Origin of the sequence: Acinetobacter sp. YH12072 (genome assembly GCF_013419565.1) — a bacterium.
In the GTDB taxonomy this organism is placed as follows: Bacteria; Pseudomonadota; Gammaproteobacteria; order Pseudomonadales; family Moraxellaceae; genus Acinetobacter.
Genome location: NZ_VOZV01000028.1, coordinates 1 through 45,234, shown reverse-complemented (window position 1 = coordinate 45,234; position 45,234 = coordinate 1). Strand labels below are relative to the sequence as shown.

Annotated in this window: 42 protein-coding genes and 1 pseudogene; 22 read left to right on the top strand and 21 right to left on the bottom strand. The window is 43.1% G+C overall.

Annotated features, from left to right (window positions below):
• A pseudogene (locus FTU19_RS12170) lies at positions 1–120 on the top strand (IS30 family transposase); the annotation flags it as partial.
• A gap of 597 nt (positions 121–717) precedes the next feature.
• On the opposite strand, the gene FTU19_RS12165 reads toward FTU19_RS12170, so the two are convergent.
• The 3 genes from FTU19_RS12165 to FTU19_RS12155 all read right to left on the bottom strand — a co-directional run bounded on the left by FTU19_RS12165 (position 718) and on the right by FTU19_RS12155 (position 2,919).
• Positions 718–1,839: a 5-(carboxyamino)imidazole ribonucleotide synthase gene (locus FTU19_RS12165; RefSeq protein WP_179993046.1), complete on the bottom strand. Its 1,122-nt coding sequence runs from the start codon at positions 1,837–1,839 to the stop codon at positions 718–720.
• Between the two features lie 28 nt (positions 1,840–1,867).
• Positions 1,868–2,380, bottom strand: a complete 513-nt coding sequence (gene purE, locus FTU19_RS12160; protein ID WP_004780321.1) for a 5-(carboxyamino)imidazole ribonucleotide mutase — start codon at positions 2,378–2,380, stop codon at positions 1,868–1,870.
• Between the two features lie 197 nt (positions 2,381–2,577).
• Complete coding sequence (locus FTU19_RS12155; protein ID WP_004780323.1) at positions 2,578–2,919, bottom strand: DMT family protein; 342 nt, start codon at positions 2,917–2,919, stop codon at positions 2,578–2,580.
• A gap of 241 nt (positions 2,920–3,160) precedes the next feature.
• Between FTU19_RS12155 and mpl the strand changes: the two genes are divergently transcribed.
• Together mpl and FTU19_RS12145 are read left to right on the top strand one after the other, a co-directional pair.
• Positions 3,161–4,525, top strand: a complete 1,365-nt coding sequence (gene mpl / locus FTU19_RS12150; protein ID WP_180131409.1) for a UDP-N-acetylmuramate:L-alanyl-gamma-D-glutamyl-meso-diaminopimelate ligase — start codon at positions 3,161–3,163, stop codon at positions 4,523–4,525.
• Between the two features lie 346 nt (positions 4,526–4,871).
• Positions 4,872–5,954: a zinc-dependent alcohol dehydrogenase family protein gene (locus tag FTU19_RS12145; protein WP_180053993.1), complete on the top strand. Its 1,083-nt coding sequence runs from the start codon at positions 4,872–4,874 to the stop codon at positions 5,952–5,954.
• A 57-nt stretch (positions 5,955–6,011) separates the two neighbouring features.
• Here FTU19_RS12145 and FTU19_RS12140 read toward each other — a convergent pair whose 3' ends face one another.
• Complete coding sequence (locus tag FTU19_RS12140) at positions 6,012–6,482, bottom strand: BLUF domain-containing protein (RefSeq protein WP_166139259.1); 471 nt, start codon at positions 6,480–6,482, stop codon at positions 6,012–6,014.
• 262 nt (positions 6,483–6,744) lie between these two features.
• On the opposite strand from FTU19_RS12140, the gene FTU19_RS12135 reads away from it, so the two are divergent.
• A complete protein-coding gene (locus tag FTU19_RS12135; protein ID WP_257219785.1) occupies positions 6,745–7,038 on the top strand; it encodes a hypothetical protein in 294 nt (97 codons plus the stop codon).
• On the opposite strand, the gene FTU19_RS12130 is transcribed toward FTU19_RS12135, so the two are convergent.
• Positions 7,031–7,318 (bottom strand): GNAT family N-acetyltransferase, encoded by a 288-nt coding sequence (locus tag FTU19_RS12130; RefSeq protein WP_004780333.1) that lies wholly within the window; start codon positions 7,316–7,318, stop codon positions 7,031–7,033. The two genes, FTU19_RS12135 and FTU19_RS12130, sit on opposite strands and share 8 nt — an antisense overlap.
• Positions 7,319–7,610: 292 nt before the next feature.
• Between FTU19_RS12130 and FTU19_RS12125 the strand changes: the two genes are divergently transcribed.
• The 5 genes from FTU19_RS12125 (at position 7,611) to FTU19_RS12105 (ending at position 12,849) form a co-directional block, all read left to right on the top strand.
• The gene (locus FTU19_RS12125; RefSeq protein WP_180053999.1) at positions 7,611–8,804 is read left to right on the top strand and encodes a sugar transporter; all 1,194 of its coding nucleotides are present in this window, start codon (positions 7,611–7,613) and stop codon (positions 8,802–8,804) included.
• Between the two features lie 331 nt (positions 8,805–9,135).
• Positions 9,136–10,101: a TerC family protein gene (locus FTU19_RS12120; RefSeq protein WP_180053994.1), complete on the top strand. Its 966-nt coding sequence runs from the start codon at positions 9,136–9,138 to the stop codon at positions 10,099–10,101.
• A 255-nt stretch (positions 10,102–10,356) separates the two neighbouring features.
• Positions 10,357–11,676, top strand: coding sequence for a guanine deaminase (guaD, locus tag FTU19_RS12115; protein ID WP_180070363.1), 1,320 nt, complete (start codon positions 10,357–10,359; stop codon positions 11,674–11,676).
• Between the two features lie 211 nt (positions 11,677–11,887).
• Entirely contained in the window at positions 11,888–12,415 is a 528-nt protein-coding gene (gene hpt / locus FTU19_RS12110; RefSeq protein WP_004780337.1) for a hypoxanthine phosphoribosyltransferase, read from the top strand.
• Positions 12,416–12,591: 176 nt separating this feature from the next.
• Entirely contained in the window at positions 12,592–12,849 is a 258-nt protein-coding gene (locus tag FTU19_RS12105) for a GlsB/YeaQ/YmgE family stress response membrane protein (protein WP_034171345.1), read from the top strand.
• 84 nt (positions 12,850–12,933) lie between these two features.
• Here FTU19_RS12105 and FTU19_RS12100 read toward each other — a convergent pair whose 3' ends face one another.
• Positions 12,934–13,632: a DsbC family protein gene (locus tag FTU19_RS12100; protein WP_180131406.1), complete on the bottom strand. Its 699-nt coding sequence runs from the start codon at positions 13,630–13,632 to the stop codon at positions 12,934–12,936.
• Between the two features lie 136 nt (positions 13,633–13,768).
• Positions 13,769–14,704 (bottom strand): CDF family Co(II)/Ni(II) efflux transporter DmeF, encoded by a 936-nt coding sequence (gene dmeF / locus FTU19_RS12095; protein ID WP_180131404.1) that lies wholly within the window; start codon positions 14,702–14,704, stop codon positions 13,769–13,771.
• Between the two features lie 56 nt (positions 14,705–14,760).
• Here dmeF and FTU19_RS12090 point away from each other — a divergent pair, with 56 nt between their 5' ends.
• The gene (locus FTU19_RS12090; RefSeq protein ID WP_159124458.1) at positions 14,761–15,024 is read left to right on the top strand and encodes a metal/formaldehyde-sensitive transcriptional repressor; all 264 of its coding nucleotides are present in this window, start codon (positions 14,761–14,763) and stop codon (positions 15,022–15,024) included.
• 172 nt (positions 15,025–15,196) lie between these two features.
• Entirely contained in the window at positions 15,197–16,342 is a 1,146-nt protein-coding gene (locus FTU19_RS12085; protein WP_180131413.1) for an MFS transporter, read from the top strand.
• A gap of 43 nt (positions 16,343–16,385) precedes the next feature.
• On the opposite strand, the gene mnmE is transcribed toward FTU19_RS12085, so the two are convergent.
• From mnmE to rpmH, 5 genes are all read right to left on the bottom strand, one after another.
• Positions 16,386–17,741 carry a tRNA uridine-5-carboxymethylaminomethyl(34) synthesis GTPase MnmE gene (gene mnmE / locus FTU19_RS12080; protein ID WP_125279429.1) on the bottom strand — a complete coding sequence of 452 codons (1,356 nt, stop codon included), beginning with the start codon at positions 17,739–17,741 and terminating at the stop codon, positions 16,386–16,388.
• A gap of 91 nt (positions 17,742–17,832) precedes the next feature.
• Positions 17,833–19,596 (bottom strand): membrane protein insertase YidC, encoded by a 1,764-nt coding sequence (gene yidC, locus FTU19_RS12075; protein ID WP_180018422.1) that lies wholly within the window; start codon positions 19,594–19,596, stop codon positions 17,833–17,835.
• A gap of 5 nt (positions 19,597–19,601) precedes the next feature.
• Positions 19,602–19,922, bottom strand: coding sequence for a membrane protein insertion efficiency factor YidD (yidD, locus tag FTU19_RS12070; RefSeq protein WP_005233127.1), 321 nt, complete (start codon positions 19,920–19,922; stop codon positions 19,602–19,604).
• A gap of 9 nt (positions 19,923–19,931) precedes the next feature.
• Positions 19,932–20,327, bottom strand: coding sequence for a ribonuclease P protein component (gene rnpA, locus FTU19_RS12065; RefSeq protein WP_034706193.1), 396 nt, complete (start codon positions 20,325–20,327; stop codon positions 19,932–19,934).
• A gap of 29 nt (positions 20,328–20,356) precedes the next feature.
• Complete coding sequence (gene rpmH / locus FTU19_RS12060; RefSeq protein WP_000831329.1) at positions 20,357–20,491, bottom strand: 50S ribosomal protein L34; 135 nt, start codon at positions 20,489–20,491, stop codon at positions 20,357–20,359.
• Positions 20,492–21,149: 658 nt separating this feature from the next.
• On the opposite strand from rpmH, the gene dnaA reads away from it, so the two are divergent.
• The 5 genes from dnaA (at position 21,150) to FTU19_RS12035 (ending at position 27,958) form a co-directional block, all read left to right on the top strand.
• Positions 21,150–22,532 carry a chromosomal replication initiator protein DnaA gene (dnaA, locus tag FTU19_RS12055; RefSeq protein ID WP_004780349.1) on the top strand — a complete coding sequence of 461 codons (1,383 nt, stop codon included), beginning with the start codon at positions 21,150–21,152 and terminating at the stop codon, positions 22,530–22,532.
• A gap of 109 nt (positions 22,533–22,641) precedes the next feature.
• Entirely contained in the window at positions 22,642–23,790 is a 1,149-nt protein-coding gene (dnaN, locus tag FTU19_RS12050; protein WP_159124285.1) for a DNA polymerase III subunit beta, read from the top strand.
• Positions 23,791–23,815: 25 nt separating this feature from the next.
• Positions 23,816–24,898, top strand: a complete 1,083-nt coding sequence (gene recF, locus FTU19_RS12045) for a DNA replication/repair protein RecF (RefSeq protein WP_180131401.1) — start codon at positions 23,816–23,818, stop codon at positions 24,896–24,898.
• 54 nt (positions 24,899–24,952) lie between these two features.
• The gene (gyrB, locus tag FTU19_RS12040) at positions 24,953–27,418 is read left to right on the top strand and encodes a DNA topoisomerase (ATP-hydrolyzing) subunit B (protein WP_166139278.1); all 2,466 of its coding nucleotides are present in this window, start codon (positions 24,953–24,955) and stop codon (positions 27,416–27,418) included.
• A gap of 192 nt (positions 27,419–27,610) precedes the next feature.
• Positions 27,611–27,958, top strand: coding sequence for a hypothetical protein (locus FTU19_RS12035; protein WP_180012252.1), 348 nt, complete (start codon positions 27,611–27,613; stop codon positions 27,956–27,958).
• Positions 27,959–28,653: 695 nt separating this feature from the next.
• On the opposite strand, the gene FTU19_RS12030 is transcribed toward FTU19_RS12035, so the two are convergent.
• Positions 28,654–29,817 (bottom strand): zinc-dependent alcohol dehydrogenase, encoded by a 1,164-nt coding sequence (locus FTU19_RS12030; protein ID WP_159124281.1) that lies wholly within the window; start codon positions 29,815–29,817, stop codon positions 28,654–28,656.
• 304 nt (positions 29,818–30,121) lie between these two features.
• Positions 30,122–32,065, bottom strand: coding sequence for an ATP-binding cassette domain-containing protein (locus FTU19_RS12025; protein WP_180070371.1), 1,944 nt, complete (start codon positions 32,063–32,065; stop codon positions 30,122–30,124).
• Positions 32,066–32,276: 211 nt separating this feature from the next.
• Here FTU19_RS12025 and FTU19_RS12020 point away from each other — a divergent pair, with 211 nt between their 5' ends.
• The 4 genes from FTU19_RS12020 to erpA all read left to right on the top strand — a co-directional run bounded on the left by FTU19_RS12020 (position 32,277) and on the right by erpA (position 36,206).
• Positions 32,277–33,281: a putative solute-binding protein gene (locus FTU19_RS12020; protein WP_180131398.1), complete on the top strand. Its 1,005-nt coding sequence runs from the start codon at positions 32,277–32,279 to the stop codon at positions 33,279–33,281.
• A 254-nt stretch (positions 33,282–33,535) separates the two neighbouring features.
• Positions 33,536–34,546, top strand: a complete 1,011-nt coding sequence (locus FTU19_RS12015; RefSeq protein WP_180048235.1) for a putative solute-binding protein — start codon at positions 33,536–33,538, stop codon at positions 34,544–34,546.
• Between the two features lie 194 nt (positions 34,547–34,740).
• On the top strand, positions 34,741–35,754 hold the full coding sequence (locus FTU19_RS12010) for a putative solute-binding protein (protein WP_180018435.1): 1,014 nt from the start codon (positions 34,741–34,743) through the stop codon (positions 35,752–35,754).
• Positions 35,755–35,870: 116 nt separating this feature from the next.
• A complete protein-coding gene (gene erpA / locus FTU19_RS12005) occupies positions 35,871–36,206 on the top strand; it encodes an iron-sulfur cluster insertion protein ErpA (protein WP_004780362.1) in 336 nt (111 codons plus the stop codon).
• Positions 36,207–36,266: 60 nt separating this feature from the next.
• On the opposite strand, the gene FTU19_RS12000 is transcribed toward erpA, so the two are convergent.
• From FTU19_RS12000 to FTU19_RS11975, 6 genes are all read right to left on the bottom strand, one after another.
• Positions 36,267–36,644 carry a hypothetical protein gene (locus FTU19_RS12000; RefSeq protein WP_162835342.1) on the bottom strand — a complete coding sequence of 126 codons (378 nt, stop codon included), beginning with the start codon at positions 36,642–36,644 and terminating at the stop codon, positions 36,267–36,269.
• Between the two features lie 111 nt (positions 36,645–36,755).
• Positions 36,756–37,661, bottom strand: a complete 906-nt coding sequence (locus tag FTU19_RS11995) for a matrixin family metalloprotease (RefSeq protein WP_180018427.1) — start codon at positions 37,659–37,661, stop codon at positions 36,756–36,758.
• Between the two features lie 120 nt (positions 37,662–37,781).
• Complete coding sequence (locus tag FTU19_RS11990) at positions 37,782–38,225, bottom strand: hypothetical protein (RefSeq protein ID WP_180004176.1); 444 nt, start codon at positions 38,223–38,225, stop codon at positions 37,782–37,784.
• A 118-nt stretch (positions 38,226–38,343) separates the two neighbouring features.
• Entirely contained in the window at positions 38,344–40,284 is a 1,941-nt protein-coding gene (dnaK, locus tag FTU19_RS11985; protein WP_104426786.1) for a molecular chaperone DnaK, read from the bottom strand.
• Positions 40,285–40,402: 118 nt separating this feature from the next.
• Positions 40,403–40,951 carry a nucleotide exchange factor GrpE gene (grpE, locus tag FTU19_RS11980; RefSeq protein WP_166138659.1) on the bottom strand — a complete coding sequence of 183 codons (549 nt, stop codon included), beginning with the start codon at positions 40,949–40,951 and terminating at the stop codon, positions 40,403–40,405.
• 723 nt (positions 40,952–41,674) lie between these two features.
• The gene (locus tag FTU19_RS11975) at positions 41,675–42,169 is read right to left on the bottom strand and encodes a hypothetical protein (protein ID WP_180131394.1); all 495 of its coding nucleotides are present in this window, start codon (positions 42,167–42,169) and stop codon (positions 41,675–41,677) included.
• A 213-nt stretch (positions 42,170–42,382) separates the two neighbouring features.
• Here FTU19_RS11975 and FTU19_RS11970 point away from each other — a divergent pair, with 213 nt between their 5' ends.
• Positions 42,383–43,453, top strand: a complete 1,071-nt coding sequence (locus FTU19_RS11970; RefSeq protein WP_180131391.1) for an alpha/beta hydrolase — start codon at positions 42,383–42,385, stop codon at positions 43,451–43,453.
• Between the two features lie 45 nt (positions 43,454–43,498).
• Here the strand turns inward: FTU19_RS11970 and FTU19_RS11965 are convergent, their stop codons facing one another.
• Complete coding sequence (locus FTU19_RS11965) at positions 43,499–44,170, bottom strand: acetoacetate decarboxylase family protein (protein WP_180131388.1); 672 nt, start codon at positions 44,168–44,170, stop codon at positions 43,499–43,501.
• Between the two features lie 103 nt (positions 44,171–44,273).
• On the opposite strand from FTU19_RS11965, the gene FTU19_RS11960 reads away from it, so the two are divergent.
• Positions 44,274–44,846, top strand: a complete 573-nt coding sequence (locus FTU19_RS11960) for a peptidylprolyl isomerase (protein WP_104426782.1) — start codon at positions 44,274–44,276, stop codon at positions 44,844–44,846.
• Positions 44,847–45,234: the final 388 nt, after the last annotated feature.

Sequence of the window (45,234 nt, the reverse complement as noted above, 5' to 3'; positions counted from 1 at the left end):
TCAAACGAACAAATAGAGCAGATAGAATTTGCACTCAACCATCGTCCTAGAAAAACACTAGGTTGGTATACACCGAGTGAAGTTATGGCTGGTTTTTATACTGTTGCACTTGCCGCTTGAATCCGCCATTTAAAAACTTATCCACAAGTCCATTTTAAATTCAAATCAGGCTCATTTTTTAAATTTAAATTCAAAACTCAGGAAATTACTTTTGAATTTAAAAATTTATTGTGGATAACTTGTCTTTAGATTAGGACTGCTCAATCAGCCAAAGGCTTCTGGTATATAGTATTTCTATTTTAAATTCATTTTTATTAGAAGTAACTATATTTAAATTCAGAACTTTGAATTCATTGATCAGCTTTTAAATTTGAATTCATATTTTTGAATTTAAATTTAAGCAGCGAAGTTTAAATTCAAAGTTCATTTTTAAATTTGAATTTATTTTTATGAATTTAAATTCAAAATCTATTTCCAGTTTTAAATTCAAACTCAATATTAAGTTTATCCACAAGTGAATAACCCAGAATTCAGCCCAAAATAGCAGCGAATTAAATTATTATATTTATACTCAATTGATCAGTTTATAAGCAATTGATTTTAAAAATGATCCGACCAATGGCAGGGGATTTTTAAAGAGGCGCAATCATGCCTGAATCTGGACAAATAAAAAAGCGATCACCGAAGTGATCGCTTTTTTTATCAGCAGCTTAAAGCTTAGATGGTCATATCTTCGCTCAATGCCAATGGATTCGGTAAAATCTTCGCCAGTTGACGGCATAAAGTGGTCAGCTGAGCGCTGTCTGTGGGCATCAAAGTGATGTGACCAATCTTGCGACCTTCACGTTCTGTTTTATTGTACAAATGCAGGTGTGCGCCTTCTAAAGTCAGGACATCTTCAGATTTGGGATGCTGACCGATAATGTTCACCATCACGGTTGGACGCACCACTTCAGTTGAACCCAGTGGCAGACCTGCGACCGCACGAATATGGTTTTCAAACTGCGAGCAGACAGCGCCTTCAATCGACCAGTGACCTGAGTTATGCACACGTGGTGCCATTTCATTGGCATACAGGCCTTTGTCTGTCACAAACAGCTCAAGGGTCAAGACACCCACATAATTCAAGTGATTGAGCAGGCGAGTGATGTAATCCTGCGCGACTGGCTGCAGATCCGCACTATTGGGTGCCGGAACGATGGAATGCGACAGGATGCCGTTATGGTGATGATTTTCAGCCAATGGCCAGGTTTTGACATCACCATTTTGACCACGTACCGCAATGATGGATACTTCACGCGAGAAAGTCACAAAACTTTCGGCAATCAATTCACCAGCAGGGCCGAGTTCCGCCCAGGCCTGATCAATCTGATCTGCTGAACGTAGAACGAACTGGCCTTTGCCGTCATAACCACCACGAGAGGTTTTTAGCACGATCGGTAAGCCAAGCTCAGCAACGGCCGCCTGCAAGCTTTCGACTGAAGTCACCGCTTTATATGGTGCAACCGGAATTTCCAGTTCATCAAATAGTGCCTTTTCAGACAGACGATGCTGTGCAATGGCTAATGCCTGACGAGGCGGATGCAGATCTTTGTTTTGCGTTAAAACGTCGACATCAGCTAGGGGTGTATTTTCAAACTCCAGGCTGAAGACATCTGCACTATTGATGAAATCCTGCAAGCCATTTACAGCTTTTGTTGAGAAAACCGGACCCAAAGCCGCAGAAGGGCAGTCCGTATTGGCTTCAAAGAACGTACATTGAATATTTAGAGGTAGTGCGGCTTGTGCCATCATCCGACCTAACTGGCCGCCACCAAAAATACCGATGGTTTTATCCATTGTGTTTGATCCCGTATTAAGCTTGGACTTACATTTGACCTGGAATATTGTTACTTGCGACTTTCTCGGTTTGTGCCGCGCGGAAATCTGCGACATTTTTTGCGATCTCTGGACGGGTTAAACCTAAAATCTGTGCTGCCATAATGGCTGCATTGGTTGCACCGGCAGGACCGATCGCCAATGTTCCTACGGCGATACCCGCTGGCATTTGCACGATAGAAAGCAATGAATCGACACCATTTAAGATCGAAGATTTGACGGGTACACCCAGTACTGGCAGATCAGTTTTGGCTGCACACATACCTGGTAAATGCGCTGCACCACCTGCACCGGCAATAATCACCTGAATACCACGATCACGCGCTTGTTCAGCATATTCAAACAGACGGTCCGGGGTACGGTGTGCGGAAACGACTTCGGCTTCAAATGGGACACCAAGCTGCTTGAGCATTTTGGCAGTGTGTTCGAGAGTTGCCCAATCTGATTGAGAACCCATGATAATACCTACGAGAGGAGTATCTTGTGCAGCAGCCGCATTCATTGCAAATTTTCCAGAGATTAAAGTAAGAAAGATAAATCTCGACGAGAGAGCCAAGCTTGAATAGGAATGCATATTATAGACTGATTTTTCAGCTTCATAAAATTTAACGGTCAAAGCAAGGCTCGATTTTTCTTATTTTTTTATTGGATTCTTAAAAACTGGAATAAAAATAGGGAAGTAGTGGCTAGTAGATGATTTCAGGAACTGCGGAATACAAAATAGACACAGCCACAGAGACATAGCGCTGCCCATAAATAATCCAGTTTAAACGGCTGTTTGAACAGGAAGATCATAAAGGGAACAAAGACCAGTAGAGTGACGACTTCCTGAGTAATCTTCATTTGACCCACCGCCAGTCCCTGTTGGGCTAATAATTTGGTCGCTGGAATCATCAGGCTATATTCAAACAAGGCAATGGCCCAGCTAAATAAAATCGCCTGCCACAGCGGTGCATCATGCGGCAGGAATTTGAGATGTCCGTACCAGGCCAAGGTCATAAAACAGTTGGCAATCACCAGAAGAAATAGAGCCGGTAGCATCTGCATGCACTCTGCAAAAAGTTCGGGCTTATTTTACGATTTATTTTGCCAAAAGATATTCCGGAAGCTTGAAAATTTCCCTGAATTTGTCTGTGAAACAGGATTTAAAAAATCCCGCAGGAATGCTTGAACTTTGACTATCTTTTCGGTCAAAGCCTTGCTATCGTTGCTTGCAAATCGAATAAATCATGGCAACAGCACCAGTACAAAGTGATGTGTCAGGCAAAATGGAGTGAAGTAGATGCATCTGCATATTTTGGGTATTTGTGGCACCTTTATGGGTTCACTGGCATTACTGGCACGTGATCTAGGCCATAAGGTGACAGGATCGGATCAAAACGTTTATCCACCGATGTCGACCCAGCTGGAAAATGCAGGCATTACTTTAATGCAGGGCTACGACCGCAGCCATTTACAGCCGCATCCGGATCTGATCATTGTCGGCAATGCCATGAAACGTGGTATTGATGCTGTAGAATATATGCTGAATGAAGGCCTGCCTTATATTTCAGGTCCGCAGTTCCTGGCAGATCATGTGCTACAAGGTAAACACGTTTTAGGTGTAGCCGGTACGCATGGTAAAACCACAACCACCACCATGCTGGCATGGGTACTGGATCAGGCCGGTTTAGAACCTGGCTTCCTGATTGGCGGTGTACCGCTTGGCTTTTCTGAAAGTGCGCGCTTAGGTGGCGGTAAATACTTCTGTGTTGAAGCCGATGAATACGATTCTGCTTTCTTCGACAAGCGTTCTAAATTCGTGCATTACCATCCTAAGACGGCAATTCTGAACAATCTGGAATTTGACCATGCCGATATCTTTGATGATCTGGCAGCAATCCAGAAACAGTTCCACCATTTAGTGCGTACCATTCCAAGTGAAGGCCGTATTATTGCGCCAATTACTGAAACGAATATTGATGAAGTGCTAGAGCAGGGCTGCTGGACACCTGTGGTTCGTACTTCTTTAGATGCCAATGAAAAATCTGAGCTTTATGCTGAACAATTGTCAGCAGATGGTTCGCATTTCAAAGTCCTGCAACAGGGCGTAGTCAAAGGCGAAGTACAGTGGAATATGACCGGGCAGCATTCGGTGGCGAATGCCTTGGCCACCATTGCCGCTGCTGAACATGTCGGTGTCTCTATTGAAACGGCTTGTGAAGCACTTTCAAACTTTGGCGGTGTTAAGCGCCGTATGGAACTGCTGGACACTGTACGCGGCATTGAAGTCTATGATGACTTTGCCCATCACCCGACTGCAATTGATACTACGCTCGACGGCGCACGCAAGCGTCTCGGTGAACGTAAACTGTGGGCGATTATTGAACCACGTTCCAATACCATGCGTATGGGCAGCCATAAAGATGGGTTGGCACATTCCGCGCGTCTGGCCGATGAAGTGATCTGGTATCAACCTGAAGGCCTGGATTGGGATCTGCAACCGGTGATTGACGCTGCACCAAATAAAGCTGTAGTCGCACGTACTCTGGATGAGATTATCCAGACTGTAGTGGCTGAAGCAGGTGAGGGCGACGCTGTAGTAATCATGTCCAATGGCGGTTTTGGTGGTCTGCATCAAAAACTGATTAGTGCTTTAAAAGCTTAAAGATTTATATGAAAAAGCCCGTAATAGCGGGCTTTTTTATTTTAAACATTAAATTCGCTTTCTATCTTTTTTAAGAAAATTAAACTTCATTCAAGTTCAAATCAACTTTCTTATTTCACTATTAAAACAGCTAAAATTTATCTTTTTTCTTTTCATTATCTTTTGTTGCAATCTGGATATAAGACTCATTGCAGTCTTTGAGTGCCCTAGGCACAATCAATAAGAACAACAGTATTTCGATCCTCTTTTATCCTTCACCCTCCTGATGATTTTCCAGGCTGTAAAGGCAGCAAAAAAATAGCTTTACCTCTCTTGTTCAGACCCTCATTTCCTTAGGAGATCTGTCATGACAACAATGAAAGCCATGGTGTATTACGGCGCCAATGATATTCGTTTTGAAGAACGTCCTATTCCCCAAATTCTGCAACCTACTGATGCCATTATCAAACTTAGCAAAGTCACCATTTGTGGTACCGACCTCGGGATCTGGAAAGGTAAAAACCCCGAAATTGAAGAGGTCGCAAAAGAAAAAACCGGCAGCTTTAATGGCCGGATTCTCGGTCATGAAGGTATTGGTATTGTGGAAGAAGTTGGTTCTGCAGTTCAAAACTTTAAAAAAGGTGATCGGGTGATTATTTCCTGTGTCAGCCGCTGCGGCACCTGCGAAAACTGTCAGAAACAGCTGTATGCCCATTGTAGAAACGAGGGTGGCTGGATCATGGGCTATATGATTGACGGCACTCATGCCGAATATGTCCGAACCCCATTTGCCGATACTTCTCTCTATCACCTACCAGAAGGTCTGAATGAAGATGTTGCGGTCTTTCTTTCCGATATTTTGCCGACCTCCCATGAAATTGGTGTGCAATATGGTCAGGTCAAACCGGGAGACAATGTAGCGATTGTCGGTGCCGGCCCGATTGGCATGAGTGCCTTGCTCACTGCCCAGTTTTATTCTCCAGCCAATATCATCATGGTCGATGTCGATGATAACCGGCTGGAATTTGCCAAAACTGTCGGGGCCACCCATACCGTGAATTCAGCCAATGAGGATGCTATTCAACGTGTACTGGAACTCACTGATGGGCGAGGGGTGGACTGTGCTATTGAAGCGGTGGGCTTGGAAGCCACCTGGAATATTTGCCAGCACATTGTGAAAGAAGGCGGCCATCTGGCCAATGTCGGTGTACATGGCAAATCCGTCAATTTTGAACTGAATAAACTCTGGATTAAAAACCTGACCATTACCACAGGTCTGGTCAATACCAATACCACCGGTATGCTGCTCAAGACCTGCTGTTCCGGCAAGTTACCACTGGAAAAACTGGCCACCCATCACTTTAAGTTTGCTGAATTTGAAAAGGCTTATGATGTGTTTAAACATGCTTCTGACGAAAAGGCTTTAAAGGTCATGATTGAAATGACTTAGATCATTATCGGCAGCAAAAAAGTCCGCTATGCGGACTTTTTTATTTTTTAGCATCAATTAAAAATAGGGAATATAACCACGCTGTTTATAACCTTGAGGAGAAGCAAGATTGGCCTGATTTTCATCCAGACGATAGAGCAGTTCCAGGAATCCGCCCAGCTGTTCCTGTTGCAGTGCATGAGGTTCAAACTGGCCTAAACCGAAACGTGAAAATAAAGAAGAAATTTCACTATGTTTATGGACATATTTCATCGACCATTCCGAGAAATGTGGACGTTCTACCGTTGCATCCTGAAAGCGAAGCACCTGATGATGGCGTGGATCACGGCAAATGCTCTGAAACAGATTTTCTACCGCCTCTGCTTCACCTTCTAGACATTGAAAAAACTTGCCGTGGGAATAATATAAAACCCCGTTAATCTGATGAGCTTTATTAAATTTTCTCGCTACAGATAATATATCGCTAAGATCCTGTAATAACTCTTGTTCAGATTCTATCCGTTCACTGGCGTAGCAAAGCTGTAGCATAAGGTCATCTCACTGAAGAAAGAATTAAAAGCATAATTTAATCAATTATTTTAATTTAAGTCGATCATTTTTTAAGCAAATATCCGTTTTTGCTTACATTGTTTTAGGTTTGCTTTTCCAAAGAAAACTTCTAACAATTACCTCCTGAGAGGAAATCAATGATTTCAGATATATAGCGATAATGATGAAGGAGTGAAACCTGATGTTAAAAGATCTGATTTTCACTGTAGCGTTGTTGTGTATATGTTTTATGCTTTTAATTATGTTGAATGAGATGGCCTTGACGACCGAGACCAACATTCTGCTCAGTTCAGTTTTTGTAGGCTGGACGCTTTTACAGTTTGTTCGCCGTCGTATGTTTTTTTATATCAGTGTAAGCCTGATGATGGGAATACTTACGCTGTTAGGCAAATATGAAGAAGTATTATGGAACAGCATAGGCCTGATGGCAGGTTATGGCGTATATAACCTGCTGCAGCGTATTTCTGTACCTGTACTTAAGGGCAAATTACAACATATCTCTATCTTGGATAAGTTTAATTCAATTGCTAAATAGCAGCTGCCACATCCTGTAGGCTGCGATCACGTTTAAACATGACATCTACATAGGAACACTGGGGAATAATTTTTAAGCTATTCTTGCGGGCAAAGTCGACCAGTACATCCAGCATTTTGCGTGCTACGCCTTGACCGCGTAAGGAATTATCTACCCAGGTATGATCAGCCACGATGGTCGATGCTTCTTGCCACTGATATGTAATTTCAGCAAGACGTCGACCATCTTCCTCCATAAAAAATACACCGCCGCGTTTTGAATCTTGATGTTGAATGTCCATACTGAAGGCTGATCTCTTAATAAAATTATTGGTTTATTTAATTTAAAACATCTTCTTAAAGAAATAATATGAATTATTGTTAAGTTTTTAATATTGGATGAAATTTTTTATTTTCTTTCATCATTTCCTGTGATTTTTTTCAAATATTGATAACTTTTTATTTCTCTATTTTGCCTGATTGAGGGTGATGCAGTTTGAGTCATCACATATCACCCCAAAAATTTAATTTTAGCTACTCCCTAATTGAGAAAGACAGGATTAGAATGCAGCATCTTTTTGCATGCAACTTCGTATGTCTGACTCATCTTCCGCTTCTTCCGTCACCAAGCAATGGATTGGTGTCATCGCTTTAGCCTGCGCGGCTTTTATTTTTAACACTACTGAATTTATTCCTGTGGCCTTACTGAGTGGAATCGGGCAAAGCTTTGCCATGTCCGCCACTCAGGCCGGTATCATGCTGACCATTTATGCCTGGATCGTGGCCCTACTATCTCTTCCGATCATGCTGCTCACCAAAGCCATAGAACGGCGTTTTCTACTGATGCTGGTCTTTGCGGTCTTTATTTTAAGTCATGTGCTGTCCTATTTTGCCTGGAGTTTTAGCACGCTGGTGATCAGCCGGATAGGGATTGCCATCGCACATGCCTTGTTCTGGTCGATTACCGCTTCACTCGCGGTTCGGGTCGCACCGAAAGGTAAAGAGTTTCAGGCACTTGGTTTATTAGCCACAGGAACGGCGATGGCGATGGTGCTCGGTATTCCATTTGGCCGGATGATTGGTGAGGCGTATGGCTGGCGTAATAGTTTTGCCCTGATTGCGTGTCTCGCATTGATCATTTGCCTGATTCTGGCCAAAACCTTGCCATTGCTTCCAAGTGTCAATTCAGGCTCCCTCAGCAGCTTAAAAAGCCTGATCAAACGTCCAAGCCTGATGCTAGTCTTTACCCTCACCATTCTGGTGATTACGGCGCAGTTTACCGCTTATAGCTATATTGAACCATTCTCCCTGAATATCGCCCGCTTTGATTCAGCCCAGACCACAACTTTACTTCTGGTTTATGGCGGAGCAGGATTCCTGGGTTCTTATCTGTTTGGCCGCTTTGCCGCACAGTTTCCGAAAATGACTATTCCTGCTTTTACTTTTGGACTGGTTATTTCCATGCTGCTGTTATTACCACTGTCGAGCACAGTCACAGGTCTGTCTGGCTTATCTCTACTATGGGGTTTGAGCATCATTGGTTTCAGCTTGGCTCTACAATCCAAAACCCTGAACCTGGCTGCAGATGCCACAGATGTTGCCATGGCCATTTATTCAGGCCTGTATAACGTCGGGATTGGCGGAGGAGCTTTGCTTGGCAGTATGGTCACACTTCAGATCGGGCTATCGAGCATTGGCTGGGTAGGCGCAGGGCTGGCGATTCTTGGATTTCTGCTTAGTCTTTATTTGGTTCAGCGTTTGGACTTTCTGCCCAAAGCTGCTGATTAAACGCTGCTTTTTGTAAAATAATTTGTGATTATACATAAAATCTGTCATGCTCATTTGATATTGAGCAATTGCTCAAACAGAATTGAGTTTGAACAAGGGGAGTAGCCTCCTCCAAACGTTTAAGAATGAAGTTTCAGTTTTTGAACGTGTCAGAATATCGTCATTACACTTTGCAAAAAGTCGGTATCTGAGCATCTTGGAATGCGACTGGATCTCATCCAGTAGAGCACAAAGATGTAGGCAAGACCTTGATCATGTTGTTATAGATGTATTTCATCTGGCAGCAGGTCAAGGTTTTTTTATGGCCGATTGTCAGATGTGGAGAATTCCCATGGAAACAATTGGTACACCTTGGCTGTATCTGGCTTTTTTCATTATCGTTGCAGTGATGCTGGTCATCGATTTTATCGGCTTTAAGCATCAGCACGGACAGCCCACCAAAGTCCGCACTGCCGCCTACTGGAGTGTTGCCTGGGTCAGTGTAGCGACTCTGTTTGGCGGTGCATTATGGCTGTATCTGGAACAGACTTCAGGTGCTGCTCTGGCAAACCAGAAGGTGATGGAATACTTTGCCGGTTATTTGCTGGAAAAATCTCTGGCAATTGATAATGTCTTTGTCTGGCTGATGATCTTTGCTGCCTTTGCTATTCCTCCTGCACTGCAACGCCAGCTGCTGCTCTATGGCGTTTTGGGTGCCATTATTCTGCGGACCATCTTTATTTTTATTGGCGCATGGTTCGTACAGGAGTTCTCGTGGATTCTGTATATCTTCGGTGCTTTTCTGGTTTATACCGGTTTTAAATTCCTGCGCGGCCAAGGAGAAGAGCATACCGATATTGAAGATATGGCAGTTCTGAAATGGCTACGCAAACATATCCGGATTACGCCGCAAATGCGTGGCAATAAATTTTTTGTGCATCAGAACGGTGTCCTGTGGGCAACGCCATTATTTCTGGTGCTGATTCTGGTGGAAGCTTCTGATGTGATCTTTGCGGTAGACTCGATCCCAGCCATTTTCGCTGTCACCACCGATCCCTTTATTGTTTTAACAGCGAACCTGATGGCGATTCTGGGTCTGCGTGCCATGTTCTTCCTGCTCGCTGGTGCTGCATCAAAAATGTACTATCTGCCTTATGGCCTCGGGATCATTCTGGTCTTTATCGGCTTCAAGATGCTGATGCTGGAAGTATTCCATATGCCGATCTGGATTTCCCTGAGCTTTATTGTCATTGTGCTGACAATTACCGCATGGTTATCAATCCGTCATAGCAAAAAATACAATGAAACAGCGCTATAAATAATTGCTTCGTCATTCCTGATAAGTCCGCAAAATGCGGGCTTTTTTTATTTCAGGCCAGTGATCGTTTTGGCTACTTTAATTAGCATCATTTTCTTTATTTAAATCTAATTTAAAAATCTCGTGATAATTGCTTTGATCTTGGCCGCTATTTTGCATTGTTAAAATTTGGGGATTTTTAGTTGTGTATTTCCCATACAGGCTAGAACTTTTCAGCTACAATCAATCGAAAAAATTACAAAGTGCAGGTTTTCAATGTCTTCTTACATTGCGACGACAGCTATCCGTGGTCGTTTCCTCGATATCCAGAATACAGTTGCCCAAGCACGTGAAATTCACGACCAAGTGCGTTATATAGAAGATGGTTTACTCATCATAAAAAATGGAATAATCCAGTGGTTTGGTTCCTGGCAGGAAGGTCAGCAGCAGCTCCCTGAAGGTCTGGATATTACTTATTATCCTGAACAGCTCATCATTCCGGGTATGATCGATACCCATATCCATTTCCCGCAAACTGAAATGGTCGGTGCTTATGGGGAACAGCTACTAGAATGGTTAAATACTTATACCTTCCCGACTGAGATCCAGTTTCAGGATCCGGCGTATAGCCAGAAAATTGCACAGTTCTTTATTCAGGAATTGCTGAAAAATGGTACAACCACAGCTTTGGTGTTCTGTACCGTTCATCCAGCCTCGGTAGAAGCACTGTTCGAAGCGGCTACAGCACAGAATATGCGTCTGATTGCCGGTAAAGTGCTAATGGACCGCCATGCACCTGAAGCCCTGACGGATACTGCAGAATCTGCCTATAGCGACTCTAAAGCCCTGATTGAGAAATGGCATGGTAAAGGACGTAATCTTTATGCGATTACGCCACGTTTTGCTCCGACCTCAACGCCTGAACAGCTGGAAAAAGCAGGGCAGTTAAAAGTCGAATATCCAGATGTTTATATCCATACTCATCTCAGTGAAAACAAAAATGAGATTGCCTGGGTAAAAGAACTCTTTCCGGAACGTGAAGGCTATCTGGATGTCTATCATCATTATGGGCTGACCGGCGCTAAATCCGTATTTGCGCATTGTGTGCATCTGGAAGAAGGGGAGTGGGATTGTATGCATCAAACCGACTCTGCGATTGCCTTCTGTCCAACCTCAAACCTGTTCCTGGGTAGCGGTTTATTTCCACTGAAGAAAGCCTGGGATAAAGGCGTGAAAGTCGGCTTGGGTACTGATATCGGGGCAGGAACCTCCTTTAACCAGCTCCAAACCCTAAATGAGGCTTATAAAGTGCAACAGCTGCAAGGAGAAAAACTTTCGGCTTTTGAGTCGCTATATCATGCGACCCTAGGTGGTGCGAAAGCCTTAAGTCTGGATGACCGCTTGGGGAATTTCAATGTGGGCAAAGAAGCAGACTTTGTGGTGCTGGATCTTAATGCCACCGCTTTACAACAACTACGCCAGAGCAGGGCCAAAAATATTGAAGATACCTTTTTTGCACTGACCATGCTGGGGGATGACCGTAATATTGCAGCAACCTATGTCTATGGACAGGCTGTCTATGTCAAGGCCCAATAAATCGCGTCAGCGTAGGATCATTTTGGCTGCAATCTTCGCCGTCTGTGCTTTTGCGCTGAAGAGAGATTCACAGCAGCCCGAAAATTGATTACATTTACAGCAAGTAAAACAGGTGCATCTCAAGCAAGGATGTATTAAAATTGCTGCAATTCAGGTGTTGCAGGTCAACACCTTTTTTATTTTGCTATTTTTATTTTTTAGGTATCTACCCATGACCGTTCAAATGAGCGTAATGATTTCCGCTGAAGAAATTCAAGCTAAAGTCAAAGAGCTTGGTGCTAAAATCGATGCACACTATGCCAATAGTGACAAAGAGCTTGTACTTATCGGTTTGTTACGCGGTTCAGTGATTTTCATGGCAGACTTGTGTCGTGCCATTACCAAGCCACATGAACTCGACTTCATGACTGTATCCAGCTACGGCGGCGGTACGATTTCGAGCCGTGATGTCAAAATCCTGAAAGATCTGGACGGTGAAATCCGTGGTAAAGATGTGCTGGTGGTTGAGGATATTATCGACTCAGGTAATACCTTAAGCAAAGTCCTGGAAATCCTGCAAACCCGTCAGCCAAACTCAATTGAACTGTGCACTCTGGTGAGTAAACCTTCACGTCGTGAAATCGAGCTGGAAGTAAAATTCCTAGGCTTTGAAGTCGAAGACAAGTTCATTGTTGGTTATGGCCTGGACTATGATCAAAAATACCGTCATATTCCATTTATTGGTGAAATCGGTCTTTAAGAACCGGTTTAAAAGAAGTGGCTTCGTGCCACTTTTTTTTATTTCTTGAATCATTTCAGTAACACAGAGAACAAAAACACTACAGCCCGTTGCAGGACATGACTTTTTTCAGTGCTTTTCTTGCCGCAAGATAAACCTGATGTAAAAACAAAGACATGATAACAAGGAGTATGCTGATGTGGTCAATTATCGTTGCAATTGTAGTGGGTTTTATTGCGGGTCTGGTTGCACGCGCGATTCATCCTGGTGATGACAAGGCTGGATTCATTGTTACGACCCTGTTGGGGATTGCCGGTTCACTGGTTGCGACCTTTGCCGGGCGTATGCTGGGCTTGTATTCCCAAGATTCTGCCGCAGGCTTTATTGCCTCAGTGATTGGTGCTGTAGTCATCCTGTTTATCTATAATATGGTGACCAAACGCAAACGAATCTAAGCCCTGCTTGGAATAAGTTTCTTTCATAAAAAAAGAGCACTGGTTTAAGTGCTCTTTTTTTATTTATTGAGTATAGTCAGAATTTTACAGGCCGAATTCTTTGAAACCTTGTTCAATCTGTTCTGCTGGCTGAGCGCCTATGACTTTAAAACCATTCGAGAAAATAATCGCTGGTGTGCCATTTACACCGAGTGATTGTGCCAGCTGTTTATTACGTTCAATCGGGTTTGCACAGCTCTTTTTCGATTTAGGTTGTATACCTTGACCAATCAGGTCTTCCCAAGCCTGTGCTGGATTTTTTTCACAATAAACCTGTTTGGACGGCGCAATTGACTGCTGTTTTAAAGGCAGGATGAAGGTATAAATCGTGACATCTTTGAGTTTTTTCAGCTCTACTTCAAGTTGTTTACAATACGGGCAATTTGGGTCAGAAAAGATGGCAAGCTGACGTTTTCCTGTCCCTCTGACTGATTTAATCGCATCCTGTAGCGGTAACTTTTTCCAGTCGACACTGTTTTGTTTGAGTAATAAATCCTGAGTCAGATTATGCTGGTCCTGAATACGGAACATTGAACCAGCTAGGAGATGCTGGGCATCTTCATTCAGATAGACAATCTGCCCCTGCATGGAACCGCTATAGATTCCTTTCATTTCGGTAGGCTGAATATTTTCAATTTTTAGGTTGGGACTGTTTTTTGCCAGATTGGCTTTAACCGTATCCACATTGGCAAAGCTAAGGCCAGGGAAGAGGGTCAAAGCCAGCAGCATATTTCTTATTTGCATGAATGTCCTGCTCAGGTGCAAGTTAAATGTGTTTCGATTTTAGTCTTTTTAAAAAGAAAATTCTGACTATTTTATGTAGCCTGATGTTCAAATCGAACTGATCAATCAATCATGTTTCACGTGGAACATTGCCCCTTTAATGCTGATTCACTTCCACCGAGATATGCACAATTTCTTCATGAATAGAGATCGCCTCACGGATTTGATCAGCACTAATGGGGATTCCCGTTTGAACGGCAACAAAACAGGAAAATTTACCTTTACCGACTCTCGATACATGCAGGTCAGTTAAATGCAGATCATTCCCATATTCAGCAATGACTTCACGTATTTCTTCGACCACTGGGGCATCCATATCGGCATCCAGTAAAGTCTTGGCACTTTGCTTTAGCAGGCCAATCGCCCAGCGTGCAATCAGGATTGAGCCGACCAGTCCCAGTACTGCATCGAGAAAATCCCAGCCCATATATTTTCCAGCAAACAAGGCAATAATGGCCAGAACAGAAGTTACAGCATCAGCAACCACATGCAGAAAGGCCGCTTTATGGTTCAAGTCATGATGACCATGATTATTATCATGCTCGTGATGGGAATGCCCATGATGATGATCATGGTGATGGTGCCCATCATCATGCAGCAACCAAGCACAGGCCAGATTAATCAATAGTCCTAAAATCGCGATTGGAATGGCTTCGTTATAATGAATCTGAATTGGCGAAAATAGACGTTCTACTGAATGAATCGCCATAAAACCGGCTACCACAAGCAATAAAATTGCACTGCTATAACTGGCCAGAATTTCAATCCGCCAGGTGCCCATATTAAAGCGGGGATCATTCGTATAATGGCGGGCAGCTTTATAGGCAAAGTAAGCCAGCCCCAAGGCCAATACATGCGAGCCCATATGCCAGCCATCGGCAAGCAAAGCCATTGACTGGAAGATCCATCCCCCTAATACTTCCAGCACCATCATGACGGCGGTCAGAATCGTGGCAAACAGAATCTTTTTCTGTGCGAGTGGATTACCTTCATCAAATTGATGGCTGTGCGAATCGGCGTTATGTTTTTGCATAAAAGGGAACTGTTATTAATACTCCCCCCTAGTATATTTATTTTTGGAGATTTGTGGTGAGTCATGTACATGATGATAAAAAAATATTAAACCGGGTACGGCGCTTGCAAGGTCAGATGAACGCTGTAGAGCAGTCTCTCCTGAATCCTGAAGCAGGTTGTATTCAGGTCCTGCAACAGGTTGCAGCCGTTAAAGGTGCCATAAACGGTTTGATGAATGAATTGATCGAAACCCATTTAAGAGAGCATGTCATTGGAGAAGCTGCAGTCAATGAAGAAAAACTGGCTGAGTTTTTAAAATTATTAAAACGTTATGGCTGATTGTTTAGCTCAATATTTTTGTTTTGTTTACAGCAAGATAATTGACCGCTTTTTCATCTAACCGATACACTGCCACCCATTCTCTTCTTTCTTCCACATCATTCTTTTTAAAGTGTGGTGAAACTTTTACGGCAGCTACATGACAGAAAATATCTCATGGCGACCTTTCGCCATGGTCAGTCTTGCATTGATTATGGGTACCATCGGTACAGCACTGGCAAGTCCGCTTTATCCCATTTATCAACAGATCTGGCATTTATCCCCAAGCCAGATTACCTATATTTTTGTCGCCTATATGTTTGGCTGTCTGGGTACCTTGTTATTCCTGCGACGTACCAGCAACACGATTGGTTTCTTAAGAACCCTGCAAATTGGCCTGGTATTTATTAGCATTGGCTTGGTCATTTCAGTCTTTGCCGAGAATGCGCTGATTTTGTCGGTGGGTCGTTTTATTATTGGCATTGCTTCAGGCCTGATGACCACTTCAGCAATGCTGGGCATGATGCAAACCATTCCAGAAACTCATAAGCAGCTTGCACCACAACTGGTATCGATTCTGACGGCTATAGGTTTTGGTTTGGGGCCGTTTGTGGGTGGGGTAATTGCGCAGTTTTCTCAAGCTCCATTAATTACTCCATACCTCCCAATTATTCTTGGGGCAGTGCTGTGTTTTGTCGGATTATTCTGGCTAAAAACACCTGCTTTTGAACGCCAGCCTTTTAGTATTGCACCGAAATTACTGCGTCCTGAACCTCAGTATCATGCTGTATTCATGATTGTGGGATTGACTGCATTTAATGCCTTTGCTGCTTTCAGTTTATTTGCTTCACTGTCACCGTCTTTTGTGCAGGATATCTTACCTTGGCATGGTCCTTTGGTCAGTGGTACCGCCATTACCTGCATTTTGCTGATTTCTGCTGTGGTGCAGTTCTTTGCTAAAGCTGTTCCTGCAAAGAAATGTCTGAATATTGGCTTGATGATTATGCTGGTGAGCTTGGTTAGCCTTGCTCTTTGTATGATCCTTAAAGCAAGTATCTTGTTCTTCGCCAGTGATATCTTATTCGGGATTGGACATGGTTTTGCCTTAATGGGCGCATTCGGTGTGATTCATGCGATCACAACCTTGCAAAATCGGGCAGCCGTGATGTCGACTTACCTGTTTATTGGCTATTTGGGCACGATTGTGCCGATTATCGCGGTGGGGTATCTGGCTGATCACTTCGGCTTAGGATTTGCCGTGATCAGTTTCTGTGTGGCGATCAGTGCACTCTGTCTAATCCTTTGGTTATGGCATCAAAAATTGCAGCTAAAAGCCTAATAAAAAAGCCCACATTTGAGGGCTTTTTTATATAACTTAAGGATTATTTTCCAATACAGAACGATCCAAAGATCTTGCCCAGCAGGTCATCCGCACTAAAGTCACCCGTAATTTCGCCCAGCGCATTCTGTGCCAGACGTAAAGACTCTGCGACCAGTTCACCTGCGTTATACACTACAAGTTGCTCACGGGCTTCAGCTAGGTACATCTGAGTGCGCTTCATTGCGTCTAAATGGCGGGTACGGGCAATAAAGGTATCTTCTTCAGGCTGGAAGCCTGCATGCGCCGTAATCGCATCTATGAGCGACTGGACGCCAGTTTCTTGCTTGGCTGAAACGGTAATGTGACGGAAGCCCTTAAAATCCCCCATGACAGCATCAGCACCGGTCAAATCGGCTTTATTCCCAATCAGGATCAGACGTTTTGGCTCGAGATGCTCGGCAAAATATTCTTGAGCGAGTTGTAATGGGTCATCACCTTGGCTCAGGTCATAAACCAGCAACAGCAGATCGGCCTGTTCAATTTCTTTAATCGCGCGGCGAATGCCTTCTTTTTCCACGATATCGCCGGTTTCCCGCAGACCAGCAGTATCGGTCAGGGTAATCGGCAGGCCATTCAATGTGATCTTTTCATGCAATACATCACGGGTTGTCCCTGCAATATCGGTCACAATCGCACGTTCATTACCTGCTAGGGCATTGAGCAAGGAAGATTTACCTGCATTCGGTTTACCGGCAATCACCACTTGTAGACCTTCGCGCAGTAACTGACCCTGACGTGCAGATTGCTGAACCTGAGTGACGGCATTCGCCACGCCATCCAGCAGATTTAAAATCTTGCCATCCGCCAGGAAGTCGATTTCTTCTTCAGGAAAATCAATCGCCGCTTCGACATGCAAACGCAAATGAATCAGCTGTTCTAATACCGTATTGACCTTAGTCGAGAATGCCCCTTGTAGAGAACGGACTGCAGACCGGGCAGCCGCTTGGGAGGTCGCATCAATCAGATCGGCAATGGCTTCAGCCTGTACCAGATCCAGCTTGCCATTCTCAAAGGCACGCATCGAGAATTCACCGGCTTTGGCTGCAGTGGCACCCAGTTCCAGCAAACGGCCCAACAGGGCATTCTGAATCACCGGGCCACCATGACCTTGCAGTTCTACTACATCTTCACCAGTAAAGGAATTCGGATTCGGGAAGCAGATCACCAGACCTTCGTCCATTACTTCACCGGCTGCATCATAGAACTGACGGAACCCGGCAAAACGGGCTTTGGGCAAATCTTTTTGGCTCAAGGCCTGGGCAATTTCATAAGACTTGGGACCTGACAGGCGAATGACACCTACACCGCCACGTCCTGGGGGAGTTGCAATCGCAGCAATCGTAGTTCGGTCGAGCATAACATTCACCTAGAAAAACTTAAAAGTACAGCAAAAAAAATCCGCTCAAGATTACCATCTTAAGCGGATTTATTCAGCCCATCAGTACAACTTAGTTGACTGGTGTTGCCTCATCGCGTTTAGCACGGTCTTTGGCAACAGACTTGTTGATCAGTGTTTGCTGCAAGATCGTGATCAAGTTGTTCACAATCCAGTACAACACCAGACCTGCCGGGAAGAACAGCAAGAATACTGTAAAGATCACTGGCATAATCTTGAACACTTTCGCCTGCATTGGATCAGTTGGCTGCGGATTCAGCATCTGCTGAATATACATGGTCGCCCCCATGATCAATGGCAGGATAAACCAAGGATCCATTGAAGATAAATCCTGAATCCAGAACATCCATGGTGCATGACGCAGTTCTACAGATTCCATCAATACCCAGTACAGTGCCAGGAAAATTGGCATTTGCAGTAACAGTGGTAAACAGCCAGCAAGTGGATTCACCTGCTCACGTTTGTACAGTGCCATCATTTCCTGAGAGAAGCGCATACGGTCTTCACCGAACTCTTCTTTCATGCGTTGCATTTCAGGTGCAATCACACGCATTTTCGCCATAGAGCGGTAGCTCTTCGACGACAATGGCCACAGGATCAGTTTAACCAGTACGGTTAACAGGATGATTGCCCAACCCCAGTTACCCACTAGACCATGGAAGAACTCAAGACCAACAAACAGCAGTTTGGCAATTGGCCATAACCAGCCATAATCTACAGTCTGGTTCAGACCAGTCGCTAGGTCTTTCAGCTCCGATTGAACTTTTGGACCAGAGTAGAAGGTCGCATCGATTTCAGCTACGGTGCCTGCAGGCACATTGAAAGTTGGAGAAGTAAAACCAATGATATTCATGTTATCAGTTGATTTACGTGATTCCAGCTTCGCACTGTAGGCTTCACCATTGGCTTGAGTCAATTTCAGGTTACCTGGCACCCAGGCACTCACGAAGTAGTGCTGCACCATCGCAACCCAGCCGCCTTTGGCTTCGGTATTCAGTTTTTCTTCAACAAAGTTGTCAAATTTTAACTTGTTGTAGTTTTCATCCGGTGTACCCCAAGCGCCGCCCAGGAACGTTCCCAGTGTGAAGATACCCTGATCAGATTTACCTGGATCTTCGGAATTGTCACGTTTGATCTGACCGAACATCTGACCTTGCCAGGTCTGGCCGCTGCGGTTGACCACTTTGTGATTCACAACTACCGGATATTCACCTTCAGTAAAGTTGAAGGTTTTAATGACTTCTACACCATCAGCCGTTTTAAAGACCATAGGTACAGAAAGTACTTTGACAGTTTCGCCATCTTTATTTTTAGCGGCTTTGGCATCTGCCAGTGTATAAACCGTTTTTTCCAGCTCATAGGTTGGACGGCCATTACGGCTGCTGTCCGGTCCATTCAGACCGATCAGACCCGACTGGGCGACATAAGTCCGTTTCGCATCGCTTTCCAGCATGACGAACGGTTCATCGCTGTCTTTATTCTTGTCATGATTGAGTAATTCAACACGAACAATATCACCACCTTTAGGATTGATCCAAAGATGATAAAGGTCAGTTTGTACTGAAATAAGCTGCTGACTTACAGGTGCGGTGGCATCCGTTGCTTGCTGCGCTGGCATATTTGCTTGTGGCAGATCAGAGGCGGTCGTCGCCGTCTGAGCATTTGGCAAATCTGCAGATACTTCATGTGAAACAACCGCAGCTTCTTGCTGTGGTTTGGTTTCAGCATTGCCATAATCTTTTTGCCACGCCAAAATGAGCAAATATGCGACAACAAACATGGCTCCGAGAATTGCAATCCTGGCCCATTGTTGCATATGTATTACCCCAAGTGGTTAGAGTGATTTTGGTTCAATAAACGATCACGAAAGGGTACAGCAACGTGAAGCGTTTGAGAATCTATTTGCTGAAATGAAATAAAACGAATCGCTTTCGGGGGAACCGGATCATATCCAGAGCCACCCCACGGATGACAACGGCAAATACGCTTAGTAGCCAGCCACACACCACGTACAGCTCCATGTGTATGGACTGCTTCCAAGGAATATTGAGAACATGTTGGAATATAACGACAGCGTGGTCCCAATAAAGGACTAATCGCAATCTGATAGAAACGTATTAACCAATGCAGTAAACGTACCATTGGCCATCTCTACTTTTGTGGGGAGGATGATGCTATTTTGGAATGCTTTTTGGCAAGACGGTTGAGTTTCTGCCAGGCAAATTGTAATTGCTGATGCAACTCTGCGTTCGGTACCGCTTCTATACCTACTTTAGGCATAACCACAATATCCAAATCATCTAGTTGCTGTTGATGCAGGCGAAAACTTTCGCGAGCAAGTCGTTTTACTCGATTTCGTTCGTGCGCACGGCGCACTTTTTTCTTGGCAACAACTAAACCCAAACGGCTGTTTGGCAGTTCGGAATGTTTTGCAAGAAAAAGGAAATGGGGTTGATGCACTTTAAAAAGCGCACCATCAAAGACTCCTTTATAATCTGCAGCACAGCGTAAACGAAGCTCTGTACCAAAACTATAAAGTGTAGTCATAACACCCAAAATCGGCAAAGCCTAACTGATTAAACAGTTAAGCTGTGACGACCTTTTGCACGACGGCGAGCTAGAACTTGACGACCAGCTTTAGTAGCCATACGAGCACGGAAACCATGAACGCGTTTACGCTTTAATTCAGATGGTTGGAATGTACGTTTCATATTGAAACTCCAAAAATGATCTTTCTATAAAGGTCCGCGATTTTAGTGCTCATTGCTTGAGCTGTCAATGCAAAAGCCACTTTCTTTTCAAATAAGACTGAAATCAAAATTGTAAATAGGGATTAAAAAAATTGTATTCAAATACCTATATATAAGTTAACCACAATATAACTATTTGTTTTAAAATTAAATATAAGTTATTAACACTTATATCAACATAGTTATCCACAACTTATGTGAAATCTAAATTTAACTCATGAGTTTTGAATTTAAATTTAAACTTTTCTTAGTTATCCACAAAAGAACCGAATCTTATAAATAAATTCAAATTTATAAATTTAAATTTATTACTATTAGGGTGGACTTTTTCTGTGGAAAAGCTAATTTTTCATTAAATAAACAAAAACTTAGTTTGTGGATAAAACTGTTTTTATTAATTTTATACTTTGTGGATAACTTTGTGCTATATTTTATCCACAGCTTGCGGATAAACTTATCCACATTAGCTTTTTAAATTTAAATTTATCCACCATGACTGCTTTTTGCGCAAAATCTGTGGAAATTGCCATGACAGATGTGGATAACTTGGTTAGAATGGCGACCCGCTTTGGTCGCGGTCAGCCTTTTTGATTAACAATGGAATGAATAGGGGATTCACATGCTTTGGACAGACTGCTTAAATCGCTTGCGACAAGAGCTCTCTGGAAATGTCTTTACAATGTGGATTCGCCCATTGGTTGCAGAAGAGCTGGACGATACCCTGCGTCTTTATGCACCTAATCCGTATTGGACGCGCTACATTCAAGAGCATCATCTGGAACTGATTTCGATTTTGGCCGAACAGCTGTCTGAAGGTCGCGTACGTAAAGTGGAAATTCTGGTGGATTCACGTCCGGGTGCAATTTTATCTGCCAGTGAACAGCCAGCGACGACAACAGCGGCTTTGGAATCTGCACCTGTGGTTGCGCCAGCGCCGCGTCCTAAGAAAGAAAAAGAAGATTCAGGCAAAAATAGCCGTAAACGTCAGCTGAACCCTTTATTTACCTTCTCGTTATTTGTTGAAGGCCGTTCTAACCAGATGGCGGCTGAAACCTGTCGTAAGGTGTTAACCCAACTCGGGGCTTCACAGCATAACCCGCTATTTTTATATGGTCCGACTGGTCTGGGTAAAACCCACTTGATGCAAGCCGTTGGTAATGCTTTATTGCAGGCCAAGCCGAATGCCCGCGTAATGTATATGACTGCGGAAAGCTTTGTGCAGGATTTTGTCAGTTCCCTACAACAGGGCAAGGTTGAAGAGTTTAAGAAAAACTGCCGTTCACTGGATCTTTTGCTGGTTGATGATATTCATTTGCTGGCAGGTAAAGAAGCCAGTCTGGTGGAGTTCTTCTATACCTTTAACGCGTTGCTGGATGAATCGAAGCAAATTATTCTCACCTCGGATCGTTATCCTAAAGAATTGACCGAACTGGATCCACGTCTGGTTTCACGTTTTTCCTGGGGACTTTCTGTGGGTGTGGAACCACCCGATATTGAAACTCGCATTGAAATCTTGCTGAAAAAAGCCGAGAACACCGGTGTAGATTTACCACGTAACTGTGCGCTATTTATCGCCCAACAAGTAGTGGCGAACGTACGTGAACTTGAAGGTGCGCTAAATAAAGTGGTAGCGATCTCGCGTTTTAAAGGAACGCCGATTGATCTGGATGTGGTACGTGAGTCTTTGAAAGATGTCCTCGCAATTCGTGCCCGTACCATCAGTACTGAAAATATCCAGCGTGTAGTGAGTGAGTATTTTCGCATTCCGCTTAAAGAGCTGGTAGGTCCAAAACGTACCCGTATTTATGCCCGTCCACGTCAGCTTGCAATGGGTCTGGCACGTGAACTGACTGGAGACAGTTTCCCGGAAATTGGTATGGCTTTTGGTGGTCGAGATCACAGTACAGTCATGCATGCCTGCGAAAAAGTGCAAAGCTTGCGTGAAGAAGATCCGATCTTCAATGAGGACTATAAAAACCTGCAACGCCTGTTGCAGAGTTGACCTAAAACGCTCAAATTCTGTTCTTGCTATGCGGCCTGTTTTGCCGCATAGTTAACTGCTAAAAATTCAACTTTTATCTTATTAATCTTCAGCTTTAGAGGAATGTACCGTGCGTTTAAAAATCGCGAAAGAAAGCTTACTGAATGTTCTCTCACATGTCGTAGGAGCGGTTGAACGTCGCCATACCTTAAATATTCTTTCAAACCTGAAAATCCAGGTGACTGCTGAAGCTTTGACCGTCACCGGTTCGGATCTGGAAGTGGAACTGGTTGCCAGCACACAGTTGGCTGAAGGTGCATGCCTGCAAGCCGGTGAAACCACTGTTCCAGCACGTAAGCTGATTGATATCTGTAAATCTTTGCCATCAGCAGCCCTGATCGACCTGCAAATTACCGATGACCAGCGTTGTATCCTGAAATCTGGAAATAGTCGTTTTGTGCTCGGTACTTTGCCTGCGGATGACTATCCATTACTGAATACTGAAAATACTCAAGGCACGCAAGTGACTGTGACTCAGCGCGAATTAAAGCGTCTGTTTGAAAAAACGGCTTTCGCAATGGCAGTGCAGGATGTGCGTTTCTACCTGACCGGTACTTTACTTGAAATTGACGCCAATCAGCTTCGTGCGGTAACGACAGATGGTCACCGCTTGGCACTGTGTGAAACAGCAGCACAATCGACAGCAACTCAACCGATTCAAGCCATTGTTCCACGTAAGGCAGTCGCTGAATTGCAACGTTTATTAAGCGTTGAAGATGAGCAGCTTTCTCTGCTGATTGGTCGTGAATTATTGAATGTGACCATTCGCATGGCCAGCCGTGATAAAGAACAGACCGATATCACAGTTCGTTTCACTACGAAACTGATTGACGGTAAATTCCCGGACTACCGCCGTGTGATTCCACGTGGTGGCGACAAGAATGTGATTATTGCGCATGACGTGTTTAAGCAATCTTTACAACGCGTGGCTATTTTGAGTAATGAAAAACTACGTGGCGTATTCCTGAACTTTAATGCCGGTTCATTACAACTTCGTGCCAATAACCCGGAACAGGATGAGGCGATTGAAGATCTGGCCATCCAGTATGCAGATGCACCACTGGAAATGTCATTCAATGCGCAATACCTGATTGAAGTGCTAGGGGTACTGGACGGTGAAGATGTGTCGATGACCATGACTGAAGCGAATCAGTCTGTGCTGGTTCAGGATCCATCTCATACCGATCAGACTTATGTCGTGATGCCAATGCGTGTCTAAGCGACAGCTGAGTTAAGCCAACGCTATGCATATTACGCGTCTTCATATTGAACGTGTACGAAACTTAAAAACGGTTGCACTCCAGGGATTGCAACCGTTTAATGTTTTTTATGGCCAGAATGGTTCAGGCAAGACTTCAGTACTGGAAGCCATTCATTTACTGGCCACAGGACGCTCCTTTCGTACCCATATCCCGAAAAATTACATTCAGCATGGCGCCTCGGATGCGATTGTGTTCGCCCAATCGGAAACTGAAAAAGTCGGCATGCAAAAAATGGTCAGCGGGGAACAGCTGATTAAGGTCAATGGCGATGCGATTGCGACTCAAGGCCAGCTTGCTAAAATGTTGCCCTTACAGCTGCTTGATCCACAAAGTATCGATATTATCGATCATGGCGCCAAACCACGTCGTCAGTTATTGGACTGGTTAATGTTCCACGTGGAACCAGAGTTTTATCATGCCTGGCAATATTATTCACGAGCCTTAAAACAGCGGAACAGCCTGCTTAAATCCAAACGTTTTCTAAGTTTGTCTGATCTGGAACCGTGGAACCAGATGCTGAGTGAGTATGGCGAGATTTTGCACTCCCAGCGTGTCGGCATCGTGGAACAGTGGAAGCCATTTTTTGAGGATGATCTCAAGCATCTACTGCCTGATCTGGAGATTTCTCTGGAATACAGCCCTGGCTTTCACAGCGAAAACGGCCTGCTGAATGACCTGACCAATCATCATGATAAAGATGTGGAACGACGCTATACCGAATATGGTCCACATCGCGCAGATTTGCGTATCAAGACCCCTTTGGGGGATGCTGATGTGATCCTGTCCCGTGGACAAAAAAAGCTTTTAATGATGGCACTTAAACTGTCGCAAATCGCAATGCTGCATTCTTGTAATAAGGAAACTGTGGTATTATTAGATGATGTGACAGCAGAATTAGATTTAACCGCACAACAACGTTTAATTGAGCGATTGAGCCAGCTTGGTAGTCAAGTTTTTATTACCACTTTAGACCATGAATCAGTACAAAAGCACCTACATGATCTGTCTATCTCATATCAGTTATTCAATGTTGAAAACGGTACAGTTCAAGTTGTTGTGCAATAGTTTTTAAATTTTTACCTATCTTTGGATAAACCTATATTTCACTAGGGAGAAACCATGAGTTCAGAAGATCAAGCTGCTTCTCAAACAGAACAAACCACTGAAAAAGCTTATGATTCCTCTAGCATCAAGGTATTACGTGGTTTAGACGCAGTACGTAAGCGTCCAGGCATGTACATTGGTGATACAGACGATGGTACCGGCTTACACCACATGGTCTTCGAGGTCGTAGATAACTCGATTGATGAGGCGCTGGCAGGTCACTGTGATGAAATTTTAGTGACTATTCATGAAGATGAATCAGTTTCAGTATCAGACAATGGCCGTGGTATTCCGACCGACATTCACCCTGAAGAAGGCGTGTCTGCTGCAGAAGTGATTCTAACCATTCTGCATGCTGGCGGTAAGTTTGATGATAACAGCTATAAAGTTTCTGGCGGTCTGCACGGTGTAGGTGTATCCGTAGTAAATGCGTTGTCAGAAAAACTGGAATTAACTATTCATCGTGCCGGTAAAATCCATGAACAGGAATACCGTCATGGTGACCCACAATTCCCGTTAAAAGTAGTAGGTGAGACCGATAAGACCGGTACTCGCGTGCGTTTCTGGCCAAGTGCTGAAACCTTTAGCCAGACCATTTTTAATGTCGATATTCTGGCACGTCGTTTACGTGAACTTTCCTTTCTGAATGCAGGTGTACGAATCGTATTACGTGACGAACGTATCAATGCCGAATACATTTTTGACTATGAAGGCGGTTTGGCTGAGTTTGTTAAGTACATTAACCAAGGTAAAACCCACCTGAATGACATTTTCCATTTCACCACTCAGGCGGAAAATGGCATTGGTGTAGAAGTTGCACTGCAATGGAATGATTCTTATCAGGAAAATGTACGCTGCTTTACCAACAACATCCCGCAAAAAGATGGCGGTACTCACTTAGCCGGTTTCCGTGCAGCACTGACCCGTGGTTTAAATAACTACATGGACAGTGAAAATATCCTGAAAAAAGAAAAAGTTGTGGTTTCAGGTGATGATGCGCGTGAAGGTTTGACTGCGATTGTGTCAGTAAAAGTGCCGGATCCGAAATTCTCTTCACAAACCAAAGAAAAACTGGTATCGAGTGAAGTGAAATCTGCCGTTGAGCAGGCCATGAACAAGGCATTCTCTGAATATCTGTTAGAGAATCCACAGGCGGCTAAATCAATTGCAGGCAAGATCATTGATGCAGCGCGTGCCCGTGATGCGGCGCGTAAAGCCCGTGAAATGACCCGTCGTAAGAGCGCGCTGGATATCGCCGGTCTTCCAGGTAAACTGGCGGATTGCCAAGAGAAAGATCCAGCTTTATCTGAACTGTACCTGGTCGAAGGTGACTCTGCGGGCGGTTCTGCAAAACAGGGCCGTAACCGTAAGATGCAGGCAATTCTGCCGCTAAAAGGTAAGATCCTGAACGTGGAACGTGCCCGTTTTGACCGTATGATTTCTTCTGCAGAAGTGGGTACGCTGATTACGGCACTCGGCTGTGGGATTGGTCGTGAAGAATATAACCCGGACAAGCTGCGTTATCACAAAATCATCATCATGACCGATGCTGACGTGGATGGTTCACATATTCGTACGTTGCTGTTGACCTTCTTCTTCCGTCAAATGCCGGAACTGGTGGAACGCGGTCATATTTATATTGCACAGCCACCATTGTACAAGTTGAAAAAAGGCAAGCAGGAACAGTACATCAAGGACAATGATGCACTGGAAACTTACCTGATTTCGAATGCGATTGATGAGCTGGAACTGCATATCAGTGCCGATGCCCCTGCGATTCGTGGTGAAGCTCTGGCCAATGTGATTACTGATTATCAAACTTCACAGAAGAGCCTGGCACGTTTAACTGTACGTTATCCTGCAAGCTTGCTGGATGCGTTGATTTCACTGGAAGCATTCAAGCTGGATCAGCTGGAAGATAAAGCGTATGTGGAAACCTGGGGTGAAGACCTGCGTGCAGCGATTGAAAAAATCCAGCCAAGTTTACGTCCTGAATTGAGTCTGGAACGTTTTGAAAAAGACGTTGATGGCCAGATCGTAGAAAGCTGGTTGCCGAGGATTACGATTTATGTGCATAACCTGCCGCATCATTACCTGCTAGATGCTAGCCTGCTCAGCTCAAGTGAATATGCACGTTTACTGAAAAATTCGAAAAGCTGGTTCACGCTGCTTGAAGAGGGTGCTTATTTACAGAAAGGTGAGCGCAAGATTCAGGTCAGCAGTTTCCATCAGGTTTGGCAGCACATTCTGCAAGACTCTCGCCGCGGCATGATGATCCAGCGTTATAAAGGTCTGGGTGAGATGAACGCAGACCAGCTGTGGGAAACCACGATGGATCCAGAAAACCGTAACATGCTACAAGTGACGGTGCAGGATGCAATTGAAGCAGACCGCATGTTCTCTTGTCTGATGGGGGATGATGTGGAACCGCGTCGTGCCTTCATTGAAGAAAATGCCTTGAATGCTGATATTGATACCTGATCCATTGGAATAAATCGAAACGAAAAAGCGCCTTTTAAGGCGCTTTTTTTACGTAAATTTTCTATTAATGCCGGATGAACTGTTTAGAATAATTTTAATCTAAGCAGTTTTTAGACCAATGATCCGCTGATATTAGGTTTCAAAAAAGCCTGGTTCAGTAGAATCAAGTCTTATTTATAAAGAGGTTTATCCATGGATAGCCAGCTTGAAGAAATACGTGAGATCTGGGCCAATGCATTCTATAGTGGCGACTATGATGTGCTGCGCCACTACGAACATCAGGACTTTCAGGTGGTTTTTGAACAGGAAGGCCGCGTAGAAGGAAGTTATCTGCGTTATGACCGGATCGCTCATGCGGTACAAAACGGTGTATGGAAACCGCTGAAGCCAGACATAGAATATGAAGAATACGAGTACAATGAAGATCAGACCGAATGCCGGATCTTGATTGGACTGGAAAATAATAAACAGCGTCTTCAGGAGATCTGGAAGCTAGAGGATGAATGGAAAATTCTAGAACTTAGATTTTTGAAATCCTAAAGTTCCAATGATTTATTAAGTTACTTCGAAATTTTCTAAAAATATTTGAATAGTGTTGTTTTAAATTTTGTTTGAACCCTGATCAATCGTGTGGATAACTGCAAAGTTATCCATATTTTTTATGTGAATAAGATAGTATTTATCCACAAGTTATATTGTCTTTCTTATCTCTTAATTTTTTAAATTTAAATTTAATTTCTCTATCTTGTGGATAAGTGTTTTTAAATTTAAAATGGGTTTTTGAATTTAAAAGACTAGTTGGAGCCATATCTTCTATGTTCTTTAACGGCAACCAGTTCAGGTGAGTTTTTATCTGTTTTTAATGGTAAATTATATAAATAACTTAAAAATTAATGGTTTATATTGATATTGTAGATTTAATTAACAATAAGCGTGGAACATATTTTTAATTATAAAAATCTTCACTGTAGTGAAACTACACAATTAATTTAATAATCAAGTGAACTTTCAATTTTTTATTACTGAATCATAGGCTTATAGATTTTTCTAACTTTTACTTCTATAGCTTAGTTTCTTTAAGCTGGATCATCACGTGACCTAGTGCCAGTTCATTTGATAAACAGGCAATAGATCTGAACTTTTAAAACTGAAAATAGAAAAAGTATGGTTTATAAAATGGTGATCAAAAATAAAAAAAGCGCCTAACGGCGCTTTCTATTTTTTAATGATTGTATTTATGGGGTCAGAATAATCTTGCGGCAGTCTTCTTCACGTTTATCGAAAATACGATAGCCTTCAGCAGCTTCTTCCAGTTTCATGCGATGGGTAATAATCACTTCTGGAGACAGCTGGCCATTTTCTACATATTCAAGTAATTGTGGCAGGAATTTATGTACATGTGTTTGACCCATTTTAAAGGTCAAGCCTTTATCGAAGGCATCACCAAACAGGAAGCCATGAATTGGACCAGCATATACGCCTGGCACACTCACCACACCACCACGGCGTACTGCGGCGATACATTGACGTAGGGCAAAGCCGCTCGAACCTTCAATTTTTAGATTCGTCATCACAGTTTCAAGCAAACTGCCTTTGGCCTCGAAACCAATCGCATCAATGACGGCATCAACACCACGATGACCGGCAGTATTTTGAATAATATATTCAGCTGCATCGACTTCATCAAAATTCACTGGAATTGCACCATAAGTTTGATGGGCGAAACGCAGACGGTAAGGGTGGTGATCGACCATAAAGATCTGTTCGGCACCCAGCATACGTGCGCAGGCAGCCGACAGTAAACCAACTGGACCAGCACCATAAATCGCAACACTGGAGCCGCGAGTGACCTGGGCATTGGTTACAGCCTGCCATGCAGTAGGCAAGATATCAGTCAGAAACAGGACTTTTTCATCCGGTAATGATCCTGGCACTTTAAATGGGCCCACATTACCTTTAGGCACACGAACATATTCAGCCTGTCCGCCTGGTACACCGCCATACAAATGACTATAACCAAATAGAGCGGCACCTGGTGGAATCTGTTTTTTATTGATAATTGCACCACGGCCAGTATTGGTATTTTCACAGGCAGCCATCAGTTCATGTTCACAGAAAAAACAGTGACCACATGCAATCACGAAAGGAATAATGACCCGGTCGCCTTTTTTGACTTCTGTGACTTCAGGGCCGACTTCTTCTACAATTCCCATAAATTCATGGCCGAAAATATCGCCATCTTCAGTGGCCGGGATTTTACCCCGGTATAGATGCAGATCTGAGCCACAGATGGCAGTCGCTGTCACCCTTAAAATGACGTCATCTGGTTCCTGAATCACTGGATCTGGAACGGATTCAACTCGTACATCCCGAGCACCATGATAGGTAAGAGCACGCATGCGGATTTCCTCTCTCTAGTTCAACATTAAACAGACTCGTATCAAGGCTACCAAAAATAAAAAACACTTTTATTAGAGCCTTATGCGCCAAGAAATCACTGTAAATTAATGTATGAAATAAGACATCCGAGTGTTTAAAAAATAAACTTATATAGGATTTGCGTAATTCACTACAAAATATGTCAAAAAACGGTTTCGATAAAAAAATCAGGGAAAAGATGGAGAGAGCAATATATAAAAAGTATAAAAAAGAGATTAGCTCCAGTTGCAGCTAATCTCTAAGATTTGAATCAAGGTTTAAAACTTAACCTTCCTGAAAAGATTGCTCCAAACTTTCTAGCTCCATCATCAGTTCTAGCATTTGCTCTTCGGCAGTTTCCAGTTTCTGTTTCAGTTCAGTTTGCTCGTTCATAAGTTTCAGCAAGTCATCTTTACGTGCAGCTTCATATAAAGCGCTATCTGCCAGCAATTCTTCAATTTCTGCCAGACGCGGTTGTAACTTGTCAATTTGCGCTTCGCATTTTTCGATATTCTTGCGAATCGGACGAGTCTGCTCACGACGCTGAGCGGCCAGTTTGCGCTGTGCTTCCTTATCTACTTTGGCTACCACCACAGGTTTAGCTTCTGTTTCTACTACCTGTGCTTTGGCTAAGGCATTCTGTGCATTGATCTGCTGTTGACGCGCTTCACGTAACCATTTGGCATAGTCCTGCAAATCACCCTCAAATTCGGTACAACGTCCGGCATGTACTAACAGCAATTCATCACATACTGTCGCAATCAATTGACGTTCATGCGAAACGAGTACCACCGCACCTTCAAAATCCTGCAAAGCCATAGTCAGGGCATGGCGCATATCCAGATCCAGATGGTTTGTCGGTTCATCCAGAATCAGTACATTTGGACGCTGCCAAACAATTAAAGCCAAAGCCAAACGTGCACGTTCACCCCCAGAGAAACTCTCACATGGGGTATCCATGCGCTCACCGCTAAAACCGAAACTGCCGAGGAAAGAACGTAAAGAAGCTTCACTGATTTTTGGATCGGCGATACGTGCCAGTTGTAGCATTGGGCTGGCATTAGCATCCAAAGCATCCATCTGATGCTGAGCAAAATAACCGATATTGAGTAATTCTGAGGCTTTACGTTGACCATTTAATAAAGGCAAATCTCCGACTAAGGTTTTGATTAGGGTTGATTTACCCGCACCATTCATTCCCAGTAAACCAATGCGAGAATTTGGGGTGATTTGCAGGTTAATTTTGCTGGCAATCGATTTATCGCCATAACCAATTTCCGCCTGTTCCAAGGCCAGAAGTGGTGAACTCATTTTGGTCGGTTCACGGAAACTGAAGGTAAAAGGCGTATCTACATGAGCAGGGGCGAGATCCTGCATACGCTCCAGCATTTTGATCCGGCTTTGGGCCTGACGTGCTTTAGTTGCTTTGGCTTTGAAACGGTCAATAAATTTTTGTAAATGTGCTCGGGCTTCCTGCTGTTTCTCAAAGGCCTGTTGCTGTTGCGCCAGACGCTCGCTACGGGTCACTTCAAAAGTTGAATAATTACCGGTATAGAGGGTGAGTTCCTGATTTTCGATATGCAGAATATGATCCGTCACGGCATCCAGAAAATCACGGTCATGCGAAATTAGCACTAAAGTGCCTTCATACGCCTTTAACCAGTCTTCGAGCCACAAAATCGCATCCAGATCCAAGTGGTTGGTCGGTTCATCGAGTAATAGCAGGTCTGAACGGCTCATCAGGGTACGGGCCAGATTCAGACGCATCCGCCAACCGCCTGAAAAGCTGGAAACATCCAGGCGAATCTGATGATCCATAAAGCCCAGACCGGCCATCAACTGAGCTGCTTTAGATGGAGCAGAATAGCCATGAATCTCGTCGAAACGGCCATGTAACTGTGCCAGTTCAGCATCGGATAGTTGTTCCGGATGTGCCAGTTTGGCCTGTATATCCCAATACTCTTCATCGCCTGACAGAACAAAATCAATGGCCGGCATATCTAGCGCTTTAATTTCCTGAGCCATATGCGCCACAGTCCAAACGGATGGACGGGTTAGCGAGCCCTCATCTGCACTGAGCTCACCTAAAAGAGCCGCAAACAGGGTGGATTTTCCTGCACCATTCACGCCGGTTAAACCAATTTTCCAGCCGGGATGAAGCTGCATGGAGGCTTTTTGAAATAACACTCGCCCACCACGGCGTAACGAAACTTGGTCTAACTGAATCATTGAACTTACTAACAAGGGCAAAAGAGAATGCCGCTATTCTAATGGAAAGCCGAGAGAAAACAAAAAATCTTCGTTGCAGTTTATCCTGTTCAAGCTTTAAAAATTTATAGATTCATATATGATGAACTATGTTTTGATTAAATACTCTATTTTGTTTAAAAACCGAAAGATAGAGCCATCAAGGCTCATAATAATATTGAGTAGAATAAAAATGAAAAAAGGATTTTTAATTTTATCTGCACTGGGCCTATGGGCTTCGAGTGCACATGCTGCCCCAGTCAATATCTGTGTATTTGATTTACTGGGAAAATCGGGTGAATCCTTCAAACTGCTGGAAGAATGGGCATTGGCCAGCAAGCAGTGGGGGGCTACGGTTCAATTGATTGCTTATCAGGATGAAGCCAAAGTCGATCAGGATGCCAAAGCCGGAAAATGCGATGGCTTCTATATGACCTCCATGCGCGCGCGAGCTTATAACAAATTTGCAGGCTCCATTGATGCCATTGGCGGCGTTCCTAATAATGACATTGCCATGAAAGCGGTGAGTTATGTGCTGGATAAGCGTAATACCAAGCGCATGACCACTCAGATTGGCAAGGAAAAATTTGAAGTAGCCGGTATTGGCCAGATTGGTCCTGCTTATATCTTTGTCCGTGATCGTAATATGAACAAGCTGGAACATATTAAAGGCAAGAAGTTTGCAGTTCTACATTATGACTATGCCCAAACCATTATGGTAAACCGGGTAGAAGCTGTACCGGTAAATTCGGAAATTTCCAATTTCATCCGTAAATTTAATCAGGGTGAAGTGGATATTGTGGCAGCGCCCGCTTATGCCTTTAAACCTCTTGAAGTGACTAAAGGACTGGGGCAGAAAGGAGCCATGATCAACTTTCCGGTGGTCAATGTCACAGCAGATCTGATTATTCGACCGGATAAATTTCCGGAACAGTTTGCAGCCAATTCCCGACAATGGTTTGTTAAGCAGTTACCCCGCAGCTTCGCGATGGTAAAACGGATGGAAGCAGAAATCCCGCGTAAATATATTCTGAACCTGAGTCGTGAGGAACAGGTCAGTTATCAAAAAATTCTGCGTGAAGGACGCATGGATTTAACCAAACAGGGCATCTATGACGCTGGCATGATGACAGTATTAAAACGGGCACGTTGTACTGTGGAAAGAACCAATTTCGAATGCTCAATCAGTGGTGAATAATTTTAAAATCATGTATATCTTTGTAACTACATCGAAGGAAATGTAATTCAAAGTAGCCAAGTTAAAACATTAAGATACTGATATATTTATAAAAAAATCGAATAAAGGAAATCGGATAAAGCTCATTTATCTTTATAGGCCAAAAAACGGCTTTTATCTGGAGTAAATGCTCTATTTTTTTGAAATAAATTTGCTTAATATTTGACGCGTGTACGGACACTCAGCTAACAACAAGATTTCAAAGGATAACTAAAATGAAAAAAACACTCTTATCATTGGCTGCATTTTCTGCATTTGGTTTTGCAGGTGTGGCACATGCAGAAAAGGTCAATATCTGTGTGTTTGACCTACTTGGTAAATCTGGCGAGTCTTTCCAGATGGCTCAGGAATGGGCGCTGGCAGCAAAAGGCTGGGGCGCAGATATTAATCTGATCGCCCGTCAGGATGAAGCCGTCGCTGACAATGACTTTAAGGCTGGCAAATGTGATGGTGTATTCATGACCGCCATGCGTGCCCGTCAATACAACAAGTTTGCCGGTTCGATTGATGCCTTAGGTGGTGCTCCAAGTAATGCCATTGCACAGCGTGCGATTAGCTTCGCTTTAGATAAGCGTAATGCGGCTAAAATGGTTACGACCATGGGCGGTAAAAAGTATGAGGTGGCCGGGATTGCGCCACTGGGTTCAGCTTTTATCTTTGTGCGTGACAAAAACATCAACTCTATTGAAAAAGCCGCAGGGAAGAAGTTCGCTGTTCTTGGCTATGATGATGCGCAAAAAATCATGGTTCAACGTGTAGGTGCTCAGGCCGTAGTGTCTGATGTATCCAACTTCGTGGCCAAGTTTAATAATGGCCAAGTCGATATGGTGGGCGCACCGGCGTATGCGTACAAGCCACTCGAAATCTATAAAGGTCTGGGCAATAGCGGTGCGATGTTTAACTTCCCGGTACTGCATGTCACCTCTGACTTTGTGATCCGTCCGGAGAAATTCCCAGCCGGTTTTGGCCAGAAGTCTCGTGACTGGTTCATTAAAAATCTGCCTAAGAGCATGGCGATGATTAATCGTCTGGAAGCCGGTATTCCAGCGAAATATAAGCTGAATCTGAGCGCGGAAGACAAAACCAAGTACCAGAAGTTATTACGTGAAGGACGTATGGATATGACCAAGCGTGGAATCTATGATGCCAGCATGATGTCGGTATTGAAACGTGCACGTTGCTCTGTCGATAAGGCCAACTTTGAATGTTCACTTTCTGGCGAATAATTTGATTTTTAAGGAAAAAAGCTTAGATTTATCTAAGCTTTTTTTATATTAAACAAAGTCAGATCTGCCATTGCAGATCACGGTAAAGCAGTTAAGCTGATTAAAAATAATGCTTTCATGTTTAGTATAAAAAACAATAACATGTAGCACTTAAAGCAGATAACAAAAACAAGGCAATCAAGGAAAGCAAAATGATGCAGAGAGGATGGAAAGCCCTGGCTGTAGGTGCAGCACTCGCGGCAGTTTCAGGTCTGGCTCAGGCTAAACAGGTGGTATGTGTATTCGATCTGGTCGGCAAAAATGGTGACGTTTATGCTGTAATGAAAGACTATCAGCTGGCTGCAAAAAACTGGGGTGCTGATATCGAGCTCAGGGTAAATACCAATGAAGCCGTCGTCGCAGAAGATTTTAAAGCTGGTAAATGTGACGGGATCAGTGTCACTGGTATGCGTGGCCGTCAGTTCAACCGTTTTACTGGTTCACTCGATGCGATTGGTGCAATTCCTGATCTGAACCTGGCGGTAAAAGTTATGCAAGGCCTGGCGAGTCCAACCTTTGCCAAGCTCATGGTTCAAGGCAAGTATGAAGTCGCAGGGGTAATTCCGGTAGGCGATGCCTTCCTGATGGTCAATGACCGGAGTATTAATACTGTTGCAAAAGCAGCAGGTAAAAAAATTGCTGTACTTGACTATGACGAAGCACAAAAAATCATGGTTCAACAGGTGGGTGCACAGGCAGTCAGCGCCGATGTGACCAACTTTGGCTCTAAATTTAACAATGGTCAGGTCGATATTATTGGCGCGCCGGCTGCTGTATTTAAACCGCTAGAACTGCATAAAGGTTTGGGTAGCAAGGGTGCTATTGTGAATTATCCGGTATTGCAGGTCACCGGTAATATTATTATTCGTCCAGATAAATTCCCGGCAGGATATGGACAAAAATCACGTGAATGGGTGAAAAGCCAGTTACCACGTGCTTTTGGAATTTTGGGTAAAATGAAGGCAGATATTCCCTCTAAATACTGGATGGATATTCCTGAAGCAGATAAGCCAGGTTACCAAAAGCTGATGCGTGATTCGCGGATTGATCTGACCAAACGGGGTATTTATGATAAACGCATGATGAAGTTACTCTGGCAATTCCGCTGCAAGCAAAATCCGAAAAACTTCGAATGTGCATTACAGGATGAGAACTATAAACAATCCTGATAAAATTACTCTGATTTGACTTTTAATCTGTACAGACTGACCATATATTGAGTGTGTTATACTTGAAATATGGTCTTTTCTTTTTAAAGACATTCCATTCAACAGAGGAATCCGCCATGAATGCTCAAGCGCTTGTGCTCACCGACAATGCCGCAAATAAAGTACGCCAGTTGCGTGACAGTGAAGGTAACCAAGACTTAATGCTCCGTGTGTATGTCACCGGTGGCGGTTGTTCAGGTTTCTCTTATGGCTTTAACTTTGCGGAAAGCCAAAATGAAGATGATGCAGAATTCGTCAATGGCGATGTCAAAATGCTGGTCGATTCTCTGAGCTATCAATATCTGGTCGGTTCAGTGGTTGACTATGTTGAAGGTTTGGAAGGTTCACGTTTTGTGGTACAAAACCCGAATGCGACCACGACCTGTGGTTGTGGATCTTCATTCTCGATCTAATACCTATCAAGTTGAATAAAAAAGTCCTCATATGAGGACTTTTTTATATCTGAAGAAAGCTTAGCTTTCCAGTTTGACCGCTTCAAGCAGGTCAAAAATCACTGTAGTGACATCCTGACTCAGTTCGCGGTTATTAAATATCTCGTAGGCTGTAATGGTAATGTCCGTATCACTCGGCAATAGACGCTGTTCTTCCTCAATCAAGTCATTGATCGGTAACAAAGTCTGTTTCACTTGCAGATGCAAAATATCCTTAAATTCAAGATTTTCATCATCCAGCTCGATCAGCTGTTCATTGAAATAAGGCAGCAAAATTGAATGAAGATAAGGTTGAATATCCTCGATATCAAAGATCTCGATATCACGGGTTTCATCAATCGTACTAATGTGGTCATTTACTTCAATTAAAATATGGTAGTAACTCACATGAATCTCCAAGAAAGTTGGCCTAAGACGTCCTACTGTTCTTCACAATAACATGAAATGAAACCAAGTTGTATTTTTACTAGCCTAAACACATAAATAATATAGGGAATTAAAACCTGAATGTTATCGGGTATACAATAGGGTCTTGTCTGCCGGGCGTAGTTTGAAATCTTGCAGATTCTGTTCACCCAATACAGGATACATTAAGGCTTCCGGATCATTATGATGATAGAGACCCAAGGCATGGCCCAGCTCATGTGCCAAAGTTAAACGTAAATCATCTTTGGCATCAAACTGGTAAATCTGGATCTTATCTCCCATAAAAATACCCTTATGAAACTGGCGTGGGGGAAAACGCTGCTGGGCCTGCTGGATATTTCGCTGATGGCTTTGCACACTGTTTTGATGAACAGAAACTTGCTGATTAAATGAAGATAGCTGTTCCTGAAGATAGGCATATTCGCGCTTAAAACTTTCCAGTTTAGGCTTGAGCATTTCCATCTCATACTGAAGCTGTTCACGCTCGGCAGATGAGCTGGCTTGTTGACGGCGTTGCAATAAAGTTTGAAATTCAAACTCAAGCTGACTTTTTTGCTGGATCAGTCGTTGCTGCTGATCTTCCAGATTTTTCTGTGAAACTTGCAGATTGCTGACTTCACGCTGATATCTGGCTTCATCGGCAAGTAACTTTTTTTCAACCTTTTTAAAGGCTTCATAGTCCTGTTGGCGTTGATCATAAATCAGTTGAATGGCCAGCTGAGCATTCTCATCATAGACCATCAGATCATCGCGATTGGTTCCTTCATGCCAGATCTGAATAGCTTCCTGACTTAATTGAATGACCTCATCACGGGTCAGGCCAAAGCCAGGATCGACCTGGTCAATCCGGAAACGTAAGCGGGTATCGAAAGGATGGGTCAAACGGTCAGTCAGGGAATTAAATTTTAATTGTGGATGGGTCTTGGTTTGTAGATACAAAAACAGTGACACAATGAAAACGACAATCCCCAGAAAGCTTAAAAGACGCATAGTGTTTTTTTAAATATTGTTTGGCTCAATGTAGCTAAAAAACCAGCAAAATCCTAGCGTCAGAGCGATAAAAAGTGGCAATAAAAAACCGTGCTTATGCACGGTTCTGTTCAGGTCAGATTATGATTTTTTACCTTTCCACTGTTCAACCTGTCTTGGCATATTGGAATGATAGATAAAACCAAGGCCTATACCATTCAATAAGAAGATCATAAATTCAATTAAATATTTCAGGTTATAGGAATGTCTGGTTTGGTGATTAAAGGCATACAGCGTGATTTCAGATTTAAAGATCTGGAAAATAATATAGCTCAGCAATCCAATAGCTAGAATGATAAAGCCTTTTCCGGAAGGATAACGCTGAGGTACTGCCAGGATCAGTAATACAATAATGGCAATCAGAAAACCCAAGGAAAAAGAAGCTTCAATTCCGAAAGTTTGCAGGTAATTAAAAGGCGCGAGTACCACATTCGGCGGTAAGATCAGAAGCAGATTGCCCATCGGGTAGAGCAGCATGATCGCAAGCCCGGAAGCCAGAAGAAAAAGCTTAACAAAATTCTGCATACGTTTTTATTTTTAAGTTATTTATTTCATTATAGTTTAATTAAAAAAGATTCTATTGCCTATGTATTGAACAAAAAAAAGACCGCATAAAATGCGGTCTTTTTCTCAAAGTGACAAATTATTTTTTGTCATCTTTTACTTCAGTGAATTCAGCATCAACTACGCCGTCATCTGCTTTTTGGGCTTGGCCTTCGCCGCCTTGGAATGCATTAGGATCGAAACCTTGTGCACCGCCTTGGCCTTGAGCTGCTTCATAAGCACGTTGAGTGATCGGCATAATAATGTTTTGCAATGCTTCAGTTTTCGCTTTGATTGCTTCAACATCATTTTCTTTCGTAGACGCTTCTAACTCAGAAACCGCAGTTTCGATTGCAGTTTTTTCGTCAGCAGTCACTTGTTCGCCAAGATCTTTTACTGCTTTTTGAGCAGAAGAAACTAGCGCATCCGCTTCGTTACGTGCTTTTGCAAGCTCTTCGAACTTACGGTCTTCTTCAGCATTTGCTTCAGCATCTTTGATCATTGCTTCGATTTCAGCATCAGACAAACCTGAGTTTGCTTTGATCTGGATAGATTGCTCTTTACCAGTGCTCTTATCTTTCGCAGATACTTTCAAGATACCATCCGCGTTGATGTCGAACGATACTTCAATTTGTGGCACACCACGTGGAGCAGGTGGGATGTCGCCTAACTGGAAGTTACCCAACAATTTGTTTTGTTGAGCCATTTTACGTTCACCTTGGTAAACTGAAATGTCTACAGCAGGCTGGTTGTCCGCAGCAGTTGAGAACACCTGAGATTTCTTCGCAGGAATCGTCGTGTTTTTCTCAATGATTGGAGTCAACACGCCACCCATGGTTTCAATACCAAGAGTTAGTGGAGTTACGTCAAGAAGAAGTACGTCAGTTTTATCACCAGACAATACCGCACCTTGGATCGCAGCACCCATTGCGACTGCTTCGTCCGGGTTCACGTCTTTACGTGGCTCGCGACCGAAGAATTCTTGTACTTTTTGTTGTACAAGTGGCATACGAGACTGACCACCTACCAAAATTACGTCAGAGATGTCAGAAGTTGAAAGACCTGCATCTTTCAGCGCAATCTTACAAGGCTCGATGGTACGAGCTACAAGATCAGCAACTAAACCTTCAAGTTTTGCACGAGTTACATTGATCACTAAGTGTTTAGGACCAGTCGCATCTGCAGTGATGTATGGAAGGTTGATTTCAGTTGCGTTAGAAGAAGAAAGCTCGATTTTTGCTTTTTCAGCTGCTTCTTTCAGACGTTGTAACGCAAGTGGATCGTTCTTCAAGTTCACGTTTTGTTCTTTCTTGAACTCTTCAACCAGGTAGTCGATCAATGCGTTATCGAAGTCTTCACCACCCAGGAAGGTGTCACCGTTAGTTGATAACACTTCGATTTGCTGGTCGCCATCAAGATCCGCAATCTCAATGATTGAAACGTCGAAAGTACCACCACCCAAGTCGTAAACTGCAACTTTACGGTCGCCTTCTTTCTTGTCCATACCGAACGCAAGCGCCGCAGCAGTTGGTTCGTTGATGATACGTTTAACTTCTAGGCCTGCAATTTTACCTGCATCCTTAGTTGCTTGACGTTGCGCATCGTTGAAGTAAGCAGGAACAGTAATCACCGCTTCAGTGACTGTTTCACCCAGGTAGTCTTCTGCAGTTTTCTTCATTTTTTTCAGAACTTCTGCAGAGATCTGTTGTGGAGCAAGTTTCTTGTCGTTTACTTCAACCCAAGCATCGCCATTGTCAGCTTTCAGGATTTTGTAAGGAACCAGACCGATATCTTTTTGTACTGCCTGGTCTTCATAACGACGACCGATCAGACGTTTGATCGCGAATAATGTGTTTTTAGGGTTGGTTACCGCTTGGCGTTTAGCTGATTGACCAACAAGGATCTCACCATCTTTGTACGCAATAATAGATGGAGTTGTACGTGCGCCTTCAGCGTTTTCGATAACTTTAACTTTGTCGCCTTCAAGTACTGCAACACATGAGTTTGTAGTACCTAAGTCAATACCAATGATTTTAGCCATTTGGATGTTTCCTCAAAAATTTTTTTGTGATTTACACTTGTTATCCGATATGAGAGCCGTTCAATTTTTTTCAAGTAAATTTTTAGAAAAAATTTCACAAACTCCCGATTTATTTAGCTTAAGCGCCAACCATGACCATTGCAGGACGTAATAAACGACCATTGAGGGCATAGCCTTTTTGCAAGACTGTACCGATTTCATTAGATTTGGCATTTGGATCAATACCGACTGCCTGATGCAATTCAGCATTAAAACCATTTGCGGTATCAACTGCGACTACACCAAATTTCTCTAGTGTATTGAGCAACGCTTTCAGGGTCAGTTCTACGCCTTCACGTAACGGGCCCTGTTCTTCCCCTGCAGCAACAATCGCGCGCTCCAGGTTATCCACTGTATCTAGCAGCTCTTTAGAGAACTTTTCCAGCACAGTGTCTTTATGCTTTTCTGATTCACGCTGAATACGTTCTACACTTTTTTGTGCTTCGTAAACTGCATTGGCAGTGCGTGCTTTTTCTAACTTTAAGTCACCTTCAAGTTGTGCAATCTGCTCTTGTAAAGATTCAACGGTAACTTCTACTTGCTCAGGTTCAGCTTGAGTTTGCTCTACCTCTTGTGTCGCTTGCTCTTGCTCAAGATCTTGAGCTTGTTCGTTCTGCTCAGTTGCCATTGATTTACTCCGTTTAAATGGGTTCTTAAACATGTACAGTCCTTGGGCGTCAGAGTTAACTGCGTTAATACTGAACTGCCATGATTGAAATTTTTAATTATTTAAAGAAATCGGGGCAGGGGCAAAAAATTCAAGCACAAGTACAGATTAATTTTAGGATTTATTTGGATTTAATGACTTTAATAAAAGCAGCATCGTATTTTTAGATAGAAATAATAATTTTTATCTGTTTTAAATATTTTTAAGACCGGTGCATCATAGCGTCATTAACAGCGACCTTGTTCTGAGGAGAGAGCTGAACCAGGTTGCTGTTGCCTTATTTTTTAAACCGTTTTTTCCAGTCGGATCCCTCACACAGGGTCCGGCTTTTTTTTGTCCAGATTATTTTTTAGACATAAAAGCGATTAATAACTAAGCAATAAAGTATTACACAAAAAATGAGCAACGCTATATTATTCATTTCAGATTCTATCGCTGTAGTTTCTTCTCTTTTTAGAAATGTGTTTTCGTGGCTTATCTTTTCTCTAGATAAGCCTTTTTTTTGCCTGAAATTTGCTACGGTTTTCGACTTATAAAATGGGATCATCTTCATCAAGGCTGTGTTGAGTAAAAACATTTCTTCTATTCAAAGAAAATAACTGGAATGAGATCAAAACCATAAAACCGAGTCCATAAAAAAAGCCCTGATCTAAATCAGGGCCTCTTTTTTTATTTATATTCTGCCTAATCACGACGATTACGTGGTCGCTGCTGTTCCTGTTTACGTCGCTGATCATTCCAGCGTGGATTATTGGAGCGGTTTTGCTGAACCCGTTTACGCTGCTGTTCTGCCACTTTTTTACGTTGTTCCAGCTGCTGGCGACGTTTACGTTCGGCCTGGGCCTGTTTCTGACGCTGGTTACTCAGATTCTTGCGTTGCTGTTCCAGACGTTGTCGTTCCAGTTGAGTTTTACGACGATCCAGTTCTATTTGCCGACGACGTTCCTGTTCCCAGTTACGCTGCTGAATATTTTTGCGCCGTTCCAGTTCCAGCCTCTTACGTTGCTGTTCATATTCCCAGCGTTGCTGGTCATAGCGGCGGTCTTGATCATAACGATAGTCATAACCTCGATCGCGACGGTCATAACGTCCGTCATAATAACCATCATCAGGAAAAGCCACACAGCCTACGGCTAAAAATGCAGTGGCTAAGGATACCGTTATTATTCTTATCGCCATAAGCTATCTCCTTTTATACAGACTTCTACATCAAAGTCGCAAAAGTGCTGTAAAAATCTCACTTAAACTGTCAATGACATCTGATTAAATTCAGGTTAGCGTATTTGGCAGATGATCTATGTACATTGATATTAAGACTTATATAAGAATATGGTCACTAAAACCCTAATCATGTAGAAAAAATGAAGAATTATGGGAAAAGGATGAAAACTCATGGGTGTGAATAATCCGGTCACAAAATTTGTAATGGATAAGGGGCAGGGCACTGCAGCACGCTTGCTGGATTGCCTGCCGAGCTTTGCACAAGAACGTCTGGTAAAAGCATTGGATTATCCTTATGACTATCCTGATTTGGATCCTTATATAAAATGCTTGATGGCGATTCAGATTAAACAGGGAGAGCACAGTTTTATTAGTGAAGATGCGGTGCAGTCACGTCAACTGTTTGATGAACGCATGAAAGCTATTCTGGCGAAACCGACGCCGGTCAAGGCAGTCGAGGATCTGCGTTTGCCATTGCAAAATGGCACTATCTTTGCCCGACATTATCATCCGGCACCACAGAAAAAATTGCCGATGGTCATTTTCTATCATGGTGGTGCATTTATAGTGGGTGGTCTGGATACGCATGATGAGTTCTGCCGTTTATTGGCGGTGCATGCCAAGGTGCAGGTACTCAGCGTGGCTTATCCGCTAACGCCCGAATACAGTCCTTTGCAGATGGTACAGGTCTGTGAAGATGCTCTGGCTTGGGTACACCAAAACATTAAGCAGCTGAAAATCTATAAAAACCAGATTGTAGTGGCAGGGGATAGTGCAGGTGGAAATCTGGCGGCAGTGGTTGCGCAGCGGAGTGCCGATAAAATCTATGCACCTCGCGCACAGTTATTGCTTTACCCGGCTGTCGATTTTAAAAGCCGTCATCCTTCTTTTTATGCATACAATCAAGGCTTGGTACTTTCAGCTCAGGATATTGATCTGGTGACCAAGCTATATGCTGAAACACATCAAGTCGAACTGGACGATCCGCTGATTTCACCGACCTACGGTGAACTGAAAAATCTGCCACCTGCCTATGTGATTACCGCCCGTCATGATGTGCTGCATGATGAGGGTTCAATCTATGCTCTGAAGTTACGTGAGAACGGGGTACGTGTGTACTATCAGGAATATACGGATCAGGCACACGGTTTTATCAATCTGACCCCAATTCATAAACGCTCAAAAAAGCAGGTCATTGAACTCAGCAAGAATTTCCGTAAATTCCTGGATAAAAAGATCTGATTCAAAAATAGATGTAAAAAAGGTGTTTCACGTGAAACACCTTTTTTATTTTTTATGGATCTTGGCTTCTGGAAAGACTAAATTAAATTTGGGCACATAAAAGCTTTGTAAATATTTAGCTTTAGAAAAATCCGGGAATATATCCTGAGCATCTTGCCACTCTGCCTGAATAAGCTTGGATAAATAACCCCGGAATTGAGGGCTAAACTGATAATGCTGGGATTTCCAGGTTTGCCGGATTTTTAGCATGGAGCTTGGAAGATGATGACTATTTAAATAGAAAGAACGAGGAGATTTAGGTTTTTTAAGACGAAGCGTCATGCTTTGCCCACGATGAGTTATGCGACAAATCGTTTCCTGTCCCTGTTCCTGCCAATCAAACTCTGCATATTCTTTAGGAATACCCCACAAGTGCTGACCATGCACAATAGATTCATGAGTAGAGACATAAATTTTCGGAATAGTCGAAAGACGCCGCCTGCTAATTAAAGGATGATCCATAATCAGCAATTCATCATAAGGACCCACAGGAGAATGATGATAGCGCACTAATAGAACCTGAACGACACGGCCGAGTGGAGATGGCGCAATCCGAAAACTTTGAAATTCACGAATGAAATGAGGGGTAATCCAGTAATTTAGAATAAAACCCTCCCCCTGCAAATGCCAGGGCGGAAATTGATGGACGCTTTTCTCCTGTAGTAATGCATGGCTCATTATTATTCTCTTGTCTTTAGTCGGCAGGTCACTGCATTATTAGTCATGAAAGATTAATATGTTGTGAATCTCAACCTTTCTTTATCAGTAGATGAGTTAAAAAATGTTAAAAAAATCATTATCTGCTATCGCGTTGATCGCATTTAGCTTGCCAAGTTTTGCTGCCAATACCCTGATCGAGATGAAGACCTCATCCGGTAATATCGAAATTGAACTCTTTAATGACAAAGCACCGATTACGGTGAAAAACTTTGAAGAATATGTCAAAAGCAACTTCTATACAGGAACCATTTTCCATCGGGTCATTCCTGGTTTCATGATTCAGGGCGGAGGCTTTGATCTCAACATGCAGGAAAAAGCCAATAATAAAGCTTCAATCAAGAATGAATCAGATAATGGTTTGCAAAACAAACGTGGCACTTTGGCCATGGCACGTACCAACGACCCTAATTCGGCGAAAGCGCAGTTCTTTATTAACTTGGTAGATAACAGTTTTCTGGATCGTTCACCAAGAAATGCTGGATATGCAGTATTTGGCCGGGTCACAAAAGGTATGGAAGTAGTCGATAAGATCGCTCAAGTACCTACTCAGAACTATGGCATGCATCAGGATGTTCCGAAAACAGCTGTGAAAATCAACAGTGTGACCATTAAAGCACCAAGCGTGAAAAAGTAAGTGAAAAATAAAACATAAATGTTTTGTTTATATTTTCTTTGGAATATTATGAACTTATGTAACAATTGGTAGGAAAATGAACTAATTTGGTGCATAAAAATGAAACAGTCATGATTGGTGTGCGTTAAAAGCACTTGCTTGTGTAGGAAATTGCCCTATAATGAGCTCATACCGACGAGATAGACGGAAATGAACGAAACGCGAAGCGTTGAGTTGTTAAGTTTATCGAAGTCCAGCTTCTGGCATTGACGAGATGTTAGAAAGATCATTAAGAGATTATGAAGAACAACTTGTGTGGATTTTTACTGGTTGATTGATCGAAATTATTTTCATTGATTGAATGGTAGAAATTACTCGAAGTTTATTTGAGAAATATTTGTCAGAAAAT

Coding starts and splice junctions, on each gene's coding strand:
- rpmH (WP_000831329.1), bottom strand. CDS start 20,491: ATGAAACGTACATTCCAACCATCTGAATTAAAGCGTAAACGCGTTCAT.
- FTU19_RS12155 (WP_004780323.1), bottom strand. CDS start 2,919: ATGCTACCGGCTCTATTTCTTCTGGTGATTGCCAACTGTTTTATGACC.
- FTU19_RS12140 (WP_166139259.1), bottom strand. CDS start 6,482: ATGCTACAGCTTTGCTACGCCAGTGAACGGATAGAATCTGAACAAGAG.
- mpl (WP_180131409.1), top strand. CDS start 3,161: ATGCATCTGCATATTTTGGGTATTTGTGGCACCTTTATGGGTTCACTG.
- yidC (WP_180018422.1), bottom strand. CDS start 19,596: ATGCAACAATGGGCCAGGATTGCAATTCTCGGAGCCATGTTTGTTGTC.
- guaD (WP_180070363.1), top strand. CDS start 10,357: ATGTCTTCTTACATTGCGACGACAGCTATCCGTGGTCGTTTCCTCGAT.
- FTU19_RS12125 (WP_180053999.1), top strand. CDS start 7,611: ATGTCTGACTCATCTTCCGCTTCTTCCGTCACCAAGCAATGGATTGGT.
- FTU19_RS12135 (WP_257219785.1), top strand. CDS start 6,745: ATGTTGAATGAGATGGCCTTGACGACCGAGACCAACATTCTGCTCAGT.
- FTU19_RS11960 (WP_104426782.1), top strand. CDS start 44,274: ATGTTAAAAAAATCATTATCTGCTATCGCGTTGATCGCATTTAGCTTG.
- FTU19_RS12120 (WP_180053994.1), top strand. CDS start 9,136: ATGGAAACAATTGGTACACCTTGGCTGTATCTGGCTTTTTTCATTATC.
- FTU19_RS11965 (WP_180131388.1), bottom strand. CDS start 44,170: ATGAGCCATGCATTACTACAGGAGAAAAGCGTCCATCAATTTCCGCCC.
- FTU19_RS12010 (WP_180018435.1), top strand. CDS start 34,741: ATGCAGAGAGGATGGAAAGCCCTGGCTGTAGGTGCAGCACTCGCGGCA.
- FTU19_RS11970 (WP_180131391.1), top strand. CDS start 42,383: ATGGGTGTGAATAATCCGGTCACAAAATTTGTAATGGATAAGGGGCAG.
- hpt (WP_004780337.1), top strand. CDS start 11,888: ATGACCGTTCAAATGAGCGTAATGATTTCCGCTGAAGAAATTCAAGCT.
- grpE (WP_166138659.1), bottom strand. CDS start 40,951: ATGGCAACTGAGCAGAACGAACAAGCTCAAGATCTTGAGCAAGAGCAA.
- recF (WP_180131401.1), top strand. CDS start 23,816: ATGCATATTACGCGTCTTCATATTGAACGTGTACGAAACTTAAAAACG.
- yidD (WP_005233127.1), bottom strand. CDS start 19,922: ATGGTACGTTTACTGCATTGGTTAATACGTTTCTATCAGATTGCGATT.
- FTU19_RS12020 (WP_180131398.1), top strand. CDS start 32,277: ATGAAAAAAGGATTTTTAATTTTATCTGCACTGGGCCTATGGGCTTCG.
- FTU19_RS11975 (WP_180131394.1), bottom strand. CDS start 42,169: ATGGCGATAAGAATAATAACGGTATCCTTAGCCACTGCATTTTTAGCC.
- FTU19_RS12015 (WP_180048235.1), top strand. CDS start 33,536: ATGAAAAAAACACTCTTATCATTGGCTGCATTTTCTGCATTTGGTTTT.
- mnmE (WP_125279429.1), bottom strand. CDS start 17,741: ATGCTCGACCGAACTACGATTGCTGCGATTGCAACTCCCCCAGGACGT.
- dmeF (WP_180131404.1), bottom strand. CDS start 14,704: ATGCAAAAACATAACGCCGATTCGCACAGCCATCAATTTGATGAAGGT.
- FTU19_RS12145 (WP_180053993.1), top strand. CDS start 4,872: ATGACAACAATGAAAGCCATGGTGTATTACGGCGCCAATGATATTCGT.
- gyrB (WP_166139278.1), top strand. CDS start 24,953: ATGAGTTCAGAAGATCAAGCTGCTTCTCAAACAGAACAAACCACTGAA.
- FTU19_RS12165 (WP_179993046.1), bottom strand. CDS start 1,839: ATGGATAAAACCATCGGTATTTTTGGTGGCGGCCAGTTAGGTCGGATG.
- FTU19_RS12035 (WP_180012252.1), top strand. CDS start 27,611: ATGGATAGCCAGCTTGAAGAAATACGTGAGATCTGGGCCAATGCATTC.
- FTU19_RS12085 (WP_180131413.1), top strand. CDS start 15,197: ATGGTCAGTCTTGCATTGATTATGGGTACCATCGGTACAGCACTGGCA.
- FTU19_RS12025 (WP_180070371.1), bottom strand. CDS start 32,065: ATGATTCAGTTAGACCAAGTTTCGTTACGCCGTGGTGGGCGAGTGTTA.
- FTU19_RS12130 (WP_004780333.1), bottom strand. CDS start 7,318: ATGGACATTCAACATCAAGATTCAAAACGCGGCGGTGTATTTTTTATG.
- dnaK (WP_104426786.1), bottom strand. CDS start 40,284: ATGGCTAAAATCATTGGTATTGACTTAGGTACTACAAACTCATGTGTT.
- erpA (WP_004780362.1), top strand. CDS start 35,871: ATGAATGCTCAAGCGCTTGTGCTCACCGACAATGCCGCAAATAAAGTA.
- purE (WP_004780321.1), bottom strand. CDS start 2,380: ATGAATGCGGCTGCTGCACAAGATACTCCTCTCGTAGGTATTATCATG.
- FTU19_RS12105 (WP_034171345.1), top strand. CDS start 12,592: ATGTGGTCAATTATCGTTGCAATTGTAGTGGGTTTTATTGCGGGTCTG.
- rnpA (WP_034706193.1), bottom strand. CDS start 20,327: ATGACTACACTTTATAGTTTTGGTACAGAGCTTCGTTTACGCTGTGCT.
- FTU19_RS12100 (WP_180131406.1), bottom strand. CDS start 13,632: ATGCAAATAAGAAATATGCTGCTGGCTTTGACCCTCTTCCCTGGCCTT.
- FTU19_RS12030 (WP_159124281.1), bottom strand. CDS start 29,817: ATGCGTGCTCTTACCTATCATGGTGCTCGGGATGTACGAGTTGAATCC.
- dnaA (WP_004780349.1), top strand. CDS start 21,150: ATGCTTTGGACAGACTGCTTAAATCGCTTGCGACAAGAGCTCTCTGGA.
- FTU19_RS11990 (WP_180004176.1), bottom strand. CDS start 38,225: ATGCAGAATTTTGTTAAGCTTTTTCTTCTGGCTTCCGGGCTTGCGATC.
- FTU19_RS11995 (WP_180018427.1), bottom strand. CDS start 37,661: ATGCGTCTTTTAAGCTTTCTGGGGATTGTCGTTTTCATTGTGTCACTG.